Consider the following 55,081-nt stretch of genomic DNA (forward strand, 5'->3'; position numbering starts at 1 on the left):
GCGGGCTGCTGGCGACCAAGGCGGCGATGCAGCGCCACGGCATATCGGGCACGCTGCGCTTCACCGGAGAGCCGGCGGAGAAGGTGAGGGGATCGAAGCCGATCCATGCCGCGAAGGGCTATTACGATGGGCTGGCGGGCATGATCTCCTTCCATCCTTTTTACATGCTGCCGCTGTGCAACACGGCGCGCTGGGACACGCATTGCGGTGCGGCCTATGCGATGATCTACCGCTTCATCTGCGACGAGCCGGAACATTGGGCGAGGGCGGCAGGCAACGCGGCGCCGATCCCGCAGGCGCATTCGGCGGTCCGGGCGCCGGGCGCCAACGACGCGCTCATGATGATGTACATGGCCTCCAAGGCGCTACGCGATTCCGTGCTGCCGCATCAGGGCGGCTGGTCGATCAGCGAGGCGATCCTGACGGCGGGGCAGGCGACCGCCGACAATCTGCCGGCCGGGCTGGCCGAGATCCAGTACATGATCCGCGTGCCGACGCTGGCGATGGCCGAGCAGGTCACCGCCGTGCTTGACCGCAATGCGGAAGCCGTCGCGGTGATGGGCGGCTGCCGCTATGAGCGGCACTGGGTGTCGAAGTCGCGGCCGGGGCTCGCCAATCACGTAATGGCTGGCATTGCCTTCGACGCGCTGGCGGCGGTCGGGCCGCCGCGCTGGGACGAGACGGCTAAGGCGATCGCCCGCGAAATCCAGATCAATGCCGGCGGGGTGGCGAGCGAGGAACCATTCATCGACGAATTGGAGCGGCTGATTGCACCACAGGCGGCCGAGGCGATCCTGCGCCGCGACCTGGCGCCGTCGCAGGTGAATTCGACGTCCGACGACTACACCGACATGTCATGGCATACGCCGACGGCGCGGTTCTATGTCGCTCGCCCGGCATTGCGCTCGGAGAACGGTCACGCCTTTCCGTCCTGGGCGATGAATGCGCTGGGCGGCATTTCTGCCACCATCGACCCGATGGTCATCTGCGCCGCAAAGACGGTCGCGCTGGCAGCACTTCGCCTGTTGGAAGACGAGGCCGCGCGCGACGCGGCGATGGACGAATTCGTCGCCCGCACCGGTGGCGGCATCGGCGGCTCGAACTGGATCGCGCCGCTCTGCGACTACGAGCCGCCAATTGGATTTCGCTGGCCGGAATACATCACCACCCCGCGCGGACGGGACTGGTGGATACCGAGCAACCAAGCCGCATGACTCAACCAAGCCGCCCCTTCACGAGGAGAACCCATGACCGTCCATGACCGCATCGTCACCGAGCCGTTTTCGCTGCAGCGCCGCAACCCGGCCGGCGGCACCAAGAAGCTGACCGCCTGGGGCTTCGCCAACGAGACCGACGTGCTGACCGACGTGCTGCTCGGCTCGCCCAATTTCCTGCGCCATCTCTCGACCAGCTCGCTATCGCGAAAACATCTGCGCGAGGCGCCTTGCAATGTCCAGATCGCGCAGGCGCAGCACAAGGACCTTGTCGCCGCCTATGAGCATTTCGGCGTCAACATCCACTGGCATGAGCCGACGCCGGAACTGCCGATGCAGGTCTATTCACGCGATTCCAGCGTGATGACGCCATATGGCGTCATCATCACCGCGATGGCCAACTGGTGGCGGCGCGGCGAGAACTACGCGGCGATCCGCACCTATGAGAAGCTCGGCATCCCGATCTATGACATGGTCACCGCCGGCACATTCGAAGGCGGCGACTTCAACGTCATCGAGGACGGCGTGGTGCTGATCGGGTGCGGCGGCGCCCGCACGCAGGAGGAGGGCGCCCGCCAGGTGCAGGCCTGGTTCGACAAGGAGGGCTGGGAGACCCGCATCGCGTTCATCGACGAATATTACGTCCATATCGACCTGATGGTGGTGCCGATCGCCGAGAAGCTGACCGCCGTCTGCCTCGCCTGCACGGAGCCGGGCATCGTCGACTGGCTGAAGGGCAAGGGCCACGAGATTATCGACGTGCCGTTCCAGGACACGATGGCGCTCGGCTGCAACTTCATGTCGCTGGGCAAGGACAGGGTGATCGCGCCGACGTCCAGCCAGGCGCTGATCGGCCAGCTCAAGGCACGCGGCTTCGAGGTCGCGGCCATCGATATGAGCGAGATCTCGAAGACCGGCGGCGGCATCCACTGCATGGCACAGGCGCTGAAGCGCGAGCCGGCCTGAGGGGCCGGCCTTTAGCCCCAACGCTCCCACGAAAGCGCCATTGTCAGCAACGTCGAACCCGCCTGGCTCGCGGCACGCGCCTACAGCACGATGAGCTTTCCCTTGCGCAGACGCTTGGCGCAACGATAGGCGAGGTCGGCGGCGACCATGTCTTCCATCGCAATGCCCATCGCCTTGTAGGTGGTGATCTGTTGATTCGAAACGCGACCCGGCGCGCGGTCGAGCAGCATGGCGCCAAGCTCGGTGCCGAAATCCGGGTCGAAGCCGGCAAGCTCGCAAGAACCGACCGGGGTCGGTTTGAACGCATCCTTGGTTTCGACAAAAAGACTGGATTTGCCGATGAGCTCGATCGGCATTTCTCCGCCGGGCGGCGCCACCCCGACCGACGAGACATGCGTGCCCGGCTGGACCCAGCCTGCGTCGATCACCGGCTGGTAGGAGTGGGTCGCCAGGCACACCACGTCCGAACTGCGCACTGCCGCCTCGAGGTCGGCGACCGCCACCACCGACGGATGCAGCCGGGCAAGCGCTGCCGCATCGTCGAAGCTCTTCGAAGCGACCCGGATTTCGGCAAAGTCGCGCACCAGCGGCAACAGATGCAGGTGCTGGTTGGCCTGCACGCCGGCGCCGATCACTGTCGCTATCCTGGCATCCCGGCGGGCAAGCGCGCGCACCGACAGCACGGCGGAGCCGGAGGTTCGCACCGCGGTTATGAAGGTGCCGTCCATGATGCAGACCGGCAGGCCGGACAGCGGATCGAACAGGCTGATGGTGGCGAGATGGCTGGGCAGGTTCTTGGCCAGGTTGCCTTCGAAGACATTGACGATCTTGACGGTCAGGTTCATGTCCTCCATCCAGGCCGGCATGGCGAGGCTGTAGCCGGCTCCGGGGATGTCGAGCTGTGGTCGGGGTGGATTGACGACCTTACCTTGTGACAGCGCCTTGAAGCCGTCTTCCAGAACGTCGAGAAGCTGGCTGAGGTCGATGCACGCCATCACGTCGGCTTCGCTCAGCACCAGGATCTCGGTCGCTCCCTTGCTGATTTCCGCCGCACTCTTGCCGGCTGGGCTGCACGCTTCCTTGGTCATCCTGCACTCCTGTGTTCGTCGAAATCGGCTCACCACATCTGCTTTGAGTGGGTGAGGGAAGCGCAGGCTATTGCGAGGTTTTATGTGATGAAATACGTTGATTTTGGCATCTGTGCGTGAATTAAGCACACAAATCCCTGAGATAGAGTGGATTGTGAATGGACGATCTCGACCAGATAGACCGCAGCCTGCTCCGGCTGCTGCAGGAGGATGGGCGCCGGACGACGCTTGATCTTGCCGGGCGTGTCGGGCTGTCGCCGACCGGAACCAGCCAGCGGGTGAAGCGCCTGTTCCGCGACGGGTTCATCACCGCGGTCAGGGCTATGCTCGATCCGCGCAAGGTCGGCAGGGGAACGCTGGTGTTCATCGAGGTCAGGCTTGACCACACGGCGCCGCATGTCTTTGACCGCTTCGCCGAAGCCGTGGCGAAAGCTCCGGAGGTTCTGGAGTGCCATATGGTGGTTGGCGGTTTCGATTATCTGGTCAAGGCGCGGATCGCTGAAATGGCGGTGTTCCAGGATTTCCTGCAGCGGGTCATCCTGCCTTTGCCCGGCGTGCGCGAAACGCACACTTTCGCCTCCATCGCCGATGTCAAGCCGAACGCCCTCTTGGCGGTGTAATCAGATGGAGGAGGGGAATGCTGTTCAGGGCGACGTTGAACGCATCTTCGCCACCTTGTCGCTCCCCCTAGCGCGCCTCCTGGTGCAGAGATGCCGGAGACCGGCTCTAGCCTTGCAGGGTCAGCAGGTTAGCGTCGCGCGCGAGCCGCCACTCACCATCTGGCTCCTTGCGCAGGAGCGTCAGCGCATATCCCGATCGATGGACCGGCTCGCCATTCGGCGGGGTCGCGGTCATGTCGATGCGGCTGCGGATGAAGGCCCAATTGCCGAGAAGCTGTAGTTCCACGATATCGCTCGTGCCGTCGATATGAACGCCGGCCGTCTCCTGCGCGGCCGCCGCGAAGATCTCCTTGTCGAAGGGTTCCCGGCCGGGAACCATGAAGACCGCATCGTCCGTCATCAAGCTGAGGACAGTCGCGATGTCTCCACGCTTACTCGCATCCATCCACGTCTCGACCAGCTTTCGGATTGCTGTTTCGTCGCCCGTCATCCGTTACCTCCCTGGCATCTCGCCGTCATCGATAGCGCACGGCGCTCCTCCGTCCCTGAAACATAGGGCTTAGATCGCTGTCGTCATCGATTGCGGTGGTCCTCGACGTCGCGCGGCGTGGGGCATGGTCCGCGAAACGGCAGGTCCTGGCCCTCGATGCCTATCGCCAGCCACCCGAGGCGGTGATGCGCTCGCCGGTCAGCCATGACGCCTCGTCGGAAGCGAGGTACACCGCGACGCGGGCGACGTCATCGGGCAGGCCGAAGCGACCGAGCGGGGTCATGGCGATAATCTGCTTCTCGAATTCGCTGCCGACGATGCCGATGCGCGCGAGGCCTTCGGTATCGATGCCGCCGGGCGCGATCGCGTTGACGCGGATGTTGCGTGCGCCGAGCTCCCGCGACATCGTCAGCGTGATCGTGTCCACCGCTCCCTTGGTGGCGGCGTAGACGAGCGAGTTCGGCTGCGGATTGCGGCTGGCAACCGAGCTTATGTTGATGATGCTGCCGCCGCCCGGGCCAAAATGGCTCACTGCTGCTTGCGTGGTCAGAATGATGCCCAACACATTGGTGTCGAACTCACGGTGGAACTCGGCCTCGGTAACCGCTTCCAGCGGCTCGAACGCGAAGACGCCGGCATTGTTGACCAGGATGTCGAGCCCGCCAAACTCCGATTTCGCCGCCTCGAACAGGCGGCGCACGTCGGCCGCTTGCGACACGTCGCCCTGGACGGTGACGGCGCGGCCGCCACGGTCCTCGATCTCGGCGACGACGCGGTCGGCGCCTTCCTGTGACGAGGCGTAGTTGACGACCACCGCGGCGCCGGCCGTGGCAAGACCCTTGGCGATGGCAGCGCCGATACCCTTGGAGGCGCCGGTGACGATGGCGACCTTGCCGTTCAGCTTGCTCATCAAATCTCTCCTTTGTCGATGATGAGCGGTATTTAATGATGATCAAAAATCGTATTAGGATCATCATGATCCATTCTTTCGTGCCTGGAATTCCGGAATGACCACCATCCTCGAAAAGACCGCCGGTCTCGTCGCCTTCGTCCGCACGGTCGATGCCGGCTCGTTCCATGCCGCCAGCCGGCTGGTCGGCTCCAGCCCATCGGCGGTGTCGAAAAGTGTGGCGCGGCTCGAGCGGCGGCTGGGCGTCAGGCTGATCAAGCGCTCGACGCGCCGGATCGGGCTGACCAGTGAAGGCATCGCTTATTACGAGCGCGTGGCGCCGCTGCTCAGGGCGCTGGACGATGCCGAAGACATCGTCCAACTGGCCGATACAGCGCGCGGCCTGCTGCGCGTCACAGCGCCGGTCGAACTCGGCCGCGGCCTGATCGCGGCATGGGCGCAGGCGTTCCTTTCGCGGCATGGCGCAGTCAAACTAGAGCTCAGCGTCACCGACCGCCACGCCGACCTGATCCGCGAAGGCTATGACGTTGCGGTGCGCATGGGGCAGCTCTCGGACACCGGGCTCATCGCGCGCAAGATCGCCAATCTGCCGATCGTGCTGGTGGCCTCACCGGCCTATGTCGAGCGGCGCGGCCGTCCGGCATCGGTCGAGGATTTACCGAACCACGAATTCGTCCGCTACCAGATGGCCGGCCGGCCCTATCCCGTCACTTTTGCCGACGGTACGATGATCGTGCCGGACGGACGGCTCGATACCGATGATGGTGGTGCCATCCGCAATGCGGCACTTGCCGGCGCCGGCATCGCGCATCTGATGCGGTTTGCCGTGCAGGACGATCTCGACACGGGCCGCCTGGTCCGCATCCTGCCCGAGGTGGCGATGCCGACCATGCCGGTGTACATCGTCCATGCGTATGGGCGACAGCTACCCGTCCGGGCGCGGCTGTTCGTCGACTTCCTGGCGGGCCAGATGGCGGCGCTGATGCGATAGCGCAGCGCGGAATGACCTCCGCAGCCGATCCGACGCCGTCGCAAGCAAGATTCTTGCCCCATCACCCGATCTTCAGAACGCAATCTTCACTGACTCGGCGCTGCGGTTGGCCGGGCCGTGGTGGACGGCCTCGATATTGTTGCCGTCGGGATCGAGCAGGAAGGCGGCGTAGTAGCCGGGATGGTAGTGCTGCCGCTCGCCCGGTGCGCCATTGTCCGTGCCGCCGCCATCGAGGCCGGCCCTGTAGAAGGCGTCGACCATGGCGCGGTCCTTTGCCTGGAAGGCAAGGTGGTGGCGCCCCGTCAGCTTTCCCTGGGCTGCCGGGCTGTCGGGGCTGGAGATGAACAGCTCGTCGGCCCAGAAATAATCCTCGGCGCTGCCGCCGATCGGAATATCGAGCACCTTGAAAACCGTCTCGTAAAAGCGCCGGCTGGCCTTGAGATCCCTGACCACCAACTGGATGTGGTCGATGAGACGGCCGCGATGAAGTTCCATACCTGATAGCTCCTTATCGCCAGGCTGGAAATCTAGCTCAGCACTGTGCACGGTCAATGCAATGGAGCAATTGAGCGGCGCAATTTCTTGACTGGATAAAAAATGCAACCGGATTGTCGGATTCAAAACGTCTCCAACGTCCTTCGGACGCAAGCGGCTCGGCGAAGCTCGAAAAGGTCGTGCCGTATCAACGCTTCCGGCATGGGAGAAAAGTGAAATGAGCCTTCCCTATCGTTGGGTTATCGTCGCGGCTGGCGCGCTGATGACCTGTGTCGCCCTCGGGGCGATGTTCTCGCTGGCGATCTTCCTCGAACCGATGGCGCTCGACACACAATGGTCGCGCGCCGGCATATCGAGTGCGATGACGCTGAACTTCCTGGTAATGGGCCTCGGCGGCTTCGCCTGGGGCGCCATTTACGACCGCTTCGGCGCTCGCATCGTCGTCATGACCGGCGCCGTATTGCTTGGCCTGGCGCTGGTCCTGGCCAGCCGCACCGGCTCGCTGCTCGTTTTCCAGCTGACCTATGGCGTGCTCGTCGGCCTCGCGGCAAGCGCCTTCTTCGCGCCGATGATCGCGCTGACCTCCGCCTGGTTCGACACGAACCGCAGCCTCGCGGTCTCGCTGGTCTCGGCCGGCATGGGCGTAGCGCCAATGACCATCTCGCCCTTCGCGCGCTGGCTGATTTCGGCCTATGACTGGCGCACGGCGATGTTCGATATCGGCATAACCGCGTGGGTGCTGCTACTGCCGGCCGCGCTTCTGGTGCGCCAGCCGCCCCAGCCCGCTGCCGACGGCGCTGCCCCAACCGTTGCCGCCGAGGGTGCCGGCATGACGGTTCCGCAGGCGCTGCGCTCGCCGCAATTCATCGTGTTGGGACTGACCTTCTTTGCCTGCTGCGCAGCGCATTCGGGGCCGATCTTCCATATGGTGAGCTATGCGATGCTGTGCGGCATAGCGCCGATGGCGGCGGTCAGCATCTACAGCATCGAGGGCCTGGCAGGGCTGGGTGGCCGGCTGCTTTACGGCGTGCTTGCCGATCGGCTGGGCGTCAAGCCGGTGCTGATCACCGGGCTGGCCATACAGGCGGTGGTCATCGCCGCCTATCTGGCGGTCAGCGAGCTTGGTCAATTCTACACGCTCGCCGTCATCTTCGGCGCCACCTATGGCGGTGTCATGCCGCTCTATGCGGTGCTGGCGCGCGAATATTTCGGCCAGCGCATCCTCGGCACGGTGTTCGGTGCCGTAACCATGCTGTCCAGCCTCGGCATGGCTTTCGGCCCGCTCGCCGGCGGCATGGTGTTCGATGCCTATGCCAGCTATTCCTGGCTGTTCATCGGCTCGGCCCTTGTCGGGCTTGGCGCGATGGCGATTGCGATCGCCTTCCCGCCGCTGCCGCGCCGGGAGTTGCAACCGGCTTAAAGCCGGATCAGCAGAAAAGGGCGGCCGCTTGGATGGCAAGCGGCCGCGATCTGGCAGTGCTTGTTCGGCATTATGAAAAGCGAATTGCTATGCTCGCAGAGGCACCACCTCGGCGCCATCAACCGTGTAGCGCGCATAGCGGAAATCGCGAATTCTCGCCAATCTGTCGCCCGTCCATTCCAGCAGGATAAAGTATCTTGGCCCTCCGGCCGAGTCATCCGGATCGATGACAAGTATGGCTGGGTGCCGATCCACCAGGCCTGGAAGCAGCCGCCAATCGTGGATACCCGCGTAATTGTGGAAGTACCGGCCCACTTTCGTGCGGCCGCTCGCCCGGAGCCGGTTGACGAGGTCAAGCCGCACGTCCTCGGCCAGCATGTCGCGGATCGTATCGAAGTCGCGGGCGTTGAACCGCTCCACATAGGCTGCCAGACGCGCCCGCTCGGGCTCGGCCAACACCGGCACAGGCCGATCGTCAGGCTCGCCGGCGACTTCGCGCAGGCGCAGACGGCCGCGATGCAGTGCGGCTTTCACCGCCGGAACGCTGCTGTCGATAATGTTGCCGATCTCTTCGATCGTATAGCCGAGCACATCCATGAGGATGACGCTGCTACGCTGCGCCGCGGGGAGGCGCATGAAGGTCTGCAGGCTTGCGGCTGCAGTGTGTCGACCCTCGGCCGACATGCCGGGGTCAGGTATCATGTCGATATCCTCGATGGCATGCGCGGCATCCACCCTGGCGCGACGGCGCAGGTGGTCGAGCGCTGCATTGTGCGCGATGCGGAACAGCCAGCCCTCGACATTGGCTATCGGTCCGGTCCCTGGGAACGCCTCGAGCGCCTTGACCGTAGCTTCCTGGACGACATCCTCGGCATCGATCACCGAACCGGTCATGCGGGCACAATAGCGGTGCAGTTTCGGCCGCAATTCGCCGAGCAGCCGGTCAAATGGCTCCCGTCCTTCTGGCGTGCCGGATGCGGATCCGGTCATCGCACAAGGATCGATTTCATTGCGTGTCTCCCAGGGCAGGCGCGCCCGCCATCAGGCGCAGCGTCTTATAGACGCTCGACGATGGCAAAAGGATTCGGTCGAAAAAACTTTCTTTAGCTGGAATCCTTTGGTGGTGCCTCCGCGTCTCTGGATCATGGGACCGCGAGACTGGCGGGCCCTCTGTTCAAGCCGGAGGCGCCATAATCATGAGCAAGCAAAGTGCGGGATCAACGAAGGTCTGGGTTCTCGCCCTCACGTCGATAGGCTCCTTGATGGTCGTTCTCGATGCGATGGTCGTGGCGACCGCATTGAGCACGATGCGGGTCGAACTCGATGCCTCGCTGGAGACGCTGCAATGGACGATGAACGCCTATAATTTGAGCTTTGCCGTCCTGCTCATGACCGGGGCTGCGCTCGGTGACCGGTTCGGCCGCCGCCGTACGCTCGTTGCCGGATTGGCGTTGTTCATCGCAGCGTCGGTTGCCTGCGCGCTCGCTGGAAATGCCGGATTGCTGATTGCGGCCCGTGCGGTTCAGGGCGCGGGTGCCGCAATGGTCATGCCGCTGGCCATGGCGCTGCTGAGCGTCGCTTTTCCACCGGAGGAACGAGGCAAGGCGCTGGGCATCTTTAGCAGCATCACCGGCCTGGCCCTGATCATCGGTCCGATGGCGGGCGGGGCGATCTCCGAAGGCCTCTCCTGGCACTGGATCTTCTGGCTCAATGTTCCGGTCGGCATCGTTCTCATCCCGCTGGTGATGCGTCGGATTCCGGAGAGTCACGGGCCGGGTACGGCAATCGATGTCCTCGGCGTCGCCCTGGTAACTGCGGCGGCATTTGGAGTGGTCTGGGGTCTGATGCGCGGCAACATCGTCGGCTGGAGCAGCTCTGAAGTGCTGTCGGCGCTGACGGCCGGGCTGCTTCTGGCCATCGCATTCGTCCTTTGGCAGCTGCGTACCCGTGAGCCCATGCTGCCTTTGCGGTTCTTTCAGGCGCGCGCATTCTCCTCGGGCGTCGGCGCGAACTTCCTGCTTTGCGCCGCCATGTACGGCCTCGTATTCCTGCTGCCGCAGTTTCTGCAGTTTGCCCAGAGCCGTGGGCCGCTCGGCGCCGGCATGGGTTTGCTGCCCTGGACCGCCACGCTTTTCGTGGTCGCACCGATCGCCGGCAGCCTGATCAACCGCGTCGGCGAGCGCTGGCTTGTCGTGGCCGGATTGATCCTGCAAGCGGCTGGAATGGCCTGGCTGGCGCAGATCGCAGCACCTGATCTGCCCTACATCCAGCTAGTCGCGCCCCTGATCATTACCGGTGCCGGCGTGTCGATGGCCATGCCTGCCGCGCAGAATGCGGTCCTCAATGCGGTCGCGCGGCCGGAGGTCGGCAAGGCTGCCGGCACGTTCAATACATTCCGCTTTCTGGGCGGCGTATCCGGGATCGCGATCGCCGGTGCGGTGTTCGCCGGCACTGGAAGCTTCTCGTCCACCGACGCGTTCAGCGATGGCTTCACCGCGGCAATCGACGTCTCCGCGCTGCTCTCGCTCGCCGGCGCGCTCGTCGGAATGGGGCTTCCGGAGCGTCGCACAGTGGCGCTCGCGAATGCCGGCAAGGAGGCGTAATTGTCGCTCGGAGGCGGGAAGCTCGCGCGAAGCGGGTCCCCGCTTCAAAACGCCTTCTACTGCCCGGCGGATGCGAGGGTGCCGCTCGCCATGAGGCCCCACAACTGGTCGGCGCTCAAGTGCCTGGCGGATCCGTCATAGGCCACGCGTCCGAGGCTGAGAACCACGATCCTGTCGGCCAGCGCCCGCACCGTGGCGAGATCGTGTGTGACGAGGCTGACGCCAGTGCCGCTGGCGGCGATCGAACGGATCAGCTTCACGCGTTCCGTGATGGCGGCGAACATGCTGCATCGCAGCACCCTGCCGCCGATATCGGCGGGCCAAGGCAGCGCGCGAAAATCGTCAAAAATGGACAATTCGGGCTGGTTCCCGCTGTTTTTTGGCTTTTATTAGCCGCGCCTCACGTTCCTGTTTCAAATATGTCAACTTTTTGTGTTGCGTTGCACAATGGTGGCGCCTTATCCTGCGTGAGGGGGGCGCTTCCGATTGGAAATGCGCCGTGAACGACGCCGCTATGTTGACCGATTGGCAGTTTCGCCGTCCCGCCGGCGCACGCCGCTAATGGGAAATGCGCGCGACACCCAATTGGACGCGCTGAGGGCCATCGCCGTGACGATGGTGCTGTACGCACACTTCTTCGCGGCCGGAGGATCCTCGTTCTGGGGCCATATCGGCGTACGTCTGTTCTTCGTGCTGAGCGGCTTTCTGATTACCCGCCTGCTGCTCGAAGCCCGCTCGGCCGCCGAATTCGAAACCGGACCGGCGCTGAGATCCTTCTATATCAGGCGGGCGCTGCGGATATTCCCGCCCTATTTCGCCGTGCTGGGTTTCGTCTGGCTTACGGACATGGAGCAGTCGAGAGGATCGCTGGCCTGGCACGCGCTCTATCTGTCGAATTTCTGGTACGCAGCGCAGAATGAATGGACGCCCTGGCTGCTCTGCCATTTCTGGAGCCTGAGCATCGAGGAGCAGTTCTATATCGCCTGGCCGTTGATCGTGCTGCTGGCGCCGCGCCGGCGCCTCGAAGCGATCTGTATCGCCGTTATCGGGCTGTCGCTGGCCTACCGGTTTTATTGGCCGATCGCGGGAACACCCGGTTTGTCGCGCGACCTGCTGCCGCCGGCGTCGATGGACGCGCTGGCGTCAGGGGCGCTGCTTGCCGCTTACCGGTCAAGATCCGCTGGCCTGCCGCAATGGCTTCGAGCTGGCTGGCCGTGGCTCGCCGCGGCGTTTTTCGTTCTGCAGTGGTTTGCGCCGGCGCCGGCAAATCCGCTGCAGGAATGGGGCCTCTGGCTGCTGTTGCAGATCCTGCCTCTCGTGCCGCTGGTGGTCATCGTTGCAAGCTGTTCGACAGGCGTTGGTGGCTATATCGGAAAAGGTCTCGAACTGCCGCCGCTGCTTGGCCTTGGCCGCATCAGCTACGGCGTTTATCTCTACCATCCGATAGTGCTGTCGCTCGTCGTCAAATCGCAGCCCTGGATTCCGCTCAACGTCTCGGAACAAGGGCCGGGACGGTTCCTGGTGGCGGGAACGGTGACGCTCATGCTGGCGTCGGTTTCATGGCTGCTTTTCGAGAAGCCGCTCAACAGCCTAAAGCGCCACTTCCCCTATGTTGCCCGGAGAGGCCGAGCCGGCTTCCCGACAGGCATCGATACGACCAACAGCGGTTGGCTCGCGGCAGGAGCATATCCGAGCAGGCCGCTTGATGGCGCATCGCGCTTGCCACGCAAGTTGCAACGAAGCGGTCGGGGCTGACCAATGGCTGCTCCCTTAGTCTCCGTTCTGCTGCCGACCTACAATGCGGGACCTTATCTTGCCGCTGCGCTGGGTAGCATCCTGCGCCAGGATTACGATCGTCTGGAGGTCATCGCCATCGATGATGGCTCGACCGACAACTCACTGCAGATCCTACAGAAATACCGCCAGGCCGACAATCGCATCTCGATCATCTCACGCGAAAACCGTGGCCTGATTGCAACTTTGAACGAAGGCCTGGCCATGGCCCGCGGCGATCTGGTCGCCAGGATGGACGCCGACGATGTCGCCTATCCCCGGCGCCTGTCGCGACAGGTCGCGCTGTTCAACCAGCAGCCTGACCTCGCGCTGTGCGGCGCGGGTTTCGACACCTTGCTCGGCAACCGCATCGTCAGGGGTTCGCCCGATCCGATATTCCAGGACAATAGCCTGCGCATCTTGTCGATGTTCTTCACGATCTGCATGCATTCCACGGTCGTCTACAACAGGAAGGTCATCGAAGAGAGCGTTCTATTTTATAACGAAAGGTACAAGCACGCCGAAGACTTCGACCTGTTCAGGCGGCTGACCGACCGCTACCCGGCGGCCATGATCCCCGAAAGCCTGATCGCCTATCGTATCCATGACGACAGCGTGACCAACAGGCACAAGCGCGAAATGCGCAGGACGCATTTGAAGATCGTCGCCGAGAACCTCGAGCGCGAGGGGCTCGCGGAAGAGACGCAAGACCTCCGCGACATCGGTGAGGTCCTGTCGATGGGCACGGTTCGCCGTGCCGCCGAGTGGATCCTTGCGCTGGAAGAAAGGATTGCCGCGCTGCCGGCCGAGGCGAGGCCGAGCTACCAGGCCGGCACGCTGAACCTGTTCTACTTCCTCTATCAGCTCATATCGGGAGAAAGACAGCCGTTGCTGATGCACGAATTCCTGACGCGGACCGCGAAATGGAAGCTCATCCGGCGCCGCGAGCAGTACGTGTTTCGCACCGGTGCCTTCGCGCCGCGCTTCAGTCTCGCCTCGATGTCGGTCACCAGGCAGGTGGATGCCCTGTCGCGGTATCTGCAATCCGTGCCGGCCGCGGCGGTTTTGCCTTCGAACCAGTTGAGCTAGCAACGCATGTTCGTCAAATCGCACCAGCTCCAGCAGCGCGGCCACTCGACGGTGCCGGCGGCCATGTCGCCGCGGCCGCAGCATGGACCGGCGCCGGCGGTCAGCTTCATCGTCTGCACACGCGACCGCGTCGCCGTGCTCGAGCCCTGTATCAGGTCGATCCAGGCCGCGTGTCGTGCCCATGCCGACTTTGCCGCCGAGCTGGTGGTTGTCGACAACGGCTCGACCGACAGCACCGCCAAACGGCTGGCCAGCATCGCCGAACTGTCGGACATCCCGTTCACCGCTATTCGCGAACCACGACCTGGACTGGCGGCCGCGCGCAACGCCGGGCTGGAGCGGGCGCGGGGCCGCGTGCTCGTCTTCGTCGACGACGATTGCGCAGTCCACAAGGATTATCTGCACGATCTGCAACGGCACTATTCGGCCGGCGAACGGGTCATCCGTGGTGGCCGCGTCGAGATCGGCGATCCCCGCGACCTGCCGTTCACCATCAAGCGGTCGCCGGTGCGCGCGCGGCTTACGCCGGATGTCCATCCCGGTGGCTTCGTGCTTGGCTGCAACATGACGATGCACCGTGATGTTGCAGCCCGCATCGGCCGTTTCGACGAACGCTTCGGCGCCGGCGGCCCGCTGCGCTCGGCCGAGGATACGGACTATCTCGTGCGGGCGGTGCTGCTTGGGATTCCGGTCGAATATGTGCCCGACATGACGATTTACCACCATCATGGTCGGCGCGATCGCAAGGCCATAGAAAAGCTGCACCGCGACTACAGCATGGGCAATGGCGGGCTTTGCCTGAAACATATCCGGCACGCGCCGTGGCTGCTTCGCCATTTCTACTGGTCCATGAGGGCGGCCTTGCGCGAACTGAGGAAAGGCCCTCTGTTCGACCGTGAACTCAAGCTGTCGCACTGGCCGATCATCGGCATGAACTTGCTCGGCGCGGCCAAGTTCGCGGTGCTTTCGCTGGTGAAATCGCCGCAGCCGGCGCAAATGCGACAGGAGCAACAGGCAAATGCCGAGGCGAGGTGATCCGCAATCATGCGATTGATGCCGCCCAGCCTGCCGATGCTGCGCCGCGCGCTCGGGCAAAAGCAGTTGCGCCTGCTTCCGGCCGTGGTGGTGCTCGGGCTGCTCAGTGCGGCGCTTGAGGGGTTCGGCATCGGCCTGATCATCCCGTTGCTGAACATAATCATGGGGCAGGGGCAGACCGGCATGGCTGGCTTTTCCGCCGTCTTCCAGCATGTCGGATCCAGCCTGAGCGAGCGCGACCGGCTGATCGTCATATCCGTCGCCATCCTCGGCTCGATCGTGCTCAAGAACCTGTTCGCCTACGCCAATACGCTGCTGACCACCTTCATCTACGGCAAGGCAAGCCATTCGATCCGCAGCGCGCTGTCGGAGCAGCTGCTGCGGGTGGGCTACCCGTTCTTCCTGCAGCAAAGCCCTGGACGGCTGCTCAACATCATCTCCAACGAATCCTGGCGGGCCTCGGATGCCATCCAGATCACGCTGGGGGCAATCGTCAACGCATCGGCCGCGATCATCCTGCTGACCTTCCTGCTGCTCCTGTCGTGGCAGATGACGCTGCTGGTCACGCTGGGCCTGGCGCTGGTGCAGGTCGCGCACGCCATGCTGTCGGCCAATCTGAAGGCGCCGAGCCGCAGCGTCGCCTCCCGCAACAGCCAGCTCGCATCACAGATGCTGCATCTGGTGCATGCCGGACGGCTGATCCGCATCTTCGGCCAGGAGCAACGCGAGAAGGCGGCATTCGACCAGGCATCGGATGCAGTGCGCCGGGCGGCGTTCGTGCTTTTGACGCGTCAGGGAGCGTTGCCGCCGCTGACCGAGGTTCTGCACGCCATGCTGTTCCTGGCGGTGGTGATCGGCGCCTGGTTCGCCAATGTCAGCTTCCCGCTGATCGTCGCCTTCGTCATCCTGCTCTACAGGCTGCAGCCCTACATGCGGTCGCTGCAAATGGCCTGGAGCCAGTTGCAGGGCCTGAGCGGATCGCTTGAAGAGGTGACGTGGATGCTGGACCCATCCGGTAAGCCCGAGCCGCCGCAAGGTGACGCGGCGTTCCCCGGGCTCAGCCAAGGCATCAAGTTCGAGGACGTCACCTTTACCTATTCTGGTTCGGAACAGCGCGCGGTGGTGCTGCATGCGGCGAATTTCGACATCCGCAGCGGCCGCTCGACCGCGCTGATCGGCCGCTCTGGCGCCGGCAAGACGACGATCGTCAATCTCCTGTGCCGCTTCGTCGAACCGGATAGCGGCAGGATCCTCGTCGATGGATCGCCTCTGGACCGCATCGACCCCAGCCAATGGCGAAAGCACATCGCGCTCGCCAGCCAGGAGCTGGAGCTGGTCGACGGCACGATTTTCGACAACATTATCTACGGCCAGGACGCGGCCTCGGCCGATGACGCCGAGCGCGCGGCAAAACTGGCCGAAGCGCATGGCTTCATCGAGCAACTGCCGCAAGGCTACAGGACCGTCGTCGGCTACCGCGGCGTCAACCTCTCGGCGGGACAGCGGCAGCGGATCGCGCTGGCCAGAGCCCTGGTGCGCGATCCCGATATCCTCATCCTCGACGAAGCCACCAATGCGGTGGACGGGCTGTCGGAAGCGGCGATCGTCGAGACGCTGAAGTCGCGCGCCGGCCGCCGCACCACCATCGTCATCAGCCACCATCGCAGCACCATCTCGTTCTGCGACGACGTGGTGATCCTGAGCCACGGCCGCGTGAAAAAGCAGGCGCCCTTCGCGGCGCTCGCGACGCTCAGCATGGACGAGCTTTACCAGCACGAGGCGCTGGAGGGCTGAGGGCGCCCCCCGCTGCGTGCGCGCGCTGGGAGGTCGTCTCGGATGTCAAGCCAGGTCAAGCATCTCAGGGCGAGGAGCCCTCCGCCATGCCTCTCTGCAGGATTTCTGAGTGATCCCGAGCTTACCCGCTTTCGATCTGGAGCGTACAGAACCAAGGGTCCGCCTGCCAAATCCATCAATGGCAGGCGGACCCTAATCAGCGCTGAAGGGACTGATTCTGCGCCGATCTCTCCTCGAGGAGGTGACGCCATCAACTGAAGACGGGCGCAGTTGTTCCCGGCGCCGGCCGTACACGAGACCATTGCGCAGGCAGGTCAGACTTAGGTCCTATAAACGGGCATCGCTGGCTGGAGTGAACATCGGGTCTGCTCGGTGGTAGCGAAACTTCGGCCGGAGGTCGACGCAGCCATTGGGTTCCGGGGCATGGCTCGGCGCTGATCATAGGCGGCGATCGATCCCCGCACGCCTGATGGAGGGGCGCTTGCATTCCTGCGGAATGCCCATCCACCGGCGCCAAGTGAAGTTCTCCAAGCGGTACGGGCTCAGCGGTCGTCAAGCTGTTGCTAATATGCAGCACAGGCAGCGCTCTATGAACAGCGTCGCTTGGAACCGCTACCTCCGACCAACCGTTAGTGTCACAATGACGAACCAAAAAGTGAGGCTGACGATGGACCCGCTGCAAAACAACACGTTGGAGATCTGGTGTCTTGCGGCTGTTCCGCTGTCACTGCTCCTTACGGTGTTATTAGCCGGATTTATTCTTTAGCTGACCCAACGAGGCCGGCTTTGCGGACCGGGCCAGGAAGATGAAAATGACGGCCATTAGGCACGGTAGGGTCGCGGACACCCCGTGGCACCAGGCCGTGGCTGCCTTTTCCAACGTGCCCCCATAATCGGCTCTTTCGAGCGATCCGGCTCGCGGCGATTGCTCGCGGCGCCGTGGCGAGGGCGAGCATCCGAGCTCGTACGTTTTTTACACAATCTCTGATTGGTGGACTCGCCCGACGCCATCGACGTTAATTTTGCGTTAGCGACAGGAGGGGGAAGATCGCTAACGGGAGGAAGAAAATGAAAGAAAACTACGATCTGACGATCGACTACGACGACGTGCCTTACGACAACAAGCCTTACGATCTAGCCACATTCGCAAGGAAGCACGGGCTCAACATTCGAGCCGCCGAGCTTCTTCTTTTCGCCAAGGGCCCGTCTCGAGCGGCCTGCGATGCCGCGGCGAGGGCTTTTCTGGCGGCAGTCGCCGCACAAGCTATGAGACAATCGGCGCGGTAGGTCTCACAAAGCCATTGCTGACACGGCCTGCCGTGTCAGCAACCTAACGGACAGCGCTGGAAATTCCGGGCCGTTTCCAACAAGATGCCTAAGCATCCGGGAACGGCCTGAAATGTGCAATCTTTACAATATCACGACCAGCCAGGAGGCCATTCGCCAGTGGACCCGCGCCTTGCGGGATATCCTCGGCAATCTCGAACCCTCCATCGACATCTATCCCAACCAGCCAGGCCCTGTGGTGCGCAACACGCCGGACGGCGAACGCGAATTCAATTCGCCCGTGACATTTTTGTTCCCGTTTTGTTCAATTTGACCAGAAACCGCCCACATTGCAAGCGAACGCTTCGTCACTGAAAGGTTTATGCCGCTTGCGCGAGGTGCATCAGGTACGGTTCTGAACAATTTGCATACCGTGCTAAAATCCGCGGGCGACCGCGATGGGCGTCGTTACCTGCTTCTGGACGCACCATGTTCTCGTAAACTGTCCGGCGCAGAGATGCGTGGCCGCCGTCTTCGCAGGCTCAGGTTCCGTCAGGCATCCGGCGCGGCTGCCTGGCAAGCGACAACACGCCCAACGCCGCCTCAATGCTTCTTGAAATACTGCACCTCACGTTCGTGCTTCTCCGCAGCCTCGCGGCTGTCAAACGTCCCGAGATTGCGGCGCTTGCCGGTCTTTTCGTCCTTCTTGCGCGAATAGAGGCGGTATTTTCCGTCTTTGAGTTTTCTGATCATCTGTCACTCCCCGAGCCGCTGCTTCCCCTTGAGGTTGCGCGCGGCTTGTTCGATCGCCGCCCGGTCGTTGCCCAGCCTGTCGATCAGCTCCTGTGCCTGTTCGCCCGATATGCCGGTGCGCACCGCCAGGGCCTCCACCGTCAAGACGTCGGAACTCGCGAACTCGCGGGTTTCCGGCAGGGCATCGCCTGTCGTCAGCGGCAGGGCTGCCTCCCTGTCGATCTCGGCCTCAGCCCGGTGCCAGTGCCGCTCGGGATCGCCATGGATCCCGCCTTCACGTTCCCAGATCTGGTATGCGCGCTCACGAATCTTGTCTTCCCGGTCGTCGCCCATGTTGATTTCTCCTTTGGGTATCGGATGAACGCCGCGCCAACCCGAACGATCCAAGAAATCTGCGTGATCGTTGGTGGGGTCGCACAAGGCGCCATGCCCTGCGGCCGCCAGCCACGCCCGGCCTGCCTACTCGCACTGCCGACGCGGCCCGCCGGAATACGGCTGATAGCTATTGTCTTCCGGTCGATATGACCGGTAGCGGCTGAAGCAGTATTGGACGTGGTCGGATGAGAGCTCGGCGTCGCCGGTTTCGTCCGGCCGCGGGTAGCCCTCCACTGACGACGTATCGCTCGCCTCGACGTAGCTGCCGTCATCGGCGGCGTCGAGATAGGGCGATATGCAGGGGCGCTGTTGGCCGCTGTAGGATGTGTAGCGGTTGTCGCCTGGCCTGTAGGAGCGGTAGCGGCTGGCGCACCATTCGACATGGGCGGCGGGCAGCGTCTGCTGCTCTTCCACCGCCGGCTTGATGGAGCCGGTGGTGTCGGGTGTCGAAGCTGCGGCGGTGTCGGCGGGTTTCGAGCTGCGATCAACTTCCGAGGTGCGAACGGGAACCGGGCGGGCCGGGAGGCGCTCGAGGCGCTGCGAGGCCGGGTTTACCGGGCGCGGATCCTTGGCCCACAGTTCGGCGACGCTGGAGACCGGGGCGGGCGGCCGCACCGGCTTGGCTATCAATAGCCAGGTGGCGAATGCGAGGCCGCTGGCGAATACGGCGAGCGTCAGGACGAAGCCGCCAAAGATTGCGAACAAAGCTTTCATGCCGCGCTCCTTCGCCTCCCGGTTAAGGAAATGCGGGGGCGAGGAATCCGGTTCCAGGAAAGAGCGCGGGGGGAGAGGATTTCAAAAAAGGAAGACCCCTCTCCGTCTCGGCTTCGCCGAACCACCTCTCCCCGCTTTGCGGGGCGAGGAACCCAAGATCGCGTAGGCGGCCTTTCAGTGCAGGCCGAATTCGCGCAGCAGTTCTTCGCGGTAGCGTACGAAGCGGCTTTCGCTGCGCTCGCGCGGGCGGGGCAGGTCGATGTCGATCAGCCGCGCCGCGCCGCCTTTCTCCTTGGGCAGGATCAGCACCCTGTCGGCCAGGTAGATCGCTTCCTCGAGGTCGTGCGTCACCATCACCATGGTGACGTTCTCCTCGCTCCAAATGCGCGCCAGCTCCTCCTGCATGCCGATCTTGGTCATCGCGTCAAGCGCGCCCAGCGGCTCGTCGAGCAGCAGGATTTCGGGCTGCACGGTCAAGGCGCGGGCGATGCCGACGCGCTGCGCCATGCCGCCCGACAGCTGCCTCGGGAAAGCATCGCCGAATTCGGCGAGGCCGACGAGCGCGATATAGAAGCGCGCCCGTTCCTCGGCCTCGGCCTTCGGCACGCCGCGCACTTCGAGGCTGAAGGCGACATTGCCGAGCACGGTCAGCCAGGGCAGCAGGCGCGGTTCCTGGAAGATCACCGCGCGCTCGGCGCCGACGCCGTGCACCGGCTTGCCGTCGATGGCGACGCCGCCGCTGTCGGCGGCCTCCAGCCCGGCAAGAATGCGCAGCAGCGTGGTCTTGCCAGATCCGCTGGCGCCGACGATGACCAGGCATTCGCCCGAGCGGATGTCGAGGTTGAGGGTCCTCAGCACGGCAAGCGAGCGCCCGCCGATGCTGAACGATTTGGACAGGTCGCGTATGCTGACCTCACCGCCGCTTGTGCTGCTCATCGCGCTCGTCTCCCAGCTGCCGGTTGGCCTTGTCAGTTGGTCTTGGTTTCGCCGGGCCGGTAGAGGATGTCTGTTGCCTTCAGCTTACCCTTTGGCAGGCGACCGTCGCGCTCGAGCACGCTGACCCAGAAGTCGATGTCGCGGTCCGTCGCCTTGGCCCCCTGGCGCAGCCCGAAGCCGGTCCAGTAGCGCGCCAGCTCGCCGTTTTCGCCGCGCTTGTCGAGGATTGTCGCGAGCACCTTGCGCGCTTCGTCGGGGTTCTGCAGCGACCAGTCGGAGGCGCGCGCCGATTGCTCGACGAAATTGCGGGCGGCGTCGGGATGCGCGGCGATGAAGTCGCGCCTGAGCACGACGAAGCCGCCGGCCAGTTCGCCCAGCACGTCGGTGTCGTTGAACACGCCACGCACGCCGCCATTGTCGACCAGCGCGCCGGCAAAGGTCGCCTGCCAGTAGCCGAGCGCCGCGATGTCGACCTGGCGGGAGCGCAAGGTCTGTTCGAGTTGCGGTCCGGGCACGACGACGAGATTGGCGGCATCCGGCGACAGGCCGACGCTGTGCAGCGCCTCGCGCACGGTGTAGTCGAGATGGGCGCCGAGCGTGTTGACGGCGATTGTCTTGCCGGCAATGTCGGCGATCGATTTGATCGGGCTGTCGTCGAGCACGTAGAAGACGCTTCGCACCTTGCTGTTGATGCCGTTGCTCGGATAGATGGCGACGAAGTCGTTGCCGCCGGAAATCGAATTGATCACGGCGGCGGTTGCGGCCGATCCGATATCGACGCTGCCGGAGGCGAGCGCAAACAATGATTCCGGGCCGCCGCCGGAATAGCCGACATTCTCGACCTCGATACCGAGGCCTTTGAAATAGCCGAGCTCGCCGGCCAGTTCATGCGGAGAGATGCTGCCGCGGCTGGCGAGGGAGCGGAACTTGACGGGTGCGGCTTCGGCAAAGGCGAAGCGCGGCAGGCCGGCGGCGAGAAGGCCGGCGGCGAAGGGTGCGCCGGCAAGCAGGGAACGGCGGGTGACTTTCATGGTGGTCTTTCCTGGTTGGCTTGGCTTGGGTCTGGTCGATGGCGAAAGGGGAGGTCAGTCGACGGCATTGTTCCAGCGGCAGAGCCGCCGCTGCAGGCTGACCAGCGCCTGGTTGGCGATCAGGCCGAGGCCGGCGAGGATGACGATTGCCGCAAACATCAGCGGGATCTGGAAGTTGTACTGCGCGTTCATCACCTGAAAGCCGATGCCCTTGTTGGCGCCGATCATTTCGGAGGCGATCAACAGCAGCAGCGCCGTGGTGGCGCTGAGCCTCAGCCCAACGAAGATCGAGGGCACGGCACCGGGCAGCACGACGCGGCGGAAGACGGTGAGCTGCCTGGCGCCATAGACGCGGGCCATCTCCAGCAGTTTCGGATCGACCTGCTTGACGCCGCCGATGGTGTTGAGCAGCAGCGGGAACAGCGTCGCCCAGAAGATGACGAACACCTTGGAGGCTTCGCCGAGCCCAAGCAGCAGGATGAATACGGGATAGAGCGCCAGCGCCGAGGTCTGGCGGAAGACCTGCAGGATGGGATCGAGCGCGGTCTCGACCGCGCGCACCTGGCCCATGAACAGGCCAAGCGGGATGGCGACCAGCACGGCGGCCGCGAAGGCGAGACCGGCGCGCTGCAGGCTGATGGCGATGTCACCGAGCAGAGTGCCGCCGGCCAACCCCTTCCAAAGTGCCGCGACAATCATGTCGATCGGCGGCAGCACGGCCGTGTTGACCCACCCGGCGCTGCTCGACACTTGCCAGATTGCGAGGAAGGCGATGAGGGCGCCGTAGCGCGACAGGAAGCGGATGCCTGCCCGGCCGCCGAGGCGCAGGAAGTCCGTGCCCAGGCTTGTCGTGCCGTCACGCGTGCCGAGGCTGGCGGCCTGTTCGATGTGCTGCAAGGTCATCGTCTTGCCTCTCGCTTCGAGGGTAGTGGGCTTCTCGGGATTATTCGGCGGCCAGCACGGCCGAGCGGGCGGCGGTCCACGGGTTTTCAGGCCGCCTGAGGCCGAGGTTCTCGCGCAGCGTCCTGCCTTCATAGGCGGTGCGGAACAGGCCGCGGCGCTGCAGTTCGGGGATCACCAGCTCGACGAAGTCGTCGAGCCCGCCGGGCAGCCAGGGCGGCAGGATGTTGAAGCCGTCGGCGGCTTCGTTGCCGAACCATTCCTCCAACTGGTCGGCGACCTGCACTGCGCTGCCGATGACGGTGTAATGGCCGCGGGCCGTCGCCACCCATTGGTAGAGCTGGCGGATGGTGAAGTTGTGCTCGTCGGCAATCTGGCGGATCAGCGCCTGGCGGCTCTTCATGCCTTCGGTTTCCTTGCTCGGCGGCAGCGGGCCGTCGAGCGGATAGCCCCTGATGTCGAGCGTCTGGCCTGCCAGCCCGTTGAGCAGGGCGACGCCGTCTTCGGGCAGGATGAGATCGTTCAGCTGCTGGTATTTGGCGCGCGCTTCTTCTTCGGTACGGCCGACGAAGGGTGCTACGCCGGGCATGATCAGCACCTGCTCGGGATCGCGGCCGACGGCCGCCACGCGGGCCTTGATGTCGCGGTAGAATTCCTGCGCCGACGCCAGGTTCTGATGGGCGGTGAAGATGACTTCCGCCGAGTGGGCGGCGAGCTTGCGGCCGTCCTCCGATTGCCCCGCCTGCACCACCACCGGGTGCCCCTGCACAGGGCGCGGCACGTTGAGCGGACCCTTGACGCTGAAATGCGCGCCCTTGTGGTCGATGTCGTGGAGCTTGTCCTTGTCGTAGAAGCGCCCCGATTTCTTGTCGCGGATGAAGGCATCGTCCTCCCAGCTGTCCCACAGCGCCTTGACCGTCTCGACATGCTCATGCGCGCGGGTATAGCGCTCGGCGTGGGCAGGCTGGGTATCACGATTGAAATTGCGCGCGGTTTCGTCGCCGGCCGAGGTGACGACGTTCCAGCCGGCGCGGCCATTCGACAGATGATCGAGCGAGGCGAATTTGCGGGCGAGCGTGTAGGGCTCCTCGTAGGTGGTCGAGGCGGTGGCGATGAAGCCGAGATGCGTGGTGAGCGGCGCCAGCGCTGCAAACAGCGTCACTGGCTCGAAGCCGGCGATCTTGGCATTGCCGCCTTCGCGGGCGCCGAGCCCGACCGTCAGATTGTCGGCGAGGAAATAGGCGTCGAACAGGCCGCGCTCGGCGGTCAGGGCAAGCTGCTTGTGGAACTCGAAATTGGTGGCACCGTCGGCCGGCGCCTCGGGGTGACGCCAGGCGGCGATATGCTGTCCGCCGCCGGGCAGGAAAGCGCCCAGTTTGATTTGCCTGGATTTGCTGGACCTGGTCATCGCGGCGTGCTCGTGGATTGGTCGGGGAGGGGATCTCGGGTCAGTGGTGCGTTCAGGCGGCAAGGCCGACGCGATAGGGCACTCCGGTTACCCGGCATGCCTCGGCGACCGCCTGCCGGGCGCGGGCATGGATCGCGTCCGACACCAGCACGCCATTGGCAAAATCCTTGTCGGAGGCGTAGATCGCGGTCGGCACGGTCAGCGCCTCGAAGAAGCCGAACAGCGGCCGCAGCTGGTGCTCGACGATCAGCGAATGGCGTTCGCCGCCGCCGGTCGCGGCGAGGATGACGGGCTTGCCCCTCAGCGATGACGGGTCGAGCAGGTCGAAGAAGTGCTTGAAAAGCCCGGTATAACTGCCTTTGAAAGTCGGCGAGCCGGCCACCAGGATGTCGGCGCCCAGCAGCCGTTCGACGATGTTGCGCGCCGCCGGGTCGAGGTCGCCGAGGCGCCTTGCCTGCGGCAGGGACGCGCCGAGATCCTCGATGTCGAAGACGGCCGAGGCTGCGCCGATGCTTTCGGCGGCCTGCCCGACAATGTGGCTGACGAACGCCTTGGTCTTCGATGGCCGGGTCAAGTTGCCCGACAGCCCCACCACAAGCTTTTTCGACATTCCTGGCTCCCTCTCAAGCGCTCTATTTTAAGATCTTGGGCCTAGCGATCTATTTTAAGTCTAGAGATTTTGTATAATTAAAAGAGCGAGAAAATTTCAAAAGCAGGGCGATGAGCGAACTGAGTTTGCTGCACATCGCCCGCAATTGGTTCATTCAACGCGCCGTACCGCGCTGAAAGATCGCTGCAGCGCCTGCAGCCGCGATAGCGCAGCGCGTCGGACAGAAGCGCATGAACAGCCGGCCGGACATATCAGGCAAGTCGCCCTCGGGCGCTCCGGCGCGACGTCGGGGAACCATGTCCTGATGCCACGATCCTGGATGGCCTAGCGGCCCTCGGAGAGGACGCGGCGCGGGCACAGGCCAAGGTGCTGGTGGGCTCCGCGGCATGTGGCGAGTCAGGCCAATTTGATTCAAATCCGGCTGTGGATATTTGCTTTTGGGTAAATCGAGGCGGTCATCTTGCCGGCCGGCGGGCAACAGGGAGAAGCCTATGACAAGCGACTTTGCCGCCGCACACCTCCACCTCGAACGAGCCTGCCATTATTTGAGCGGCGAGGACGAGACGAGCCGCACGGCTCGTGCGGCTCTGGATCTCCTGATCGATGCAATTGTCGCGGCGCAATACAAGCGGCCCACGGGCGACGTTGTGGAATTTCCAAGACCGGCAAAGCTGGGACAATCCGCAAGCGGGAACGGGTAATCCAACCGTCGGCATCGCTTTGCTTCCGCCGGATCACATGAACCAGGTTGCCACCAGGCCGATCGTCGCCGAGAAAATAGCGGCGGTCGTTGCCCAACCGAGTATGTTGGTGCTGCGGCTGTTCACCTGGTCGCCCATGATCCTGCGGTTGTTCGTCATCAGCATGATGAGCAGCAGCAAGGGCGGCGTCGAGAAGCCTTGAACGATGCCGGACCAGACCAGCGCCTTCATCGGATTGAAGCCAAGGAAGTTGAGGCCGGCGGCGATCGCGGTAAAAAATCCGATGGCGAGATAAAATTTGGGCGCCTCTCGAGCCCGGGCGTGCAGGCTGTTTTTCCAGCCGATGGCTTGCGCCACATCATAGGCAGCGCCGGTGGTCATGACAGGAACCGCGAGGAAACCGACGCCGATCACGCCTGCGGCGAACAGAACGCTTGCGGCCTGGCCGGCGAGCGGCCGCAGCGCCTCCGCCGCCTGCGCGGCCGTGTCGATATCGTGGTGGCCCGCCTTGTAGAGCGTAGCACCCGTCGACAAGATGATGAAATACATGATGAGATTTGAAAACATCATGCCGATGAGGATGTCCCGGCGAGAGCGACGGAGTTCGCTGTCGGTGGCGCCCTTCCTTTCCCTGAGCGTTGTCCGCCCCTGGGCAATCTCCTCCTCGACCTCCTCATTGGACTGCCACGTGTAGAGATAGGCGGACAGCGTCGTGCCGATGATGGCGACCAGGATCGACAGGAACTCACGGTTGAATTCGATCCTGGGGAGCAGCGTCCCGCGCAGCACCGCCGCGGCGTCCGGCTTGGCCAGAATGGCGGCACCGACATAAGCGAGCAGCGCCAGCGCCAGCCAGCGAAAGATGTTGCGGATCAAAGTATAGGAGCCGAAGACCTGGAGGGCGAAGATGAGGGCGGCGACGAACAGCACGATCAGCGGAATGGGAAGCGGCACGAATATGTTGATCGCCGCGGCCATTCCACCGAGATCCGCCGCTGCCTCGATGGTGTTGCCGACGAGCACACCCAAAAGCACCGACCAGAGCAGCCACCGCGGGTAGAAGTCCTTGATGACGTGGAACAATCCGCGCCCCGATACCTGGCCGAGCTTCGACGACAGGTAGACGACCGCGTACATCATCGGCAACGTCACCGGAGCCGTCCAAAGCAGGTCGGGTCCGAAACGGGCGCCGGCGCTGGCATAGGTGCCTATCGCGGAACAATCGTCGTCGGCCGCCCCTGTTATCAGGCCGAGGCCGAGCGCGCGGCCTATGCCGCCTTTACCCTCCTCCGGTGGAGTGGAACGATCGGAACCGGCCTGCCTCATTGCGATCGGACCGGGTGGGGAACGAAAGGCGCGGCCTGCCATGGAACAATGCTAAGGATCGGTCGGGGCGCTGGTCTCATTTTGCCTCCTTCAACAACTTGCCCAAACCCGGCGTGCCATGACTTGTTCCGCAACGACGGGGCAGGGTTTTGCCCCAGGCAAAAAAGTTCGGGTTGACCGCTTCCGAACGCGAAGCGACTATCCGCGCGAGGCGAAGATCGCAGGAGGAAGTGCAATGGACGAGCCCGATCAGTGGCGCCACATGTCGAGCGCGCCAAGGGACGGCAGCAGAATCCTTGTCACGGTTCGGCCTTCCGAACAGGGGCCGGCCGAGGTCGACATGGCCTACTGGGCCCGCGCCGATCAGTTCGGCAGCGAAGGCTGGCGCGCTTCGGATTCTTCGCCGGGACGCATCGTCGAATATGCCGAACCCGAACTGAAGTGCTGGATGCCGCTGCCGTCGGCCAATCTCAGCAAGGGATCGATGCCGAGCCCGTGGGAAGGCGAAGATGTGCCGCTGGTGGATGGCTCGGGGATATGAAAGGGCCGAATGCCCAGGACCTCCAAGAGCCGATATCCACGGCTACCCGCATTCGCCAAAAGTGCGCGCAAGCTGTCCGCGGCGGCCCGGAAATCGAACCCCTGGATCATTGACGCCCGGCGGGCCCGCTGGTTCTCAAGATAGCGCGCGAGCGCAATGTCGTGGCGCAGTGGCCCGCCGCGCGGCTGCGGGTCCTGCCTTGAAACATCATGCCAGATGGGCCATTCCGTCGGGGGTAGCACAGCGTCCTCCTGAGATACCAGTCTCCCGACACTTGTCTTCCCTGCGTCGTGAGAAACGCGGTGGAGCCAGCGTGAAGGATTCGTGAAAAACACCAGGCCGGGCGAAATGACGGTTGAAATAGAGGCAAGTACAGGAAAGGATTGCAAAGAAGCTGTGGCTGTGGCGGATCCGATGGCGCACCCTCATCTCTGTCTGTTAGGCGGCTTTGACTTTGCCGGAGGAGCGGTGGCCCCGGTTTTCAGCCGCAAGGCTCGCGCCATGCTGGCTTATCTCGCCCTGCAATCCGGACACTCCCAATCGCGCGAGAAGCTCGCCGCGCTTTTGTGGGGCGGCAACAGCCAACCCAGGCCCGAATGAACCTTCGACAGGCCCTATCCGCCATAAGGAAAGGAATGGGCGCATCCGATGGCGAAAGGTTTCTGAGCGACGGCGACAGCATTACGCTCAATCTCGACGATCTTGATTTCGACGTCGCGCGGTTCGAGTCGCTGGCCGCCGGCTCCGACCCGGAGCAACTCGAGCAAGCGCTCGTCGTCTATCGTGGCGACCTCCTGGACGGGTTCGGCCTGAAGGAGGAGCCGTTCGAAGATTGGCTCAGAGTGGAGCGCGAGCGATTGAGGGCAATCGCAACCATCATGCTGGAGAAGCTCGTCGCGCACTATTCGGCAACGAATGATCTTCCATCATGCCTGCGGGCGGCGGTGCGCCTGCTGGCTTTGGAGCCCTTACGGGAGGATATCCACCGAGCCCTGATGCGGACCTATGCCGCCCAGGGCCGCTCGCGCTGAAACAGTATGAGCGCTGCCGTGATGTGCTGCAACTGCAGCTCCGCTTGCAGCCCGAGCCGGAGACCCGGCAACTCTATGATGACCTGCGGACGCGCCGCGTGACGCCGCAAGCCACTACCCGGATAGCCGCCTCGGTGTCGCCTTCCCAGACACCGCCAACGTCGGCAGCCCGAACAGGTGAGCGGCCGGCGTCCCGGGCCGAGCCGATGCGCCCCGCGACCCACTATGTCAAATCGGCCGGAATCAACATCGCCTATCAGGTAACCGGCGACGGGCCGGTCGACCTGATCTATGTGCCTGGGTGGGTCTCCAACCTCGACCTTGCCTGGTCATCGCCGCGGCTGGCGCATATGCTCCAGCGTCTCGGTTCCTTTGCCCGCCTGATCCGTATGGACAAGCGAGGCACCGGACTGTCCGATCGCAATGTTGGTTTGCCAACGCTGGAAGAGCGGATGGAAGACATGCGAGCGGTGTTGGATGCGGTCGGATCAAAGCGAACGGTTCTGTTCGGCAGCTCCGAAGGGGGGCCTATGTGCATGCTTTTCGCGGCGACCTATCCCGAACGAACAGCGGCTGTCGTGCTCAACGGAACCTATGCCAGCGGCCGATGGTCGCCGGATTATCCATGGGCAAGGACAAGCGAGCAGGTAGAAGAAGATCTGACCGCCGTCGAGAGACAGTGGGGGGAGCCGGCGGACATGAGCAACGCCGCGCCCAGCCTGATGAACGACAGTTTCGAGAGAGAATGGTTCGCCGCGTATCTTAGGAATTCAGCCTCGCCTGCCGACGCGGTCGCGCTCTGGCGCTGGGGCACTGAAATCGATGTTCGCGCTCTTCTCCCAACCGTTCACGTCCCGACACTGATCGTGCAGACGGCGGGCGACCGCTGGGTAAAACCGGAAGAGGGGCGCTACCTGGCAACGCATATCGAAGGCGCCAGATACATTGAGCTTGCCGGCCGTGATCACGTAATTTGGGGGGAGAATTCCGATCGTTTGGTCGACGAGATCCAGGCTTTTGTCACCGGCTCGCTGCCGGCAACGTCGAGCGAGCGCGTGCTTGTGACGGTGCTGCACATGGAAATCGTCGGGTTGCCGCCGGCTCCCGTCAACGCTAGCGACCGGGCGCGGCGCGATCTGATGCAGCGACACGACGACGAGATACGCAACGAATTGCATCTTGCTAACGGTCAGGAAATCAGCCGCACCGGAAACGGGTTTCTCGCGGTATTTCTGCGACCAACGCGGGCGATCCAATGTGCAATCGCGGTCCGTCGTCGAATGAAGAGGTTAGACCTTCAGGTTCGCGCGGCAGTCCATATTGGCGAATGCGAAAGGCGCGGAGACGACTTCACCGGTGTTGCAATTCAACTGGCATCACATCTGCTCGACGTTGCCGGACCGGGCGAGATCATCGCGTCGCGCACGGTTCGTGATCTCGTGGCCGGTTCCGGCCTGGCTTTTGAAGAGCATGGCGAGATGGAGCTTGCAGGTGTTCCCGGCAGCCTGCAGCTTTTTCCGTCAATGAACCGGCTGCCTGAGGTCCCACTGGGTTGGGATATGAGCCGGAGAGTTCAATAGGCCGGCGGGACAGCGCCCCCCTCTGTCCTGCCGGACATCTCCCCCACAACAAGGGGGGAGATCGGCAGCTTCACTGTCGGCCCTCAGAACAGGAATGCGGCTGTAGCGGGGTTTGGGCCGGTGCGGCCGTCGGGCGAATCCATGCCCCGGATAAGCTCGAGGTCTTTCGCTTCCAGCTCGAAATCGAAGACGTCGAAATTGGCGGCGATGCGGTCCTGGTGGATCGACTTTGGAATGACGATCAGCCCTTCCTGAAGATGCCACCTGACGATCGTCTGCGCCACCGACTTGCCGTGTTTCCTGGCAATGCTTTCAAGCGTCGGATCGCTCAACAGCCGGCCGCTGCCCAGCGGGCTCCAGCTCTCGATGCGGATGTTGTGCCTGTTATGAAATTCGCGTTTGTCACGCTGCTGGAAGCGGGGGTGGAGCTCGATCTGGTTGACGGTAGGCGTGACGCCGGTCTCGCCGATGATCCGTTCGAGATGGTCCTGGTTGAAGTTCGAAACGCCGATCGACTTGATCCGGCCTGATTGCCTGAGTTCGACCAGCGTCTTCCAGGCTTCGACATATCTGTCCTGGCTGGGCACCGGCCAGTGGATCAGGAACAGGTCGATCTGCTCGATGCCGAGCTTGCTCATCGTCTCGTCGAAGGCGCGCAAGGCGGCGTCGCGCTGATGGGCGCCGTTGCGCAGTTTCGAGGTGATGAACAACTCGCTTCTCGGCACGCCGGCCGAGCGGATTGCCTGCCCGACACCTTCCTCGTTCTGATAGCCTTCGGCGGTGTCGATCAGTCTGTAGCCGGCCTCGATTCCCCAGCGCACTACCTTGGCGGTGATGGCTGGATCGACCTGCCACACGCCGAGGCCGATTTGCGGAATGGCGGAGCCGTCGTTCAATCTGATCTGTTCAGGTCTATTCAGGGTAATCTGTTCAGGCATGTTCAGGTCCTTCTGCATCGTTCCGCCCGGCGCAGGCTCTATCTAGTCCGGATGGCCGGCAAAGCGAGTCAATATCAGGAGAATGTGAGGAAACGGACGTGAAGCGCTGATCTCGATGTCCGTTCGGGCCGACAGCGTTCCAGCTTTTGACCCATTGGACTTGAGTACAGGAGCCGCCACTATTGCCGATAATGTGGTATTCTGTCGACTATCCGAGGAGGCGACTGCGTTGACCAACAGCTTGGAAGCCGGAGGGGCAAGAGACTGGTCGCCTCTGCTGGTCGCGGCAGAAAAAGGCGATGCGGAGGCGGTTCGATCGGAATTGGCGGCTGGCGCCGATATCAATCAGCCGGACGATGGCGGCTGGTCTGCACTTCACCTTTCAGCCCTCAATGACCGCACAGCTGTGGTGGAGGCGCTGATCGAAGACCCGGAAATCGACGTGAATTCCAGAAACAAGTGGAAGAGCACGCCCTTGAGCCTTGCGTCCGCCAAGGGACATTATGCGTGTATCTCAGCCCTGGTGAGACACCCCCAAATAGAGATCAACGCGCGAGCTGACTACTACGGCAGAACCGCTCTAATCGAGGCGGCGAAGAACGGGCATCTCGAAGTCGTCAAGTTGCTCGTGGAGAATGGCGCGGAAGTAAATCTGACCGACAAGACGGGGAGAAACAACGCGCTCATCGAGACTATCAAGGGGCGGCACTACGAGATCGCGGAGTACCTGCTGGATTCTGGGAAAGTGAGCTTTATCAACAAGGAGATGAGGCTAAACGCCCTGATCTGGGCTGGCAGCTGCCACAACCCTCAGCTTATCGAAAAGCTGGAAGCCGCGATCCACAGTTTCTTCGACGGCAAATAAGGGCCTCGCCCTTCCTGTCGCGGGGCGCGTCCGTATCTCCCGTCACGTCGACGCGCTCGATGGCGCAAACAGCCCCGCAACGCTTCACATGAATTATTCAACCAAACGGTTGACTATCTCAAAGCGTGCGTCTATATTCAACTACATGGTTGAATTAGAGACATCTCAGATGGACGCGGTTTTTCACGCCCTTGGCGACGCCACCCGCCGGCACATGCTTCGCGATCTCGCCGATGGCGAGAAAACGGTAAGCCAGCTGGCGGAACCCTTCGTGATGTCGCTCGCGGCCGCCTCCAAGCACATCAAGGCGCTGGAGAACGCAGGGCTTATTCGTCGAGAGGTGAGGGGCCGCACGCATCTGTGCCGACTAGCCCCTGGACCGCTGGCCAGCGCCCATCAGTGGCTCAGCTTCTACGAGCGCTTCTGGACCGGTCGTCTCGATGTTCTCGAACGCCTTCTTCGCGAAGAGGGCGCACGCAAAGCCCAGGATGAGCCCAGGAAATCGCCCAATCCGAAAGAAGGAGACGAGCAATGAACCAGATGAGAACCATCGGCGCCTATGGCGAGCTGACCGAGCCCGCCACGTTCACCATCCAGCGCCTTTTGCCCGGCCCCATCGAGCGCGTCTGGGCCTATCTCACCGAGAGTGACTTGCGACGGCAATGGATGGCCGCAGGCCAGATGGAAATGAAGGCCGGCAGCTCGTTCGAGTTCGTCTGGCGTAACGACGAGCTGACCGACCCGCCTGGCCAGCGCCCCGCGGGCTTCCCCGAAGAGCATCGGATGGAGGGCCGGATCACCGAACTCGATCCGCCGCGCAAGCTTTCCATCACCTGGGGAAATACCGGCGGCGTCTCCTTCCTGCTGGAGGCGAAGGGTAGCGATGTGCTGCTCACCGTCGTCCATCGGCGCCTGCCGGAACGTGCAATCCAGCTCAACATCACCGCCGGCTGGCACGTGCACCTCGACCTGCTGGCCGCCCGCCTGGCGGGTAAGACACCGACCTCGTTCTGGGACGGCTGGAGCCGCCTGCGGGACGAATACGACCGCCGCCTGCCGGCCTGATGTAACTCGCGGCGGCCATCCCTGAGGTCGCCGCCAGCCACACGAAGCAACGATGATCCGACGAAACGTGCTTGCATCCCGCAAGCCTGATGGAGGAAGTCATGCGTAAATTGATCACTGGAATGAAAATTTCCGTCGACGGCAAGATGGAGGGACCCGAGGGTTACGCCGATTGGGTCGATGCGTGGTCTGAGGAATACGGCCTGACGCCGCAAATCGATGCCTGCCTGCTTGGCGGCGTCATGTATGCTGGCTACGAGCGCTACTGGAGCGCCATCCAGAACGAGCCCGACAAGCCGCTGCCGATGACCGGCAAATTGCCGAAGCCGGCCGAGCTCGAATGGGCCCGCTTCGCCGCCCAGACGCCGCATTATGTGCTGTCGAACACAATGACTTCGGCGGCCTGGCCAAAGACGCGCTTCGTGCGGAATTTCGAGGATATCGCTGCGCTGAAACAGCAGCCCGGCAAGGACATCTACCTTATGGGCGGCGCCCGAATTACCGCGAGCCTTATCGATGCCGGGCTGGTGGATGAACTCAGGCTGATCGTCTATCCGCTGCTCGCCGGTGAAGGAAAGGCGCTGTTTGGAACGGCGAAGAATCGTCGTGGGCTCGAACTGCGCAAGGTTGAGCAGTTGTCGGACGGCCGCGTCGGGTTGGTCTACGGGATCGGCTAGCGCCAACGTCAGGCAACGACACCGCGGCAGGCCCAGGCGACATTGGCAAAGGACCTCGGGCCGTCGGGCCGGCCGGCCTCATAGGCGTCGCGCATGGCGGCGTCGGTGCGCGCCCGCTCTTCTGGATCGAGCGTGGCCACATACTTGCCGAGCGGCCCTTCGCCGGCGGCAATCGGCGCCCAGTAGTCGTCGAAGTTTTGGTAGTCCATGCGGATCATCAGCTGCGTTTCCGTAACGTCCCGGAGACCCTGTTCGACAAAGGTCCGTTGCATTTCGCCCGGCTGCATCATCGGCTGGGTGCAATAGCGGGCGCGCAGCTGGCGGCCGCCTTCGCTGAGCACTGCCACCGTGTCGATCATCATGCGCATTCCGGGCATGCCGCCGAGATGGTCCCATACGGTCGCCGCGACCACGCCGCCCGGCCGCACGACGCGGCGCATCTCAGCGACTGCCTTGCCGGTTTCGGGCACGAAATGGAGCACGAGCAGCGCCAGGGCGCGGTCAAACGCGCCGTCCTCAAAGGGCAGGGCGCAGGCATCCGCCTGGCGGATTTTTATCCGCGGGTCGGTGTTGCGCCGGATTGCCTCCTCGACGAAAACGGCCGAAAAATCGATCGCGGCGACCTCACGGAGTTCAGCGGCCTTGACGAGCGCGAAGGTCAGGCTGCCTGTGCCACAACCGACGTCGAGGATCTTTTCGCCGTCCTTAAGGCCCGCGAAGTCGATGAACAGCGGCGCGAGCTTTTGGCTCCAGCGACCCATGAGCTGCTCATAGCCGGCAGCATGGTGAACATTGAAACTTGAAGTCATCGAACCCTCCCTTAGCATAAGCTAAACCTCGACACAGCGATTGCCAAGGCAGGCGAGCATTCGTCCCACCGTGAGGCGGCTGCTGGCGAAAGCCACCTTACGGATGCCGGGGCGCGAAGACTTCGCCGGCATCGTAGATTTGATGCGGCCGGCGAGCCGACCTCGATCAGTCTGGGCCACCCATTTGGCGGGCAGTCCGCGGCGCTGGCACTGGATCTCCAACACGGAAGGCGAACGACACGACTTTCGTCGCATCCGGATCGACCTCGCAACGAAAGCTCAGAGCGTACCACTGCCCGCCGGCGCGGAACTCGGTCCTGGAGACTTGCATGATATTGCCGGCCTTCAACCTGAAGGGACGCAAGACGTCAGGAAAGTAGGGGGGCGAAGCATGGCGCAACTGTTCGCGCACTTCCCAGAAGCAGAGCTGACCGATCCGATCGGGGCGCGGCACATTTCTCATGGCGGTTGTCGCGATTGGATCACCGGTTGCTGTTTGCGAGAACAATCTTTTCGCTTCTTCAAGCTTCAGCGGCTTTTGCACCTTGGCCGCTCGCTTGGGCTTAGGCGGCGCGGATGCGCCAGGCGGCGGAGCCGGGTCTTTGCCGTCTACCGCAGTCACGGCAGGTGGCTGCGCAAGATCCTGTTTATTGGGATCTTGCGGCGCCGTCGGTTGTTCCGAACCATCCTCCGCACTGTTGCCGTCCAGAGACTTGCGAGGACCAGCGTCCTTCTCGCCGAATTGGAAGACAGGCCTCTGAGGGCCGGCTTCCGGATGCGCCGGCGTCTCGATCTTTGCTTCCGGCGGCTTTTCGGGCTTGGGCGGTTTCGCAGGAGGCGGAGGTTTGGCTTTCTCCGATGGTTTGGGCGGCGGCACCAGATCCACCCCGATGGCCTGATCCTTCTGCGGCTGCGGGGGCGACACCGGCAGCGCGGACAACAGAAGCGCCGCGGCGAGCAAATGCAGGACCGCGGAGGCAGGCAAGGCCCACCTGAACACCTGGCGCTGATCCCGTATCTCGTCCGTCATCGTGACCGGTGTGTGGAATGAAATATTGGCGGCATCAAGCACCGATGCCGCCAGACGTCGAAATAACCGGTTCATGTCGAGCTTCGACGGTTTTGCGGCGGCCGAGCAGATGCCGCCCAACGCGTTCGTTGGAACTGTCGCCGTCGCTACGAATCGCGCCATCGGCGACTGCCGCGAGGCGCGTCATTCAAATACACGAGGACAGTGGCCGAGCCTGTCCCTAGCGTGGCGTCGGCCAGAGCGCACGGTCAGGGGTGAACCCGTATTCGGGGGAGGCGAATGTTCGCTCCTTAACGGCGCTGCACGAGAGGGATATTCAGTCATGAATTTCAAAGGTTTGATCAAGCGTGCCGAGACTGTGGAGAGGGCGTTCAAGGAGCTCGAAACCGATTTGGCGGATGCGTTTAGCGAATGTCTCAACGTGGACGATCAGTCGCCGTTGAACGACGTCACTGTCCCGGATGAGACTGTGTCGGATGGGAATCTCGCGGCAATGGATGACAGCTCGCAACTTGAGGCCAATGCGGATGCCTTCGAGACCGCGCGACGGCTGACGCCCCACACGCAAACCCGGCTCGCTGCCTTAAGTGCGGTCGATGGGCTCTTTCACGACGCGCAGGAGTATCTTGGGGAGATCCATGCGAAACTGTCGGAGATCGCGACCTCGCATCATCTGACAGGCGAATTCCTGAAACTCCTCCACGGCGACATTCTTCGCGCCAACGAATTGGAGCTGGCAAATACCAGCTTGACCGCGCAACAAAGAGCACTATCCGAACAGCTCCACGATGCAACCAGAAAGCAGCGCGAGCGCGACAGCGCTATCGAGGCGCTGCAGCAGCATGAGGCGAGCCTGGTCGAGGACAAGGAAGCACTTCGCGGCGCGCTGGCTGCAGCAAGGCTGGAGCTCGTCGTGGCAGGCAATGCGAGCGCAAAACGCGAGGCCGAGTTCGGCGAGCTTGTCAAAACGCTCTCGGCCAGAGCGGTCGAGGCCAACAGACGCTCGCGCGAGAACGAGATGCTGCGGGAGAAACATGTTAGCCTGTCGATCGACCTCGACAAGGCGCTGAAACGGGAGGCCGAGGCCCGGCACAGGCTGGACGAACTCTCGACTGTCCACGCCAATGACGCCGCACAGGTTTCGGAACTGCTGGCCGCGCTTGGCAAGAGCGAGAAAGAGGAAATGCGGCTGCAGAAATCGCTCGACATGGCGCAGGCCAAGCTGTCGGAAATGACGGAAGCGGCCCGCATCAGGGACGGGGACAGGGAAGCCGAACTTGCACGCGGTGTCGCGGAGATGACCGGCTTGCGTTCTGAGATCGAGGATCTCCGATCGCGACTGGAAGCCGCCTCGAACCACAACAGCGAAGCCGTCAGCGAGATCGCCAGGCTCAAGGCTCAAGCGAGCGACGCGGTGGCCGAAAAGCAAATCGCCGAGGAAAAATTGTCTGCTCTCATGAAGGAGAGCGAAAGCGACAAGATGAACCTTTCCGCGGTCAGCGCGAATTTTTCGCAGCTTTCCCTGCAGCAGGCATCCGAACAGATACAGTTCGACGTCCAGCGGCAGGAATGCGAGGATCTGCGTGCCGAAGTCGCGTCGCTTCAAGCCCGGGTCAAGGAACTGTTGCCCTATGAGCGGCTCCACAAGGTCACCAACGCCAGACCGCGTGAAGACGGCGTGGTCGAGATCACCGCTGCGGTGGCGGAGAAGGCCCGCGCCAGCAGGCGGCGCCTTCGCCTGCGCGCGGCATCCTAGCTCAGGCGCGGCTGTCTGAATTTCGACTGGTGCGAAACCGACATCCGTCAATGGATGGCGGGTCGAGCGTGAGGCTGGCCTTCCCTGCGTCGGCCTGCAATAGTGCACGCCGGTGAAGCGGAGGGGGCTGAGCATGCGGCTATTCATAAAGCGGAACCACCTCCGTTGGAGGATGTTGGCCTTCATCGCTATCATGGTGCTTTTGCCGAAAGCGGCGTCGGCCGATACCATCCCACCCGACAGGATCGCCGCGGCCCTTGCGAAGCTCGAACTACTTGCCGAAGGCGTCGTCGCGGATGGTAGCGTGCCCGGTCTGGCCATCGGCGTCGTGCATGGCGACGAGGTGATCTTCCTCAAGGGGTTCGGGCATCGCGAAGCCGGAAAACCGGAGACCGTCGATGCGGACACGGTCTTCCAGATCGCCTCCCTCTCCAAGCCGGTCTCCGCCACCGTCGTGGCGGCGCTGGTCAGCGACGGGATTGCTTCGTGGGATTCGAAGATCGCCGACCTCGATCCGGCTTTCCGGCTCGCCGAGCCCTATCCGACCAGCGAACTCACGGTCCGCGACCTGTTTGCGCACCGCAGCGGGCTTCCCGGCACGGCGGGCGACGACCTCGAGGACATTGGCTATGACCGCGGGGAGATCCTGCGCCGCCTGCGGTTTGTGTCGCCGTCGTCGAGCTTTCGTGCCGGCTATTCCTACAGTAATTTCGGACTGACCGAGGGTGCCGTCGCCGCCGCGAAGCCGACGGGCAAGCCCTGGGAAGAGATCGCCGAAGAGAAGCTCTATCGTCCGCTTGGAATGGCCTCGACCAGTTCGCGTCATTCGGACTTCATCAAGCACGCCAACCGCGCCGAACTCCACGCCAAGATCGATGGCGCCTGGGCCGCGAAGGTCCAGCGCTATCCGGATGCGCAGGCGCCAGCAGGCGGCGTCAGTTCCACCGCACGCGATCTCTCTCAATGGATGCGCCTTGTGCTCGGCAACGGGGCCTACGCCGGCAAGAGACTCATTGCCGCCGATGCGCTGGACCAGACACATATTCCCTTGATGGTTCGCGGCAAGAACCCCGTCTCCGGAGGCGAGGCCTTCTATGGCCTCGGCTGGAATGTCGAATTCGGCCGGCACGGGCTGGTCTGGGGTCATGCGGGCGCCTTCAGCACCGGCGCACGCAGTCTGGTGATGCTCTTCCCCGAGGAGAAGCTTGGCATCGTCGTCATCGCCAACGCCTTTCCGACAGGCGTGCCGGAGGGACTGTCCGACAGCTTCGCCGATCTCGTCTTCGACGGAACGCTGGGGAAAGATAAGGTAAAGGCATGGAATGATATCTATGCAGGCATGTTCGGGCCGGTGATTGCGGCGGCCAAGGCCACCTATGCCGTGCCGCCCTCTCCGGCAAGTCCGGCCGGGCCAGCCAGTGCCTATGCCGGCCGTTACTTCAACGACTTCATCGGCGATGCTATTGTGTCGGGCGAAGGAGAGGCTCTTGTCCTCAAGGTCGGGCCCGCCGGTGCGCGGTCCTATCCACTGAAGCATTTCGACCGCGACCTCTTCGTGACCTTCCCCGATGCCGAGATGCCGGACAGGCCCTCGGCCGTCAGCTTTGTCATCGACCCCGACGGCAAGGCGTCGGCCGTGACCATCGAGTTTCTCAACGACAATCATCTCGGCACGCTGCAGCGCGAGGGTGATTAGCCGTCGCGGGGCGGGCGAGCCTTTGCCGGTTCAGGATGCCGGGCCGAACTGGAGCAATTTGAAGCAATCGCCGCTGCCCGGCGTCGCTTGCGTCAGGAAGGGTTTCGACCGGTCGATCCATTCTTGGTGCGACCTGGCATCGGCTTCGATCTCATTGGCCGGTGCAAGCTTGACGAAACCGCGCCCCTTGCTGAACAGCCAGCATGCGCGGCCGAGAAACCGCCTGCTGCGCTGGCGCAGGAGGTCGGCATCATAAAAAATGTCGAGCACCTCCTGCTTGATCTTCCGCTCCTTTTCGGGATTGGCGATCGCAACCTCGATCGCCTCGCCGCCGATCGCATCCTGCAGGTCCTTGTAATCCAGGGCGATCTGAGTGGTGGCATATTTGATGTCGCTCTCGTCCCGGACGATGTTGAACCATAGCGTTGGGTTGAGCTCGTTGACGACGAACGATGCTTCGAAATCGCGTGATAAATTCAGGGTATCGAACCCCTGAACATCGACGTCGCGTTCGACCAGAAGGATCTGCGAAACCTGCTTGGCGAGCGCCGTCCCGTGGGCGCTGACCGCGGCATTGTTGCCGCCGAGTTCCGGACTGACATAGGCGCCGCCATCATCCAGCAGCGCATCGAATTCGCCAAGGGCCTCCACGACGGCGCCGCCGCGGGCAATACGCGCCGCCAGTTTGGCGAGAACCTGCTGGAGCTCCGTTTCGCGTTTACGCTGGTCCTGATAGTTCTGCTGGAAAAAGAAGATGAACAGGGACACGCCAATGCCGATCAGGATCACGCCCAGCTGCGAAAAGATGTTGCGATAATATTCCAGCAGCTTTTCACGATGGCGTACGTCGTCACGCACACTGTGCGCCACACGGAGATTGACGATCAGCGAAACGACCAGGAGCCCGGCACCGACCAGGATCAGGCCGCCGATCAGCAGGTAGCCGTAGCCAGAGTTCAAATCCATTCTTTGCCGCGCTCCCGAAACCCCAGACAGCGCAGACTAATACCGTTCGGCTTCAACACCTACGTTTTCATAGGAGCGCCGGCGAAGGATTCCCACCATTCGGCCGCTGTTCTTACAGCCAGGTCTATGCTCGCCGTCCGCCTCGTTTCGTAGCGGTCTTCTCGCAGCCGAATTCAGGCCGCGTGCTTGGAACCAATGACGGGCGAGACTGTTCAGCTATGACTTTGATACGACGCCGATGTGCCCGGTCGGCTGGGCATGCGGCGATCTTGAGGAGTTCTCATCATGAAGATTTCGTCCAGATTTCGTTCAGTCGCGGTTGCCGTCATCGCCGCCGCGGCAGTTAGCTTTGCCAGCGTCGCGCATGCCGACAGCGGTACGATCCGCTTCGCCATCTACAAGGCGGCCTTTTTCATCGGCGGCTCCGGAGGCGAGGGCACACTGACCTTCCATGGTCGCCGATATCCCATCTCGGTCGGCGGCATCTCGGGCGGCCTCGCCTTCGGCGCCTCCAAGACCTATTTCAAAGGTACCGTGCGCCACATACGCCGCGCCCGGGATGTGACGGGGGTGTACGGTGCAGCGGGCGGTGGCGGCGCGCTTGGCAAAGGAGCCCAGGTGATCGTCATGACCAATGACAAGGGTGCCCAACTCGAACTCACAGGCAGGCAGGTAGGTCTGCAAGTCAACGCCGATCTCAGCGGTATGAGCATCTCGCTGAAATAAGGGCAGTCATTGCATTCGTCATTCCCTGGATGGGCCGGATTTGGCCGCTCCAAACCGCAGCCCATCCATCAGCAGCGACACCAATCGGCGCGAGCGGTCGCGCCAGTCCTTGGTGTCCGGGGCCGAATAGATGCCGCCCAGCGCATGCAGCACGTCGGAGGCATCGACGTCGCTGCGGATCGAGCCGTTGGCGACCGCGGCATCGATCAGCCGCCGCAAAGCCAGCGTCACCCTGCCCGAAACGTCGGAGAACAGGGTGGAGTTGGTTGTGAGCAGGATGCGCAGGCTTGTCGACAGCCCGCGCTTGGTGGCGATGTAGTCGACGAAGCGCTGCATCCATTGTTCGAGCGCGACGTCGGGCACATGATCGTGGGCGAGTTCGTCGGCCGCCTGGCACAGTCCTTCCACTTCGCGCCGATAAACCACCTCGACCAGATGCTCGCGCGTTGGGAAATGCCGGTAGAGCGTGCCGATGCCGACGCCGGCCTGACGCGCAATCTCCTCCAGCGAGGCATCGACGCCATGCGCGGCAAAGGCTTTCGCCGCGACCTCGACCAGTGCGTCGCGGTTGCGCTGCGCGTCGGCGCGCAGCGGTTTTGCAGCGGCGGCTTCGGCCTTGTCTCCAGATATGACGGGCGGCTCTGCGGCCAATTTTTTCTCCAGTGTTGATCCGAATAGGGCAGGCCCCGTTTCAACAACGGAGACGCCTCCAACTTCGTTACGCCTCCGACAAATATAATCGCAAGTAAATACAATCACAGGATCGAGTCTGGGCCGGCGTTCCGCATCTTGCCTGTCCCGGTGGATGACGACGGAGGATATTTCCTGGCGCGGCCGGCACTCCTCATCTGTTCGGCCGATGCCCTGAGGCAAAAATGAGCCGACATTGAGCACGATCCCCTCAGGATCATTGGACTGTCCTGCCCCTACAGACAGTTCAGAGAGCACCACCGGCTTGGGCCGGTGGTGCTTTTTTGTCTCCAGGCATGACGGCTGGCTGCCCTGCCAATTTTCTCCAATTTTGATCATTTTCGATCCTGGGCTTGAACAGGGCCGAGCAGGTCCTTAGGTAATAAGCGGAGGCGCCTCCGATTGTGGAGCGCCTTTCTCATGTAATCACGGGATCGGGTATGTCACGTCTTTCGACCTCGCAAGCCGCAGCCTCCCCGAGGTCGCGCCAAGTCAGGCAGACCCCCTCTGCCCTGCCGGGCATTTCCCCCAAGGGGAAGATAGCCTTCACCTAGCCATAAGCTGACCTTGCCGCTCGCCGGCCGGGCACCAGATCATCCCCTCCCGCGTCAAGCAACTGGAGCCAGACGCCCCATGACAAGCAAAACCCGAACTCCAATCCAACTTCAAATCAACGGACATCGACATGAGCTGGAGGTCGAACCGCGCGTTACCCTGCTCGACGCCTTGCGCGACCATCTCGGCCTGACCGGCACCAAGAAGGGCTGCGACCAGGGCCAGTGCGGCGCCTGCACGGTGCATATCGACGGCCAGCGCGTGCTGGCCTGCCTGACGCTTGCCACTCAGGCTGAGAGCAGGGACATCACCACCATCGAAGGGCTTGCCGGGGAGGATGGCACGCTGCATGCGGTGCAGGCCGCCTTCCTCGAACAGGATGCCTTCCAGTGCGGCTATTGCACGCCGGGCCAGATCATGTCGGCGGTCGCCTGCATTCGCGAGGGCCATGCCGGTTCCGACGAGGAGATCCGCGAATACATGGCCGGCAATCTCTGCCGCTGCGGCGCCTATCCGCATATCATCGCCGCCGTGCGCCAGGCGGCCGTGGAGGCCGCGTCATGAGGGACTTTTCGTATCTCCGCGCCGGCTCCGTCGATGCGGCCCGTGAGGCAGCAGCACTTCCCGGCGCCATGCTTTTGGCCGGCGGCACGACGCTTGTCGATCTCGCGAAATGCGGCGTTGCCGAACCCGAGACCGTGGTCGACATCACCCATCTCAAGGGACTGGACACGATTGCCGTTGATGACCGGGGCGCCACGATCGGCGCGCTGGCCAGGATGAGCCGCGTCGCCGACCATGCCGATATCAAGAGTCGGTTCCCAGCCGTCTCGGAAGCATTGTGGCAGGCCGCATCGGCGCAGTTGCGCAACATGGCGACGATCGGCGGCAATTTGATGCAGCGTACGCGCTGCCCCTATTTCCGCGATCCGGCGAATTTCCCCGCTTGCAACAAGCGCTCGTCCGGCAGCGGCTGCTCGGCGATCGGCGGCGTCACCCGTGGTCATGCCGTGCTCGGCACCAGCGAAGCCTGCATCGCCACCTATCCCGGCGACCTGGCGGTTGCGCTCGTCGCCTTCGACGCGATCCTCCATCTCGGCGACCGTCAGGTCGCCGTCGATGATTTTTTCCTGCCGCCGGGCAGCACGCCCGAACGGGAACATGCGATCGAACCCGGCGAGATGATCACCGCGATCGGCATTCCCGCTTCGGCCGCCGCCCGCCGCTCGACCTATCTCAAGGTCCGCGACCGCCAGTCCTATGAATTCGCCGCGGCAAGTGCCGCGGTCGGTATCGAGTTCGAGGCCGACGGAAGGACGATCCGCGATCTGCGCGTCGCGCTTGGCGGCGTTGCCACCAAGCCATGGCGCGCCCGCGCCGTCGAAGAGGCGCTGAAAGGCAAGGTGCTCGAGCCGGAGGTCGTCAGGCAAGCCAGCCTGCTCGCCGTCGAGGGCGCCGTCGACCATGGCGCCAACCACTACAAGATCGAACTGGCGCCGCGCGTCGTCGCCCGCGCCATCCTCAAAATGGGAGAAACGGCATGACCGTTCACGAGTTGAGAACAAGACCTGGCGATGCCAAACGCGGCGACGCTTCGGACGGCGCCGTCCTCGCGGATCAGGTCGGCGGCCGGCTGTCGCGCGTCGACGGACCGGCCAAGATCACCGGTGCCGCCAAATACGCCGTCGAGCAGCAGCTCGAGGGGCTCACCTATGCGGTGCTGGTCGAGAGTACCATTGCCGCCGGCCGGGTGCAGTCGATCGACACGGCAGCGGCCGAAGCCGCGCCGGGCGTGCTGCTGGTGCTGACGCCCGACAATTTCCTGCCGCTGAGAACCGCCACGGACTGGCTGGGCACGCCGCCGCCGGCTGTTGCCTATTGCCCGCTGGCGCGCAGCATCACCTTCAGCGGCCAGCATATCGCGGCGGTGGTGGCCGAGAGCTTCGAACAGGCGGTCGCAGCCGCGGCGCTGGTCAAGATCGCCTATGACGAGGCGCCGGCGATCGTCGACCTCAGCGATCCGAAAGCCGGCGACGGCATTGCGGTCGATGCGATGACCAAGGAGTGGGGTGAGGCGGAGACCGCGTTCGCCTCGGCTCCGGTCAGGATCTGCAACGCCTACAACACGCCGCGCGAATACCAGGCGCCGATGGAGCCGCATGGCCTGATCGCAAAGTGGCAGGACGACCAACTCACGGTCTGGGAGCCGAGCCAGTGGCTCGACGGCATGGCGCGGACCTATGCCGAATGGTTCGGCGTGCCGTTCGAGAATGTGCGACTGGTCTCGCCCTATATTGGCGGCGGCTTCGGCTCCAAGGCGTTCGCCTATGGCTACGGCGCGGTGGCGGCAGTCGCCGCGAAAATGCTGGGACGGCCGGTGAAGCTGGCGGTCAGCAGGCCGCAGACCTTCACCGCCTATGGCGGACGGGCGGCGACGCGCCAGACCGTGGCGCTCGGCGCCAACGCAGAGGGTCAGATCCAGTCGATCGTGCATCGCGGCGTCAACGAGACCTCGGTCGACGGCATGTGGGTCGAGCCGCTCGGCTCGGTCACCTCGGTCATGTACGCGACGCCGAATTTCTCGTCGCGGCAGAACGTCGTGCGGGTCAACACGGTGGTGCCGGGGGCATTGCGCGCGCCGGGCGAGAACCCGAGCGCCTTCGGCATCGAAAGCGCGATCGACGAGCTCGCCTATGAGGTCGGTATCGACCCGCTGGAAATCCGTCTCAGGAACTATGCCGAGCAGGATCCGCATGCGAAGAAGCCGTGGTCGACACGGCAGCTGCGCGAGGCGTTCGCGGCCGGCGCTGAAGCCTTTGGCTGGTCGAAGCGGACGCCCCAGCCGCGTTCGATGCGCGACGGCAACCAGTTGATCGGCTGGGGCGTCGCCGCCGGCACCTACCCGGTGCGGCGCGCCTATGGCGAGGCGGTCGTGCGCATTCTCGCCGACGGCTCGGTTGAGGTCGAAAGCTCGTCGATCGACATGGGGCAGGGCACCTACACGATCTTGGCGCAGACCGCCGCCGAGGTGCTGGGCGTGCCGGCGGAAAACGTCATCGTCAAGCTCGGCGATTCCCGCTATGCCCGTGCCGGCGTCACCGGCGGTTCGCGGCTGGCCGGGGTGATGACCGGCGCCGTCCACAAGGCGGCGAGTGCCGCGCTCGACCAGTTGGTCGGGCTCGCCATCAGTGATCCGGCTTCGCCGTTCCATACGCTGCAGGCCAACACGCTCGTCGTCGCCAATGGCCGCATTTCGTCGCCGCGCGGCAACGGCCCTGAAGTTTCCATCGCCGAACTGCTCAGCAGCGTCGGGCGCCAGCATATCGAGGCCAAGGGCGACACGATGCCGGCCAATTCGACGGTCGAGGACCGCTACAAGAACTACACCACCATAGCCATGGCGCTGCCGCACACCGAGGGCGACTATTCCCGCCACAGCTGGTGCGCGCATTTCATCGAAGTGCGCGTCGACGAGGACTTTGGCACGGTTCGTGTGTCGCGCGTGGTATCGGCGCTGGATTCGGGCCGGCTCTATAACCCCAAGCTCGCCGAAAGCCAGTGGAAGGGCGGCATCATCATGGGCATCGGCCAGGCGCTGCTCGAGGAAGGCATCGTCGACCGCCGCCACGGCCGCATCGTCAACAACAACCTCGCCGACTATCTCATCGCCACCAATGCCGACATTCCCGACATCGAGGTAATCTCAGTCGGTATTCCCGACCCGCATTCCTCGGTGCTTGGCGGTAAGGGGGTCGGCGAGCTAGGCATCGTCGGCGTGGCGCCGGCGATCGCCAACGCGGTATTCCACGCCACCGGGAAACGGGTGCGGGATCTGCCGATCACGCTGGAGAAGCTGATTTAGGCGGACGCGGTGGAACTGCCAATCTCCCCCCTCGTGGGGGAGATGCCCGGCAGGGCAGAGGGGGGCGTGAAGGATCGCCAGCGTTCAGTTCAACTTTGATGAGCTGAGAACCTTACGTGGGTGCGCGAACTGCTTGATAGGCTGGAGGGACAGCGCCCCTCTCTGTCCTGCCGGACATCTCCCCCACGAGGGGGGAGATCGGCAGCTTGAACGCCCTGCCTTTTCAGGCTCACCACGACAGACTGAACGCAAGCTTGCCGAAATGCCGGCCGCCGGCCGCCATGTGGGCGTAGGCCTCGGTCGCCTGGTGCTGGCTGTAGATTGTGTCGATGACCGGATCGATACGGGCGGCGCCGATAGCGCGCGCAGCGTCGCGCAGGTCGGATACCGAACCGGTGTTGTTGCCCACTACCTTGAGCGCCTTGATGATGATCGGCAGCAGGTTCGTGGTGGCCTCGGCGCCGGTGACGAAGCCGATCGCGAACACCGTGCCGCCGGGCGCCGCGGCATTGATTGAGCGGGCGAAGGTGGCCGAGCCGCCGGTCTCGACGATCAGATCGGCGCCGAGGCCGTCGGTCAGCTCGAGCACCTTGGCGTCCCAGTCCGGTGTCTCACGATAATTGATGAGATGATCCGCACCCAAGGCCTTGGCGCGGGCCAGCTTTTCGTCCGACGACGAGGTGATGATGACCGTGGCGCCGGCTGCCTTTGCCAGCTGCAGGGTCAAGATCGACACACCGCCGGTGCCGAGCAGGACGACGACTGATCCGGGCCCGGCATCGGCGGCGCGGATCGCGTTCCAGGCGGTGGTGCCAGCGATCGGCAGCGTTGCTGCCGCTTCGAAGGACAAGTGAGCCGGCATCGGCACGACGGCATTGGCCGGCAGCACGACATATTCGGCGAGCGAGCCGGGCAGTGTCAGCCCGCGCATCTCTCTGGTCTCATAAGGCCGCGGACGGCCGCCGATCCAACGCGGTTTTGCATGGGCGATGATGCGGTCGTTGACGGCGAGCCTCGACACGCCCTCGCCGATGCCGACGATCTCGCCGGCGCCGTCGACGACGGGAATGAGCGGAAAGCTCGGGCCTGGATAGTTGCCGCTCGCGATCGCGACGTCGACAAAGTTGAGGCTTGCGGCGCGCAGGCGGATCAGCACTTCGCCGCGCTGCGGTTCAGGCGTGGGAACGGTGGCCGCGCGAAACGCGTCCAGTCTCGGGGCAGTCAGTTCGATCGCTTTCATGTCTCACTCCGGTTGATGGGCCGATTGACGGGCCGGGATTGAGTGAAACTAGCTGCTGCGCTATTGGTATATAATCCTTGGCTTTTACATTTGAGCTCTGCGCCAGATGCAGCAATCGCACGAACCGGCAGCATTGGCCGAAATGGCCGCCTTCGCGGCAATCGCCGAAGTACGCTCCTTCACCAAGGCGGCGGCTCGCATCGGCCGCGACGCAACGATCCTGTCGCGGCGCCTTGCCTCCCTGGAAGAGCGGTTGGGCGTGCGCCTGCTGCACCGGACGACGCGAAGCGTGTCGCTGACCGAGGCGGGTTCGGAGTTCCTCGTCCGCATCCGCGCTATCCTGGCCGCCGTCGACGAAGCCGAGGCTGTCGCGTCGGCGCATGCCGGCGGCGGGCCGCGCGGCGTGCTGCGGCTGGCGCTGCCCGGCTCGTTCGGGCGCATGTGGATCGGCCCCCTGCTGCCACAGTTTCTCGCCGAATTTCCCGACGTCCGTATCGAGGCCGAGTTCTCCAACCGCTTCGTCGATCTCGTCGCCGAGAATTTCGATGTTGCCGTTCGTCTCGGCGCGCTGGAGGATTCGCGGCTGGTGGCGCGCAAGGTCGCGACACGGCGGCGGCTGCTGTGCGCCGCGCCGTCCTACCTCGCCCGCCGGGGCACGCCGGCTGCGCCGGAAGCGCTGCTGGAACACAGCTGTCTCGGCTTCTCAGGCTTCCAGACCTTTCCGGCCTGGGAGATGACCGACACCACGGGCCGCCGCGTCAGTATCGAGGTCTCCGGCCCGCTGGTCACCGACGACGCCGAGGTCCTGGTCGAAGCCGCCGTGCAAGGCGTCGGGCTGATGATGAGCACGGATTGGCTGGTCGGACGCGAGCTCGCCGACGGCCGGCTGGTGCCAGTGCTGGAGGACTGGACCCTTGCCGACGAAGGGGCCGTCTATGTCGTCATGCCTTCGGCCAAGGGGCAAGCCGCCAAGACACGTGCCTTCGCCGACTGGATCGGCAAACGCTTTGCGCCGGTCCCGCCGTGGCAGAGGTGAGGGTGCTGATCTCCCCACGAGGGAGATTATGCGCTCCTCCCTCACTTCCCGCCCTGCTTGATGAAATGACCGAGCAGATCCATTGGCACCGGAAACACGACCGTCGACGAGCGCTCGCCGGCGATGTCATGGAGAGCCTCGAAATAGCGTAGCTGCATGGCTTGCGGTGCTTCGGCCAGCATCTTGCCAGCCTCGACGAGCTTTGCCGCCGCCTGTTGTTCGCCGTCGGCATTGATCACTTTCGCACGCCGCAGCCGTTCCGCCTCGGCCTGCTTGGCGATGGCGCGGACCATGTTCTCGTTGAGGTCGACATGCTTGATCTCGACATCGGAGACCTTGATGCCCCAGGCATCGGTGCGCTGGTCGAGAATCTCCTGGATATCGCTGTTGAGCTTGTCACGTTCGGCCAGCATTTCATCGAGCTCATGCTTGCCGAGCACCGAGCGCAGCGTGGTCTGTGCCAGTTGGTTGGTGGCGGTCATGAAGTCTTCGACCTGGATCACCGCCCGCTCGGCGTCGACGATACGAAAATACAGCACCGCGTTGACCTTCACCGAGACGTTGTCGCGCGAGATCACGTCCTGCGGCGGCACGTCCTGGACCACCACTCGCAGGTCGACCTTCACCATCTGCTGCACGAAGGGGATGAGGATGATAAGGCCGGGGCCCTTGACCCCGGTGAAGCGGCCGAGCGTGAAGACCACCCCGCGTTGATATTCCCTCAGGACGCGAATGGCCGCGGATAAGAACATGACCACGACGAGCGCTGCTGCCAGATAGGCCACATAACCGATGATCATTGCCTTGCTCCATCGCTTCCCACATTGCGGCGCCGTATCGTCAGCACAAGACCCCTGACATCAGCCACCTCGACGCTGTCGCCCACCGCAAGCGGTTCGTCGGCTTTTGCCCGCCAGCGCTCGCCCCGGGCGAGCACGTGGCCCTCGCTGCCCTGCCAGTCGAGAATCTCCGCCGGCAGCCCCTGCATGGCCTGTGCGCCAACACGCGGAACGTTCTTGCGGGCCGCCCACAGATAGCTGCCGGTCAACAGCGCCAGGCCGAGCGTCAGGACGGCGGCGGTGCCGATAACGGCCCACGACATCTCGAAGCCGGGCCCCTCGATCTTGAGCAGCATGGCAGCGCCCAGCAGAAACGCAGCCACGCCTCCCAGCCCAAGGACCACTGTCGGGTTCAAGGCTTCGACGACGAGAAAGATGATGCCAAGCAGCATCAAGGCAAGGCCGGCATAGCTGATCGGCAGGAGATTGAGCGCATAGAGGCCGAGCAGAAGGCAAATCGTGCCGATCACGCCAGGCGCGACCGCGCCCGGGCTCGTGAATTCGAAGACGAGGCCATAGACGCCGACCAGCATCAGGATGACGGCGATGTTTGGGTCCGTGATGACGGCGAGAAGCCGGATGAGCCAGCCTGGTTCGAGCGTTTCAACCGGCAGCCCTTTCGTCGCCAATGCCTCTTTCTTGCCGGCGATCTCGACGGTCCGGCCGTCGGCCAGTTGAAGCAACTCGGTGGTGTCGCGGGCGACGAAGTCGATGACATGCTCCTGCAGCGCCGCGCCGGCCGACAGGCTGGCCGCCTCGCGCACGGCCTTTTCACCCCATTCGGCATTGCGCCCGCGCAATTCAGCCAGGCTGCGGATCAGGGCAACGGCGTCGTTCGTCGCCTTGGCGATCATCGCATCGCCCGCGGGTGCGTTCTTCTTGTCCTTGTCCGCCTCCGGGCCATCGTTCTTGTCGCCGGGAAACGATGGCAGCGGCCCGCCCATCTCGATCGGCGTTGCCGCGCCCAGATTGGTGCCGGGCGCCATCGCCGCTACATGGGTAGCGTAGAGGATGTAGGTTCCGGCGCTCGCCGCGTGCCCGCCGGCGGGCGCGACATAGCCGATGACGGGAACCGGCGAGGCGAGGATAGCGGCGATCATCTCGCGCATGCTGGTAACCAGCCCGCCGGGCGTGTCCATCTGCAGGATGAGAGCCTGGGCGTTTCGGTCCGCGGCCACCGCCAGCGCTTCCTCGAGCTGCCTGGCACTCGCCGGACCGATGGCGCCGTCGATCTCGACGCGCAACACAATTTTCTCCCGGCCGTTCGCCTCTCCGGTTGCGGAAGAGGGACAAACGGCCGCAGCAGCCACGAAAGCCGCGGCAAGCAGGACCGCACGCGCGAGTTTCACGCTCAAAGCTCCATATCTAGGATATGGGCTGGATTTTGCCGAAATCCATGAGAACGCTCATCAAACCGGCCTGGGTGCGGGGTGATGCTTCGCTCTGTCCTTCAGGCCCGAAGCAGCGCCAGCTCTTCGGCGGTCAGATGGCGTGTCTTGCCCTTGGCGAGGTCGCCGAGCTGCAATGGGCCGATCGCAACGCGCACCAGGCGCAGCACCTCGATATCGTGGGCGCCGAGCAGCCTTCGGATATGGCGGTTGCGGCCCTCGTCGAGCACGATCTCCAGCCAAGCGGTGCTGGTGCCGCCGCGCAGCAGCTCGATCGACCGGGCCGTCAGCAAGTCGCCATCGACTGTCGCGCCGGCGCGCAGCCGCGCCAACATGGCCTCGTCGGGCAGGGCGCCGATCTGCACGTGATAGGTCTTGGCGACATGCGAGGCGGGGTCGAGCAGGCGCTGCGCGAAGCGCGTGTCGTTGGTCATCACGAGCAGGCCCTCGCTCGCCTTGTCGAGGCGGCCGACCGGCGAGACGAAGGGCAGGTCGAGCCCTGCCAGGCAATCATAGACGGTGCCGCGGTCCTGCGGGTCGTCGCGGGTGGTGACCAGCCCGCGCGGCTTGTTGAGCATCAGATAGACCTTGCGCTCGGCAGCGACGCGGTGGCCGTCGACCTCGATGCGGTCGCGGCCGGGATCGACGCGCATCGAGCCGTTGCGCACGATCTTGCCGGCAACCCGCACGCGCCCCTCGGCAACCAGAAGCTCGGCCTGCTTACGCGAGCACAGGCCAAGCTTCGACAGGGCGCGGCACAGGCTGACGCCGGGAGGCTGGGTCCCGGGGGCAGGGCGTTGCCGGGCAATGTTCGGTCGCGGCGACATGGCGTTGCCTGTGGATTCTTGTATACGAGCATCCCACTATAGCCGGCCGCAGGCTATGTCCACGGAAGGGAACTGCATGTCTTTTGCATCGTGCGCAGCGGCTGCGAGGACTTGCATGAAAACAGCCATTCGCCTTTGCCTGCTGCTCGCCTCTCTGCCGGCATCGCCGGCGCATGCCGGCTGGCAGGCAGTCGAGAAGGTCGAGACCTATGCCGTCTCAGGGCAATCCGGGCCGGAGCTCTATGCCTCGATCGGCGGGCGCGGGCCGCTGCTCGGCGAGCGCCGCGTCATCGCGCATACCAATTTCAAGCTGACCTGGGTGAGGGACTACCAGCCGCAAGGCGACGCCTGCGTGCTGGTGTCGGCGCGGCCGAAGCTGATCATCACCTACACCTTGCCGAAGCCGGCCGCGCGGCTGCCGGGCGCCATCCAGAAGAACTGGGAGGTTTTCGCAACCGGCCTCGCCGCCCACGAGAAGGTGCACGGCGCCAGCATCATCGACATGGTGCACAAGATCGAGGCGGCCACCATCGGCCTGACCGTCCCCGACGACCGCGGCTGCAGCAAGATCAGGACCGAAGTGACGAGACGGCTCGCCGGAATTTCGCAGGCACAGCGGCAGGCGAGCCGCGATTTCGACCGGGTCGAATTCGGCCCGGGCGGCAAGCTGCGGCAGCTTGTGTTCACGCTGATGACCGGGGGATGATGCTGCGGGGCGGCGCAGGGCACCATATCTGTCGGCCAAGCTCATGCCTGCTCGGTCGGATAGAGCGTCAGGATGTTGACGTTGACCCGTGGCGGCTGCGTCACCGCATACTGGATGGCGGCGGCGATGTCCTCGCTTTCCAGCTGCTCCATGTCGCCAAGCCTTAGCTCGACCGCCTGGCGCACATCGGCGCGCATATTCTGGGTGAACTCGGTCTTGACGGCGCCAGGCTCGATGCAGGTCACGCGGATGCCGTCCTTGCCGATCTCGCGGCGAAGCGATTCCGCCATCGCGCTTACCGCGTGCTTGGTGCCGGAATAGACCACCGAAGGGTGGATATAACGGCCGGTGCCGGAAGAAACGACGACGATGTGGCCGGCGCCTTGCCGTTGCATCGACGGCAGCGCCGCATGGATCGGATAAAGCAGGCCCAGAATGTTGACGTCGACCATCCGGCGGTATTCTTCCGGCGTCGTATTGCGGAACGGCGCGGCGACGCCGACGCCGGCAACCGCAAGCAGAATGTCGAGCCGGCCGTACTCCTGCAGGACCCGTTCGACCATCGCCGTGGCTTGCGCTTCGTCGGTGACGTCGACGGCAATTGGCAGCGCGGTGCTGCCGGTCTCACGGATCCGCCTCGCCAGATCGTCCAGGCGCTCAGTGCGCCGCGCGGCAATCGCCAGCGTGGCGCCCTCGGCCGCCAGCGCCAAGGCGGTGGCCTCGCCGATGCCGGAGGAGGCGCCCGTCACCAAGGCGATCTTGCCGCTCAGTTTTCCTGTCTGCATCGTTTTCTCCTGACGCTTTGAACACGCCCTGAAGCTAGGGCGCAGACATTCTGGGAACAATGCTGGGAGTTCTTGGGCATGATACTCCGCAGCGCCGCATCCCGCGGAGTACCTCAAGGCATGCGGGACAGCGCCCTCCAGCAAGCCCATGTCTGCGCAATTTTCCTTGAGCGAACGAGCGGGGCTTGACGCGACTGGAGGTGTTGCGTCTTGATATGGGGCTGCGGGGCTTCGCATGAAAACAGCTGATCGACTATGTCTGCGGGTGGCTTGTTTGCATGCGACGCGCTTGCATGCAGCACCGCGATCCTCTGGCGACCGACCGGGCTGAGCGCAAGATGAAGGTCCTCGTCGTCTATTGCCATCCCTGCACCGACAGCTTCAACGGCGCCGTGCGCGATACGGTGCTGGAGACGCTTGCCGAAAGGGGGCATCAGGTCCACCTGCTCGATCTCCATGCGACCGGCTTCGATCCAGTCATGCGCACGCAGGAATGGCGCGGTTACCACGACAAGGCGGCGAACCTGCAACCGGTGCACGAACATGCGCAGGAGCTGATCTGGGCCGAGGCGGTCGTCTTCATTTACCCGACCTGGTGGTATGGCGTGCCGGCGATGCTGAAAGGCTGGCTGGAGCGTGTGCTGGTGCCGGGCTTCGCTTTCGAGATGCCGACCGCACGACGCGGTCCGCGGCCCAAATTGCGGCACATACGCCGGGTGGTGGCGATGACCACATGCGGTGCCACGCCGCTGATGTCGTGGATCATGGGACAGCCCGGCCGGCGAACCCTGCTGCGCGGCTTCCGCTCCGTCTGCCATCCGCTGTGCCGGACCAAATTCCTGGCGCTCTACCGGATGGACAGCGTCTCGGCCGCCGGACGCCAGGCGCATCTGCAGCGGGTCAGGAAAGCGGTTGCCGGTCTTGGCCGCGCTGATGCCATTGCCGCCACGGTGCCTGGCTGATTTGGTCGAGCGAGCCGCCGAGGGCTGCTGGCATCGCTTCGATGTGTCGGATACGATCAGTTGTACAAGTCGGCGCCGCCCCTCATCGCCCTGCCGGGCACTTCTCCCCGTATAGTGACGGGGAGAAGGGGCTGGCCGCAGCGTTGGCGTCGTTTCTGCACCGCCGATGTTTGGCGAAATCACCGATGACGAGGCCCCTCTCCCCGTCACTATACGGGGAGAGGATGCCGGCAGGCAGGTGAGGGGCAACGCAAACGCTTAGAGGGCGAATTCAAAACTGAGAGATTGCCTTGGGTCGCTGGCAGAGGCGCGTTGACTCTCTTCGCCATTTCTGGAATCCTGGAATTATGGACAAGACACTCGCCCTTTCGGCGCTTGCCGCGCTCGGCCAGGAAACCCGGCTGGACGTTTTTCGCCTTTTGGTGCGGGCTGGAGCCGACGGCGTGCCGGCGGGCGAGATCGCTTCGCGGCTCGCCGCGTTCCCGAATACGATGTCGGCCCATCTCAAGATCCTGTCGCATGCCGGCCTGGTGCGGACCGAACGGGAGGGCCGCAGCGTGCGCTATTTCGCCGATATGGCCGGCTTTCGCGATCTGCTGGCCTACCTGATGGAGGACTGCTGCAATGGCGCGCCGGAACTTTGCCAGCCTGTGATCCAGGCTGTGACCTGCAACTGCTAGAAGGGAGGTGCGCGATGAGCGAGCCATACAATGTTCTTTTTCTCTGCACCGGCAATTCGGCAAGGTCGATTCTCGCCGAGGCGATCCTGAACCGCGTCGGCGCAGGCAAGTTCAAGGCCTATTCGGCTGGATCGCATCCGAAGGGAGAGGTTCATCCTTACGCCCTTCAGCTTTTGAAAAGCCTCAACTACGACACGTCGTTCGCCCGTTCGAAAGACTGGCAAGAGTTTGCGGAGCGGGGTGCCCCAGAGATGAATTTCGTCTTCACGGTCTGCGACAATGCCGCCAACGAATCATGTCCGGTCTGGCCCGGGCAACCGATGACGGCGCATTGGGGCGTACCTGATCCTGCAGCCGTCGAAGGCACCGAGGCGGAAAAGCATCTCGCCTTCGCCGAAGCCTACCGCATGCTCAACAACCGAATTTCGATCTTTGTCAGCCTGCCGATCAATGCGGTCGACAGACTTGCGCTGCAGAAGCGCCTCGACGAGATCGGCCGCAATCTGCCGAAGGCCGGCTGAGGTGGTTCAGCTTTCCCGGCGCCTTGTTGCCGAGGCCCTCGGCACGGCTCTGCTGGTCGCCACCGTGGTCGGTTCCGGCATCATGGCTGACAGGCTGAGCAACGATGTCGCCGTCTCGCTGCTCGGCAACACCTTGCCGACCGGGGCGATCCTGGTCGTGCTCATCGCCATATTCGGGCCGATCTCCGGAGCGCACTTCAACCCGGCGGTGACGCTGGTGTTCGCGCTTCGGCGTGAAATCGAAACGAACGCAGCGCTGGCCTACGTCGCCGCCCAGATTGCCGGCGGCATCGCTGGAACGTTCCTGGCGCATGCAATGTTCGAATTGCCGATCCTGGAAGTGTCGGCGACGGTGCGGACCGGAGGCGGCCAATGGATTGCGGAGCTGGTCGCCGCCTTCGGGCTGGTCTTCACCATCCTTGCCGGCCTGCGTTCCCGCCCGGATTCTATCCCTTGGCTGGTTGGGCTCTATATCACCGCCGCCTATTGGTTCACCGCGTCGACATCCTTTGCCAATCCGGCCGTCGCCATCGCCCGAGCGTTCTCCAACACTTTTGCCGGCATCCGCCCCGCCGATCTGCCGGGCTTCATCGCCGCCGAACTTTTGGGCGCGTTGCTCGCCATGGGATTGGCAGGGTGGCTGCTCGCCCAACCGAAACCAGTCGGACAGATGAAAGCTGCGCAATGACCGTCACCATCTACCACAACCCCGATTGCGGCACCTCGCGCAACACGCTGGCCATCGTCAGGCAGTCCGGCGAGGAGCCGAAGGTGATCGAATATCTGAAAACCCCGCCGTCGC

At 63.7% G+C, this 55,081-nt stretch carries 57 protein-coding genes and 1 pseudogene (2 of these 58 running past the window's edge); 33 read left to right on the forward strand and 25 right to left on the reverse strand.

Translation table 11 applies throughout. The features are described from left to right. Both NKH05_RS14670 and NKH05_RS14675 read left to right on the forward strand, forming a co-directional pair. Positions 1-1,214: the 3' portion of a zinc-binding metallopeptidase family protein gene (locus tag NKH05_RS14670; protein WP_352844865.1), read on the forward strand. The gene continues 379 nt to the left of window position 1, outside the view; 1,214 of the gene's 1,593 nt are visible here — the last part of the coding sequence; its start codon lies off the left edge, out of view; it ends in the stop codon at positions 1,212-1,214. 33 nt (positions 1,215-1,247) lie between these two features. Then, positions 1,248-2,180 (forward strand): dimethylarginine dimethylaminohydrolase family protein, encoded by a 933-nt coding sequence (locus NKH05_RS14675; RefSeq protein WP_023720586.1) that lies wholly within the window; start codon positions 1,248-1,250, stop codon positions 2,178-2,180. An 80-nt stretch (positions 2,181-2,260) separates the two neighbouring features. Here NKH05_RS14675 and NKH05_RS14680 read toward each other — a convergent pair whose 3' ends face one another. Beyond that, positions 2,261-3,268 (reverse strand): ornithine cyclodeaminase family protein, encoded by a 1,008-nt coding sequence (locus NKH05_RS14680; RefSeq protein ID WP_023720585.1) that lies wholly within the window; start codon positions 3,266-3,268, stop codon positions 2,261-2,263. Positions 3,269-3,426: 158 nt separating this feature from the next. On the opposite strand from NKH05_RS14680, the gene NKH05_RS14685 reads away from it, so the two are divergent. Next, entirely contained in the window at positions 3,427-3,888 is a 462-nt protein-coding gene (locus NKH05_RS14685; protein ID WP_353025596.1) for an Lrp/AsnC family transcriptional regulator, read from the forward strand. Positions 3,889-3,994: 106 nt separating this feature from the next. On the opposite strand, the gene NKH05_RS14690 is transcribed toward NKH05_RS14685, so the two are convergent. Then, the gene (locus NKH05_RS14690; RefSeq protein WP_352856386.1) at positions 3,995-4,378 is read right to left on the reverse strand and encodes a YybH family protein; all 384 of its coding nucleotides are present in this window, start codon (positions 4,376-4,378) and stop codon (positions 3,995-3,997) included. A 160-nt stretch (positions 4,379-4,538) separates the two neighbouring features. After that, positions 4,539-5,288 carry an SDR family NAD(P)-dependent oxidoreductase gene (locus NKH05_RS14695; RefSeq protein ID WP_353003586.1) on the reverse strand — a complete coding sequence of 250 codons (750 nt, stop codon included), beginning with the start codon at positions 5,286-5,288 and terminating at the stop codon, positions 4,539-4,541. 97 nt (positions 5,289-5,385) lie between these two features. Here NKH05_RS14695 and NKH05_RS14700 point away from each other — a divergent pair, with 97 nt between their 5' ends. Then, positions 5,386-6,279 (forward strand): LysR family transcriptional regulator, encoded by an 894-nt coding sequence (locus tag NKH05_RS14700; RefSeq protein ID WP_353003585.1) that lies wholly within the window; start codon positions 5,386-5,388, stop codon positions 6,277-6,279. Between the two features lie 72 nt (positions 6,280-6,351). Here the strand turns inward: NKH05_RS14700 and NKH05_RS14705 are convergent, their stop codons facing one another. Next, positions 6,352-6,774: a VOC family protein gene (locus NKH05_RS14705; protein WP_353025597.1), complete on the reverse strand. Its 423-nt coding sequence runs from the start codon at positions 6,772-6,774 to the stop codon at positions 6,352-6,354. 217 nt (positions 6,775-6,991) lie between these two features. Here NKH05_RS14705 and NKH05_RS14710 point away from each other — a divergent pair, with 217 nt between their 5' ends. Further along, positions 6,992-8,194, forward strand: coding sequence for an MFS transporter (locus NKH05_RS14710; RefSeq protein WP_023722387.1), 1,203 nt, complete (start codon positions 6,992-6,994; stop codon positions 8,192-8,194). An 87-nt stretch (positions 8,195-8,281) separates the two neighbouring features. Here the strand turns inward: NKH05_RS14710 and NKH05_RS14715 are convergent, their stop codons facing one another. Beyond that, entirely contained in the window at positions 8,282-9,184 is a 903-nt protein-coding gene (locus tag NKH05_RS14715) for a sigma-70 family RNA polymerase sigma factor (protein ID WP_353025598.1), read from the reverse strand. Positions 9,185-9,390: 206 nt separating this feature from the next. Here NKH05_RS14715 and NKH05_RS14720 point away from each other — a divergent pair, with 206 nt between their 5' ends. Further along, entirely contained in the window at positions 9,391-10,797 is a 1,407-nt protein-coding gene (locus tag NKH05_RS14720; protein ID WP_352481689.1) for an MFS transporter, read from the forward strand. Positions 10,798-10,853: 56 nt separating this feature from the next. On the opposite strand, the gene NKH05_RS14725 is transcribed toward NKH05_RS14720, so the two are convergent. Then, the gene (locus NKH05_RS14725) at positions 10,854-11,153 is read right to left on the reverse strand and encodes a P-loop NTPase family protein (protein WP_156948281.1); all 300 of its coding nucleotides are present in this window, start codon (positions 11,151-11,153) and stop codon (positions 10,854-10,856) included. Positions 11,154-11,358: 205 nt separating this feature from the next. On the opposite strand from NKH05_RS14725, the gene NKH05_RS14730 reads away from it, so the two are divergent. From NKH05_RS14730 to NKH05_RS14755, 6 genes and pseudogenes are all read left to right on the forward strand, one after another. Then, a complete protein-coding gene (locus NKH05_RS14730) occupies positions 11,359-12,552 on the forward strand; it encodes an acyltransferase family protein (protein ID WP_352481688.1) in 1,194 nt (397 codons plus the stop codon). Positions 12,553-12,555: 3 nt separating this feature from the next. Next, positions 12,556-13,659, forward strand: a complete 1,104-nt coding sequence (locus NKH05_RS14735; protein ID WP_023722381.1) for a glycosyltransferase family 2 protein — start codon at positions 12,556-12,558, stop codon at positions 13,657-13,659. Between the two features lie 63 nt (positions 13,660-13,722). Further along, entirely contained in the window at positions 13,723-14,694 is a 972-nt protein-coding gene (locus NKH05_RS14740) for a glycosyltransferase family 2 protein (RefSeq protein ID WP_031195092.1), read from the forward strand. A gap of 9 nt (positions 14,695-14,703) precedes the next feature. After that, positions 14,704-16,488: an ABC transporter ATP-binding protein gene (locus NKH05_RS14745; RefSeq protein WP_502895814.1), complete on the forward strand. Its 1,785-nt coding sequence runs from the start codon at positions 14,704-14,706 to the stop codon at positions 16,486-16,488. A 1,068-nt stretch (positions 16,489-17,556) separates the two neighbouring features. Next, positions 17,557-17,775, forward strand: a complete 219-nt coding sequence (locus NKH05_RS14750; RefSeq protein WP_051409764.1) for a hypothetical protein — start codon at positions 17,557-17,559, stop codon at positions 17,773-17,775. 112 nt (positions 17,776-17,887) lie between these two features. Further along, positions 17,888-18,043, forward strand: a pseudogene (locus NKH05_RS14755) (SOS response-associated peptidase); the annotation flags it as partial. 314 nt (positions 18,044-18,357) lie between these two features. Here the strand turns inward: NKH05_RS14755 and NKH05_RS14760 are convergent. The 9 genes from NKH05_RS14760 to NKH05_RS14800 all read right to left on the reverse strand — a co-directional run bounded on the left by NKH05_RS14760 (position 18,358) and on the right by NKH05_RS14800 (position 26,508). After that, positions 18,358-18,507 (reverse strand): hypothetical protein, encoded by a 150-nt coding sequence (locus NKH05_RS14760; RefSeq protein WP_023722376.1) that lies wholly within the window; start codon positions 18,505-18,507, stop codon positions 18,358-18,360. A 3-nt stretch (positions 18,508-18,510) separates the two neighbouring features. Next, complete coding sequence (locus NKH05_RS14765) at positions 18,511-18,840, reverse strand: DUF2934 domain-containing protein (protein ID WP_352592677.1); 330 nt, start codon at positions 18,838-18,840, stop codon at positions 18,511-18,513. Between the two features lie 126 nt (positions 18,841-18,966). Further along, complete coding sequence (locus NKH05_RS14770; RefSeq protein ID WP_352592680.1) at positions 18,967-19,596, reverse strand: BA14K family protein; 630 nt, start codon at positions 19,594-19,596, stop codon at positions 18,967-18,969. A 174-nt stretch (positions 19,597-19,770) separates the two neighbouring features. Continuing rightward, on the reverse strand, positions 19,771-20,532 hold the full coding sequence (locus NKH05_RS14775) for an ABC transporter ATP-binding protein (RefSeq protein ID WP_353025600.1): 762 nt from the start codon (positions 20,530-20,532) through the stop codon (positions 19,771-19,773). A 32-nt stretch (positions 20,533-20,564) separates the two neighbouring features. Further along, positions 20,565-21,563 (reverse strand): ABC transporter substrate-binding protein, encoded by a 999-nt coding sequence (locus NKH05_RS14780; protein ID WP_352592682.1) that lies wholly within the window; start codon positions 21,561-21,563, stop codon positions 20,565-20,567. A gap of 54 nt (positions 21,564-21,617) precedes the next feature. Further along, a complete protein-coding gene (locus NKH05_RS14785) occupies positions 21,618-22,466 on the reverse strand; it encodes an ABC transporter permease (protein ID WP_353025601.1) in 849 nt (282 codons plus the stop codon). A gap of 40 nt (positions 22,467-22,506) precedes the next feature. Continuing rightward, positions 22,507-23,871 (reverse strand): LLM class flavin-dependent oxidoreductase, encoded by a 1,365-nt coding sequence (locus tag NKH05_RS14790; RefSeq protein ID WP_023722370.1) that lies wholly within the window; start codon positions 23,869-23,871, stop codon positions 22,507-22,509. Positions 23,872-23,923: 52 nt separating this feature from the next. After that, positions 23,924-24,481 carry an FMN reductase gene (gene msuE / locus NKH05_RS14795; protein WP_023722369.1) on the reverse strand — a complete coding sequence of 186 codons (558 nt, stop codon included), beginning with the start codon at positions 24,479-24,481 and terminating at the stop codon, positions 23,924-23,926. Positions 24,482-25,215: 734 nt separating this feature from the next. After that, entirely contained in the window at positions 25,216-26,508 is a 1,293-nt protein-coding gene (locus NKH05_RS14800; RefSeq protein WP_023722368.1) for an Nramp family divalent metal transporter, read from the reverse strand. Between the two features lie 235 nt (positions 26,509-26,743). On the opposite strand from NKH05_RS14800, the gene NKH05_RS14805 reads away from it, so the two are divergent. From NKH05_RS14805 to NKH05_RS14820, 4 genes are all read left to right on the forward strand, one after another. After that, positions 26,744-27,049, forward strand: a complete 306-nt coding sequence (locus tag NKH05_RS14805; RefSeq protein ID WP_023722367.1) for a hypothetical protein — start codon at positions 26,744-26,746, stop codon at positions 27,047-27,049. A 324-nt stretch (positions 27,050-27,373) separates the two neighbouring features. Then, positions 27,374-27,649, forward strand: a complete 276-nt coding sequence (locus tag NKH05_RS14810) for an AfsR/SARP family transcriptional regulator (protein ID WP_353025604.1) — start codon at positions 27,374-27,376, stop codon at positions 27,647-27,649. A gap of 35 nt (positions 27,650-27,684) precedes the next feature. Continuing rightward, positions 27,685-28,080 carry an AfsR/SARP family transcriptional regulator gene (locus tag NKH05_RS14815; protein ID WP_353025605.1) on the forward strand — a complete coding sequence of 132 codons (396 nt, stop codon included), beginning with the start codon at positions 27,685-27,687 and terminating at the stop codon, positions 28,078-28,080. 206 nt (positions 28,081-28,286) lie between these two features. After that, on the forward strand, positions 28,287-29,660 hold the full coding sequence (locus tag NKH05_RS14820) for an adenylate/guanylate cyclase domain-containing protein (RefSeq protein ID WP_353025607.1): 1,374 nt from the start codon (positions 28,287-28,289) through the stop codon (positions 29,658-29,660). A gap of 83 nt (positions 29,661-29,743) precedes the next feature. Here the strand turns inward: NKH05_RS14820 and NKH05_RS14825 are convergent, their stop codons facing one another. Continuing rightward, entirely contained in the window at positions 29,744-30,598 is an 855-nt protein-coding gene (locus NKH05_RS14825) for an aldo/keto reductase (RefSeq protein ID WP_353025608.1), read from the reverse strand. Between the two features lie 229 nt (positions 30,599-30,827). Here NKH05_RS14825 and NKH05_RS14830 point away from each other — a divergent pair, with 229 nt between their 5' ends. From NKH05_RS14830 to NKH05_RS14845, 4 genes are all read left to right on the forward strand, one after another. After that, on the forward strand, positions 30,828-31,463 hold the full coding sequence (locus NKH05_RS14830; protein ID WP_352855713.1) for an ankyrin repeat domain-containing protein: 636 nt from the start codon (positions 30,828-30,830) through the stop codon (positions 31,461-31,463). A 145-nt stretch (positions 31,464-31,608) separates the two neighbouring features. After that, positions 31,609-31,998, forward strand: coding sequence for an ArsR/SmtB family transcription factor (locus tag NKH05_RS14835; protein ID WP_353025626.1), 390 nt, complete (start codon positions 31,609-31,611; stop codon positions 31,996-31,998). Further along, positions 31,995-32,528 carry an SRPBCC family protein gene (locus NKH05_RS14840; RefSeq protein ID WP_352494420.1) on the forward strand — a complete coding sequence of 178 codons (534 nt, stop codon included), beginning with the start codon at positions 31,995-31,997 and terminating at the stop codon, positions 32,526-32,528. Before NKH05_RS14835 ends, NKH05_RS14840 begins: the two co-directional genes overlap by 4 nt. Positions 32,529-32,629: 101 nt before the next feature. Further along, positions 32,630-33,205 carry a dihydrofolate reductase family protein gene (locus tag NKH05_RS14845; protein ID WP_352481678.1) on the forward strand — a complete coding sequence of 192 codons (576 nt, stop codon included), beginning with the start codon at positions 32,630-32,632 and terminating at the stop codon, positions 33,203-33,205. 8 nt (positions 33,206-33,213) lie between these two features. On the opposite strand, the gene NKH05_RS14850 is transcribed toward NKH05_RS14845, so the two are convergent. After that, a complete protein-coding gene (locus NKH05_RS14850) occupies positions 33,214-34,014 on the reverse strand; it encodes a class I SAM-dependent methyltransferase (RefSeq protein WP_023722357.1) in 801 nt (266 codons plus the stop codon). 166 nt (positions 34,015-34,180) lie between these two features. Further along, entirely contained in the window at positions 34,181-35,206 is a 1,026-nt protein-coding gene (locus NKH05_RS14855; protein WP_352895126.1) for a DUF930 domain-containing protein, read from the reverse strand. 160 nt (positions 35,207-35,366) lie between these two features. On the opposite strand from NKH05_RS14855, the gene NKH05_RS14860 reads away from it, so the two are divergent. Both NKH05_RS14860 and NKH05_RS14865 read left to right on the forward strand, forming a co-directional pair. Continuing rightward, positions 35,367-36,800 (forward strand): coiled-coil domain-containing protein, encoded by a 1,434-nt coding sequence (locus NKH05_RS14860; protein WP_352481675.1) that lies wholly within the window; start codon positions 35,367-35,369, stop codon positions 36,798-36,800. Between the two features lie 172 nt (positions 36,801-36,972). Beyond that, entirely contained in the window at positions 36,973-38,496 is a 1,524-nt protein-coding gene (locus tag NKH05_RS14865; RefSeq protein WP_502904999.1) for a serine hydrolase, read from the forward strand. A 30-nt stretch (positions 38,497-38,526) separates the two neighbouring features. Here NKH05_RS14865 and NKH05_RS14870 read toward each other — a convergent pair whose 3' ends face one another. Continuing rightward, the gene (locus tag NKH05_RS14870) at positions 38,527-39,462 is read right to left on the reverse strand and encodes a hypothetical protein (RefSeq protein ID WP_023722353.1); all 936 of its coding nucleotides are present in this window, start codon (positions 39,460-39,462) and stop codon (positions 38,527-38,529) included. Positions 39,463-39,747: 285 nt separating this feature from the next. On the opposite strand from NKH05_RS14870, the gene NKH05_RS14875 reads away from it, so the two are divergent. After that, entirely contained in the window at positions 39,748-40,188 is a 441-nt protein-coding gene (locus tag NKH05_RS14875) for a lipid-binding SYLF domain-containing protein (protein ID WP_023677323.1), read from the forward strand. Between the two features lie 18 nt (positions 40,189-40,206). Here the strand turns inward: NKH05_RS14875 and NKH05_RS14880 are convergent, their stop codons facing one another. Further along, positions 40,207-40,839 (reverse strand): TetR/AcrR family transcriptional regulator, encoded by a 633-nt coding sequence (locus NKH05_RS14880; RefSeq protein WP_023722352.1) that lies wholly within the window; start codon positions 40,837-40,839, stop codon positions 40,207-40,209. Between the two features lie 672 nt (positions 40,840-41,511). Here NKH05_RS14880 and NKH05_RS14885 point away from each other — a divergent pair. From NKH05_RS14885 to NKH05_RS14895, 3 genes are read left to right on the forward strand one after another with little or no spacing between them, the layout of a single operon-like run. After that, a complete protein-coding gene (locus tag NKH05_RS14885) occupies positions 41,512-41,997 on the forward strand; it encodes a (2Fe-2S)-binding protein (protein WP_023722351.1) in 486 nt (161 codons plus the stop codon). Beyond that, a complete protein-coding gene (locus NKH05_RS14890) occupies positions 41,994-42,977 on the forward strand; it encodes an FAD binding domain-containing protein (protein ID WP_352855708.1) in 984 nt (327 codons plus the stop codon). The genes NKH05_RS14885 and NKH05_RS14890 overlap by 4 nt, the downstream gene beginning before the upstream one ends. Beyond that, positions 42,974-45,295: a xanthine dehydrogenase family protein molybdopterin-binding subunit gene (locus tag NKH05_RS14895; protein ID WP_023722349.1), complete on the forward strand. Its 2,322-nt coding sequence runs from the start codon at positions 42,974-42,976 to the stop codon at positions 45,293-45,295. Before NKH05_RS14890 ends, NKH05_RS14895 begins: the two co-directional genes overlap by 4 nt. Positions 45,296-45,524: 229 nt before the next feature. Here NKH05_RS14895 and NKH05_RS14900 read toward each other — a convergent pair whose 3' ends face one another. Beyond that, positions 45,525-46,535, reverse strand: coding sequence for a zinc-dependent alcohol dehydrogenase family protein (locus tag NKH05_RS14900; protein ID WP_023722348.1), 1,011 nt, complete (start codon positions 46,533-46,535; stop codon positions 45,525-45,527). Positions 46,536-46,641: 106 nt separating this feature from the next. Between NKH05_RS14900 and NKH05_RS14905 the strand changes: the two genes are divergently transcribed. Then, on the forward strand, positions 46,642-47,571 hold the full coding sequence (locus NKH05_RS14905; protein WP_352855706.1) for a LysR family transcriptional regulator: 930 nt from the start codon (positions 46,642-46,644) through the stop codon (positions 47,569-47,571). A 41-nt stretch (positions 47,572-47,612) separates the two neighbouring features. On the opposite strand, the gene NKH05_RS14910 is transcribed toward NKH05_RS14905, so the two are convergent. The 3 genes from NKH05_RS14910 to NKH05_RS14920 form a co-directional block, all read right to left on the reverse strand. Next, a complete protein-coding gene (locus NKH05_RS14910) occupies positions 47,613-48,371 on the reverse strand; it encodes a slipin family protein (RefSeq protein ID WP_023722913.1) in 759 nt (252 codons plus the stop codon). Then, positions 48,368-49,759, reverse strand: a complete 1,392-nt coding sequence (locus NKH05_RS14915; RefSeq protein ID WP_352788185.1) for an NfeD family protein — start codon at positions 49,757-49,759, stop codon at positions 48,368-48,370. The genes NKH05_RS14910 and NKH05_RS14915 overlap by 4 nt, the downstream gene beginning before the upstream one ends. Positions 49,760-49,860: 101 nt before the next feature. Continuing rightward, a complete protein-coding gene (locus tag NKH05_RS14920; protein ID WP_352640973.1) occupies positions 49,861-50,625 on the reverse strand; it encodes a pseudouridine synthase in 765 nt (254 codons plus the stop codon). A gap of 115 nt (positions 50,626-50,740) precedes the next feature. Here NKH05_RS14920 and NKH05_RS14925 point away from each other — a divergent pair, with 115 nt between their 5' ends. After that, positions 50,741-51,331: a DUF922 domain-containing Zn-dependent protease gene (locus NKH05_RS14925; RefSeq protein WP_023722916.1), complete on the forward strand. Its 591-nt coding sequence runs from the start codon at positions 50,741-50,743 to the stop codon at positions 51,329-51,331. Positions 51,332-51,372: 41 nt separating this feature from the next. Here the strand turns inward: NKH05_RS14925 and NKH05_RS14930 are convergent, their stop codons facing one another. Continuing rightward, on the reverse strand, positions 51,373-52,116 hold the full coding sequence (locus tag NKH05_RS14930; protein WP_023722917.1) for an SDR family oxidoreductase: 744 nt from the start codon (positions 52,114-52,116) through the stop codon (positions 51,373-51,375). Between the two features lie 293 nt (positions 52,117-52,409). Between NKH05_RS14930 and NKH05_RS14935 the strand changes: the two genes are divergently transcribed. The 5 genes from NKH05_RS14935 to arsC all read left to right on the forward strand — a co-directional run. Beyond that, positions 52,410-53,078: an NAD(P)H-dependent oxidoreductase gene (locus tag NKH05_RS14935; RefSeq protein ID WP_352494409.1), complete on the forward strand. Its 669-nt coding sequence runs from the start codon at positions 52,410-52,412 to the stop codon at positions 53,076-53,078. 347 nt (positions 53,079-53,425) lie between these two features. Then, complete coding sequence (locus tag NKH05_RS14940; protein WP_023722919.1) at positions 53,426-53,758, forward strand: ArsR/SmtB family transcription factor; 333 nt, start codon at positions 53,426-53,428, stop codon at positions 53,756-53,758. A 14-nt stretch (positions 53,759-53,772) separates the two neighbouring features. Next, positions 53,773-54,279 (forward strand): arsenate reductase ArsC, encoded by a 507-nt coding sequence (locus NKH05_RS14945; protein WP_023722920.1) that lies wholly within the window; start codon positions 53,773-53,775, stop codon positions 54,277-54,279. 1 nt (position 54,280) lies between these two features. After that, positions 54,281-54,967 carry an aquaporin gene (locus NKH05_RS14950; RefSeq protein WP_023722921.1) on the forward strand — a complete coding sequence of 229 codons (687 nt, stop codon included), beginning with the start codon at positions 54,281-54,283 and terminating at the stop codon, positions 54,965-54,967. After that, positions 54,964-55,081: the 5' end (the start) of an arsenate reductase (glutaredoxin) gene (gene arsC / locus NKH05_RS14955; protein ID WP_023722922.1), read on the forward strand. Its footprint extends 305 nt past the window's final position; the window shows 118 of its 423 coding nt (coding positions 1-118); the start codon lies at positions 54,964-54,966; its stop codon lies off the right edge, out of view. The genes NKH05_RS14950 and arsC overlap by 4 nt, the downstream gene beginning before the upstream one ends.

Source organism: Mesorhizobium sp. M1399 (assembly GCF_040317735.1).
Classification (GTDB): Bacteria; Pseudomonadota; Alphaproteobacteria; order Rhizobiales; family Rhizobiaceae; genus Mesorhizobium.

What these genes read in the sequence shown, in the direction of transcription:
- NKH05_RS14675 (WP_023720586.1), top strand. Translation starts at nt 1,248, where the DNA reads ATGACCGTCCATGACCGCATCGTCACCGAGCCGTTTTCGCTGCAGCGC.
- NKH05_RS14680 (WP_023720585.1), bottom strand. Translation starts at nt 3,268, where the DNA reads ATGACCAAGGAAGCGTGCAGCCCAGCCGGCAAGAGTGCGGCGGAAATC.
- NKH05_RS14685 (WP_353025596.1), top strand. Translation starts at nt 3,427, where the DNA reads ATGGACGATCTCGACCAGATAGACCGCAGCCTGCTCCGGCTGCTGCAG.
- NKH05_RS14690 (WP_352856386.1), bottom strand. Translation starts at nt 4,378, where the DNA reads ATGACGGGCGACGAAACAGCAATCCGAAAGCTGGTCGAGACGTGGATG.
- NKH05_RS14695 (WP_353003586.1), bottom strand. Translation starts at nt 5,288, where the DNA reads ATGAGCAAGCTGAACGGCAAGGTCGCCATCGTCACCGGCGCCTCCAAG.
- NKH05_RS14700 (WP_353003585.1), top strand. Translation starts at nt 5,386, where the DNA reads ATGACCACCATCCTCGAAAAGACCGCCGGTCTCGTCGCCTTCGTCCGC.
- NKH05_RS14705 (WP_353025597.1), bottom strand. Translation starts at nt 6,774, where the DNA reads ATGGAACTTCATCGCGGCCGTCTCATCGACCACATCCAGTTGGTGGTC.
- NKH05_RS14710 (WP_023722387.1), top strand. Translation starts at nt 6,992, where the DNA reads ATGAGCCTTCCCTATCGTTGGGTTATCGTCGCGGCTGGCGCGCTGATG.
- NKH05_RS14715 (WP_353025598.1), bottom strand. Translation starts at nt 9,184, where the DNA reads ATGACCGGATCCGCATCCGGCACGCCAGAAGGACGGGAGCCATTTGAC.
- NKH05_RS14720 (WP_352481689.1), top strand. Translation starts at nt 9,391, where the DNA reads ATGAGCAAGCAAAGTGCGGGATCAACGAAGGTCTGGGTTCTCGCCCTC.
- NKH05_RS14730 (WP_352481688.1), top strand. Translation starts at nt 11,359, where the DNA reads ATGGGAAATGCGCGCGACACCCAATTGGACGCGCTGAGGGCCATCGCC.
- NKH05_RS14735 (WP_023722381.1), top strand. Translation starts at nt 12,556, where the DNA reads ATGGCTGCTCCCTTAGTCTCCGTTCTGCTGCCGACCTACAATGCGGGA.
- NKH05_RS14740 (WP_031195092.1), top strand. Translation starts at nt 13,723, where the DNA reads ATGTCGCCGCGGCCGCAGCATGGACCGGCGCCGGCGGTCAGCTTCATC.
- NKH05_RS14745 (WP_502895814.1), top strand. Translation starts at nt 14,704, where the DNA reads ATGCGATTGATGCCGCCCAGCCTGCCGATGCTGCGCCGCGCGCTCGGG.
- NKH05_RS14750 (WP_051409764.1), top strand. Translation starts at nt 17,557, where the DNA reads ATGAAAGAAAACTACGATCTGACGATCGACTACGACGACGTGCCTTAC.
- NKH05_RS14760 (WP_023722376.1), bottom strand. Translation starts at nt 18,507, where the DNA reads ATGATCAGAAAACTCAAAGACGGAAAATACCGCCTCTATTCGCGCAAG.
- NKH05_RS14765 (WP_352592677.1), bottom strand. Translation starts at nt 18,840, where the DNA reads ATGGGCGACGACCGGGAAGACAAGATTCGTGAGCGCGCATACCAGATC.
- NKH05_RS14770 (WP_352592680.1), bottom strand. Translation starts at nt 19,596, where the DNA reads ATGAAAGCTTTGTTCGCAATCTTTGGCGGCTTCGTCCTGACGCTCGCC.
- NKH05_RS14775 (WP_353025600.1), bottom strand. Translation starts at nt 20,532, where the DNA reads ATGAGCAGCACAAGCGGCGGTGAGGTCAGCATACGCGACCTGTCCAAA.
- NKH05_RS14780 (WP_352592682.1), bottom strand. Translation starts at nt 21,563, where the DNA reads ATGAAAGTCACCCGCCGTTCCCTGCTTGCCGGCGCACCCTTCGCCGCC.
- NKH05_RS14785 (WP_353025601.1), bottom strand. Translation starts at nt 22,466, where the DNA reads ATGACCTTGCAGCACATCGAACAGGCCGCCAGCCTCGGCACGCGTGAC.
- NKH05_RS14790 (WP_023722370.1), bottom strand. Translation starts at nt 23,871, where the DNA reads ATGACCAGGTCCAGCAAATCCAGGCAAATCAAACTGGGCGCTTTCCTG.
- msuE (WP_023722369.1), bottom strand. Translation starts at nt 24,481, where the DNA reads ATGTCGAAAAAGCTTGTGGTGGGGCTGTCGGGCAACTTGACCCGGCCA.
- NKH05_RS14800 (WP_023722368.1), bottom strand. Translation starts at nt 26,508, where the DNA reads ATGAGGCAGGCCGGTTCCGATCGTTCCACTCCACCGGAGGAGGGTAAA.
- NKH05_RS14805 (WP_023722367.1), top strand. Translation starts at nt 26,744, where the DNA reads ATGGACGAGCCCGATCAGTGGCGCCACATGTCGAGCGCGCCAAGGGAC.
- NKH05_RS14815 (WP_353025605.1), top strand. Translation starts at nt 27,685, where the DNA reads ATGGGCGCATCCGATGGCGAAAGGTTTCTGAGCGACGGCGACAGCATT.
- NKH05_RS14820 (WP_353025607.1), top strand. Translation starts at nt 28,287, where the DNA reads ATGCGCCCCGCGACCCACTATGTCAAATCGGCCGGAATCAACATCGCC.
- NKH05_RS14825 (WP_353025608.1), bottom strand. Translation starts at nt 30,598, where the DNA reads ATGCCTGAACAGATTACCCTGAATAGACCTGAACAGATCAGATTGAAC.
- NKH05_RS14835 (WP_353025626.1), top strand. Translation starts at nt 31,609, where the DNA reads ATGGTTGAATTAGAGACATCTCAGATGGACGCGGTTTTTCACGCCCTT.
- NKH05_RS14840 (WP_352494420.1), top strand. Translation starts at nt 31,995, where the DNA reads ATGAACCAGATGAGAACCATCGGCGCCTATGGCGAGCTGACCGAGCCC.
- NKH05_RS14845 (WP_352481678.1), top strand. Translation starts at nt 32,630, where the DNA reads ATGCGTAAATTGATCACTGGAATGAAAATTTCCGTCGACGGCAAGATG.
- NKH05_RS14850 (WP_023722357.1), bottom strand. Translation starts at nt 34,014, where the DNA reads ATGACTTCAAGTTTCAATGTTCACCATGCTGCCGGCTATGAGCAGCTC.
- NKH05_RS14855 (WP_352895126.1), bottom strand. Translation starts at nt 35,206, where the DNA reads ATGGCGCGATTCGTAGCGACGGCGACAGTTCCAACGAACGCGTTGGGC.
- NKH05_RS14860 (WP_352481675.1), top strand. Translation starts at nt 35,367, where the DNA reads ATGAATTTCAAAGGTTTGATCAAGCGTGCCGAGACTGTGGAGAGGGCG.
- NKH05_RS14865 (WP_502904999.1), top strand. Translation starts at nt 36,973, where the DNA reads ATGTTGGCCTTCATCGCTATCATGGTGCTTTTGCCGAAAGCGGCGTCG.
- NKH05_RS14870 (WP_023722353.1), bottom strand. Translation starts at nt 39,462, where the DNA reads ATGGATTTGAACTCTGGCTACGGCTACCTGCTGATCGGCGGCCTGATC.
- NKH05_RS14875 (WP_023677323.1), top strand. Translation starts at nt 39,748, where the DNA reads ATGAAGATTTCGTCCAGATTTCGTTCAGTCGCGGTTGCCGTCATCGCC.
- NKH05_RS14885 (WP_023722351.1), top strand. Translation starts at nt 41,512, where the DNA reads ATGACAAGCAAAACCCGAACTCCAATCCAACTTCAAATCAACGGACAT.
- NKH05_RS14890 (WP_352855708.1), top strand. Translation starts at nt 41,994, where the DNA reads ATGAGGGACTTTTCGTATCTCCGCGCCGGCTCCGTCGATGCGGCCCGT.
- NKH05_RS14895 (WP_023722349.1), top strand. Translation starts at nt 42,974, where the DNA reads ATGACCGTTCACGAGTTGAGAACAAGACCTGGCGATGCCAAACGCGGC.
- NKH05_RS14900 (WP_023722348.1), bottom strand. Translation starts at nt 46,535, where the DNA reads ATGAAAGCGATCGAACTGACTGCCCCGAGACTGGACGCGTTTCGCGCG.
- NKH05_RS14905 (WP_352855706.1), top strand. Translation starts at nt 46,642, where the DNA reads ATGCAGCAATCGCACGAACCGGCAGCATTGGCCGAAATGGCCGCCTTC.
- NKH05_RS14910 (WP_023722913.1), bottom strand. Translation starts at nt 48,371, where the DNA reads ATGATCATCGGTTATGTGGCCTATCTGGCAGCAGCGCTCGTCGTGGTC.
- NKH05_RS14920 (WP_352640973.1), bottom strand. Translation starts at nt 50,625, where the DNA reads ATGTCGCCGCGACCGAACATTGCCCGGCAACGCCCTGCCCCCGGGACC.
- NKH05_RS14925 (WP_023722916.1), top strand. Translation starts at nt 50,741, where the DNA reads ATGAAAACAGCCATTCGCCTTTGCCTGCTGCTCGCCTCTCTGCCGGCA.
- NKH05_RS14930 (WP_023722917.1), bottom strand. Translation starts at nt 52,116, where the DNA reads ATGCAGACAGGAAAACTGAGCGGCAAGATCGCCTTGGTGACGGGCGCC.
- NKH05_RS14935 (WP_352494409.1), top strand. Translation starts at nt 52,410, where the DNA reads ATGCAGCACCGCGATCCTCTGGCGACCGACCGGGCTGAGCGCAAGATG.
- NKH05_RS14940 (WP_023722919.1), top strand. Translation starts at nt 53,426, where the DNA reads ATGGACAAGACACTCGCCCTTTCGGCGCTTGCCGCGCTCGGCCAGGAA.
- NKH05_RS14945 (WP_023722920.1), top strand. Translation starts at nt 53,773, where the DNA reads ATGAGCGAGCCATACAATGTTCTTTTTCTCTGCACCGGCAATTCGGCA.